Genomic DNA, 47,249 nt, shown 5'->3' with positions numbered 1-47,249 from the left:
CTGGACGCGGTCCCCCGCGCGGAAGGGGCCGGAATGCTGCAGTGCCTCACCGGTCATCGGCGGGCCTCCGTCTCGGTCGTGGCCGGGCCGGAGCCGCGGTGCTCGGAGGACACCGTCGCGAGGTCCGCGACGGTGCGGCCCGCGAGAGTGGGCCAGAGGGCATAGGGAGCGGCGGGATCCAGCTCCAGCTGGTGCGGGACGCCGATCGCCGCGGCTCCGGCCCGGCCACGACCGAGACGGAGGCCCGCCGATGACCGGTGAGGCACTGCAGCATTCCGGCCCCTTCCGCGCGGGGGACCGCGTCCAGCTGACGGGACCCAAGGGGCGGATGAACACCATCACGCTCGTTCCCGGCAAGGTGTTCCACACGCACCGGGGCGGCATCGAGCACGACACGGTGATCGGGCTGCCCGACGGCTCGGTGGTGACCAACACCGTCGGCGTCGAGCACCTCGCGCTGCGCCCCCTCCTCGCCGACTTCGTGATGTCGATGCCCCGCGGCGCGGCGATCGTGTACCCGAAGGACGCGGCCCAGATCCTCGCCCTCGCCGACGTCTTCCCCGGCGCCCGCGTGGTCGAGGCCGGTGTCGGCTCCGGCGCGCTCTCGCTCTGGCTGCTGCGGGCGGTCGGTCCGACCGGTCGGCTGTCGTCGTTCGAGCGGCGCGAGGAGTTCGCGGATGTCGCACGGGCGAACATCGAGACCTTCCTCGGCTACACGCCCGACAACTGGAGCGTCACCGTCGGCGACCTCGTCGAGGCGCTGCCCGGCACGGTCCCGTCCGGCGAGGCCGACCGCGTCGTGCTCGACATGCTCGCGCCCTGGGAGTGCCTCGACGTCGCCGCCGAGGCACTCACGCCCGGGGGAGTGCTCCTCTGCTACGTGGCCACCGTCACGCAGCTCTCGCGGACGGCGGAGGCGATCCGCGCCTCGGGCCTGTTCACGAACCCGTCGTCGAACGAGACCATGGTCCGCGGCTGGCACGTCGAGGGCCTCGCGGTCCGGCCGGACCACCGGATGATCGGCCACACCGGCTTCCTCATCACCGCCCGCCGGCTCGCTCCGGACACCGTGCTCCCCGAGCTCAAGCGGCGCCCGTCGAAGACGGACTTCAGCGACGAGGACGTGGAGGCCTGGACCCCCGGCGCGCTCGGCGAGCGCGCCGTGAGCCCCAAGAGCCTGCGCAAGCGGGTCCGCGAGTCCGCCACCAGCGCCGAGCTCTCCCGGGCCCGCGGGTTCGGCGAGGAGACCGCGGAGCCCGACGACGAGGGCATCCTCTAAGCTGTTCCCGGCCTCCGGGCCGTCTCCACCCCGGGCGTCACCGCTCCCCTTCTCTCGAATCGAGGACCCGTGCGCAGGACCACCGCGCTCATCGCCGGCATCGGCATCGTCGCCGCTCTCACCGGATGCACCGCGTCCTCCTCGCAGGCGGACTGCGACGCTCCGTTCTCCTCCGGCGACTCCTCGGCGGCGGTCAGCGCCACGGGCGACTTCGGAGCGAAGCCGGACGTCAGCGTCCCGACGCCGCTGAAGGCGGACGGCACGCAGGTCAGCACCCTCATCGAGGGCTCGGGCGCACCGCTCGAGAAGGGCCAGCTCGTCACCATCGACTACACCCTGGTCAACGGAGCGGACGGCACGGTCCTCGAGACCTCGCCCTACGACGGGTCGAGCACCGCCCGCTTCGGCGTCGGCGGAGCCGGGCTCGTCGGCCTGAACGAGGGCCTCCTCTGCACGCAGGTCGGCTCGCGCGTCGCCATCGCGATCGCCCCCGAGGACGGCTTCGGCCAGTCCTCGTCGCAGCTCGGCATCTCGGAGGACGACACGCTCGTGCTCGTCGCGGACGTCCGCGAGGCCTCGCTGGCCCGCGCGAACGGCGACGCCCAGCCCGCGCCCGACGGCTTCCCGACGGTGACGCTCGGCGACGACGGACGCCCGGGGCTCGCGAAGCCCTCCGGCGACGCGCCGACCGACCTCCGCATCGCCCAGCTCAAGAAGGGCGACGGCGACGTCGTCGCCGAGGGCGACCAGGTCGTCGTGGCCTACACCGGCTGGCAGTGGAGCGACGGGAAGGTGTTCGACTCCAGCTGGGAGAAGGGCGCTCCCGCCGTCTTCACGGCCGCCGACGGCTCGACCACCCAGGGTGGAGTCATCGCCGGATTCGCCGACGCCCTCATCGGCCAGCCCGTCGGATCCCAGGTCATCGCGGTCATCCCGCCGGACCAGGGCTACGGCGACCAGGGCTCCCCTCAGGGCGGGATCCCCGGCGGCGCGACGCTGATCTTCGTCGCCGACATCCTCGGAAAGGTCTGACCGGGCCCGGCCCTAGACTGGAGGGCGTGCCTTCCGACGCCCCGTCCTCGAGCCGCGTCCCGGCCGAGGAGCGTCTGTTCAACCTCGTGCTCGCGCTCGTCGCGGCCGAGAACGGACTGACGAAGGCCGATGTCCTCTCCACGGTGCAGGGCTACCGGCAGCGGGTGGGCCGGGGCGACCGGACCTCGCTCGAGCGCCAGTTCGAGCGCGACAAGGACGACCTGCGCGAGCTGGGCATCCCGATCGAGACGGTCGACGCCCCGGGCGATCCGGGCAACACCCAGACCGTCCGGTACCGCATCGCGAAGCGCAGCTACGACCTCCCGGCCGACCTGACCTTCGATCCGGAGGAGCTCGCGCTGCTCCGCCTGGCCGGGGCGGTCTGGCGCGAGGGGACGCTCTCGGCGGAGTCGCGGCGCGCGCTGATCAAGCTGCGCTCGATCGGGGTCGAGTCCGTCGACCCCGTCATCGGCATCAGCCCCTCGATCCGGGTTCGCGAGTCCTCGTTCGAGCCGCTCAACGCCGCGCTCGACCGCGGCCAGGTCGTCCGCTTCCCCTATCTGAAGCCCGGCGGCGAGGAGCCGCGCGTGCGCACCGTGCAGCCCCGCGCCCTGGTGAACCACCAGGGGCGCTGGCACCTCCACGGCTGGGACGAGGGCGCCGAGGGCACGCGGACCTTCCTCCTGTCGCGGATCGTCGGGCCGGTCGCCTCCACCGGCCGCACCGCGCCTCCCGCGGAGGGGGACCACGCGGCGACCGCTCTCGCCCAGCTCGACGAGATCCTGCAGCGCAACAGCGCGCTGCTGCGCGTCGCCCCCGACTCCGACGCCGCCCTCCGTCTCGGCGGGCGTGCCGAGGCCGAGGGCGAGGGTCAGGGCCTGCTGCGCCTGCACTACACCGACCCGGACGTGCTCGCGGACGAGCTCGCCGGTCACGGTCCCGAGGTGCGGGTGCTCGAGCCGGAGGAGCTCCGCCGCCGCGTCCTCGACCGCCTCCGCCGCACCCTGGACGACCATGGAGGGGATCCCCGTGGCTAGACCCCGCTCCCTGCAGGCGCGCGACCGCCTGGCCGTCCTCCTCTCCCTCGTTCCCTACCTGCTCGACCGGGGCCGCGTCTCCGTCGCCGAGGTCGCCGCGCACTTCGAGATCCCGGAGGAGGAGGTGCGCCGCGCGGTGCGCCTCATCGCCGTCTCGGGCATCCCCGGCGAGACCGCGCAGTACCAGGCGAACGACCTCTTCGACATCGGCTGGGACGACTTCGAGGAGAACGACCACGTCGTCCTCACCCACCAGGTCGCGATCGACGACTCGCCGAGGTTCTCGGCGCGGGAGGCCGCCGCCCTCATCGCCGGCATGCAGTACCTCGCAGCGCTGCCCGAGAACCAGGGCAACGACCGGATCGCCTCGCTGATGGGGAAGCTCGCACGCGGCGCCTCCTCGGCCCCGAGCGCGGTCGCGGTCTCGCGCGGCACGGGCGCGGACAGCGCTGTGGCGCTCCTGCGGACAGCGATGGGCTCGGCGACGCAGGTCGCCTTCGACTACCGCAGCGCCCGCGGCGAGACCGAGTCCCGGCTCGTCGACCCCTTCGTGCTCGAATCGGTCGATCGGGACTGGTACCTGCGCGGATGGGACCACCTCCGCGAGGGCGTCAGGACGTTCCGGGTCGACAGGATGCGCTCCCTCCGCGACACGGGGACGCCGATCGTCCGGCGCCGCAACGAGGTGACCCTGTCGGAACGGCTCTTCGAGGCCTCCGCCTCCGATCTCGTCGTGGACCTGCGCGTCGCCCCCAGCGCCGTCGTGCTGCTGGGCGACTACGCGGCCGACGCCGAGTTCCCCGATCCCGTGCCGGGGGAGGAGGACCACGGTGTCCTCGTCCGTCTCCGCGTCGCCCATCTGGAGGGACTGACGCGCCTGGTGGCGTCGTTGGCGGGTCTCGTCACCGTGGTGGCACCCCCCGAGGCGCGCACCGCGGTCGCGCACTGGGCGGCCTCCGCGCTCGCCGCGAACGAGGGGGAGCCGTCGTGACCTGGTGGTCGTGGATCCTGATCTGGCTCGGCCTCGCGCTGGGCGCTCTGGCGATGCTGGTCCTCTTCGCCCTCTCCTACTGGCGCAAGGGGAAGGTGCTCCTCGGACAGCTGTCCGAGGTCACCGCGAAACTCGAGACACTGAGTCCTGGAGTGACGGACGACCTGCCGCCCCGGCCGGCCTCGTCGCTGTTCGCCGATCGCGACGACGTGAGGCGTGCGCACGAGGGCCGGCGTGATGCACGTCGCGACAGGATCGATCTCCGCCGGTCAGGACGGGTCGAACGGGGTAAGCTCCTCGTACACCGCAACCGACAAGTGAAGTGAGTCTGCAATGTTCGCTGGCCTCCAGGGGTGGCACCTCCTCATCATCCTCGCCGTGATCCTCCTCCTGTTCGGTGCGCCCAAGCTCCCGCAGCTGGCCCGCAGTGTCGGGCAGTCGATGCGGATCTTCAAGAGCGAGGTCAAAACCATGAAGGACGAGGACGGCACCGAGCGCCGTGAGTCGACCGAGGGGACCACCGGCACCGTCGCCGGATCCACCGGCACGACCACCGGCACCGGCACCACCACGCCGCCCGAGTCCCCGCTCAAGTAATGACGTCCGTGGCAGCGAAGAAGCCACGGACGAAGCGGACGAAGAACCCCGACGGGCGCATGTCGCTCGGGGCGCATCTCGTCGAGCTTCGCAACAGGCTCTTCAAGTCGGCGATCGCGATCGTCATCGCGTGCGTCGCGGGGTGGTTCGTCTCGGAGTGGGTCTTCGAGGCCCTCAAGGCTCCGATCTCCGAGGTGGCCTCCACCCAGGGCAAGGAGGCGATCCTCAACTTCCCGACGATCGCCGGTGCCTTCGACCTGCGGCTGCAGATCGCCATCACGGTGGGCATCGTCCTGGCGAGCCCGGTCTGGCTCTACCAGATCTGGGCGTTCCTCGTCCCGGGCCTGACCCGCAAGGAGATGCGGTACGGCCTCGGCTTCATCCTCACCGCCATCCCGCTGTTCTTCGCGGGCTGCGCGGCCGGCTGGTTCGTGTTCCCGCACATCGTGGAGCTCCTGACGAGCTTCACCGGCAGCAACGCGGCGAGCTTCCTCGACGCCAAGATCTACTACGAGTTCGTTCTCAAGCTCGTGCTGGTCGTCGGAATCGCCTTCGTGCTGCCCGTCTTCCTGGTGCTCCTCAACTTCCTCGGCATCCTCCCCGGCATGCTGATCCTCAAGTCGTGGCGCATCGCGATCATGGCGATCGTGCTCTTCACGGCGATCGCGACCCCCGCGGCCGACCCGATCTCGATGTTCCTCCTGGCCATCCCGATCATCTTCCTGTTCTTCCTCGCCTGCGGGATCGCGATCCTGCACGACCGGCGCGCCGCCAAGCGCCAGCTGGTGTTCGACGGCAGCCCCTCCGACCTGCCCGCGTGACCGGACCGTCTCCCGCCGAGCGGTTCGCCGCGTTCCGGACGCGCCAGGGCCACGCGAGGGTCGAGGCGTTCCGCTCGACCCTCGCGTTCGACCTCGACCCCTTCCAGTACGAGGCCTGCAGCGCTCTCGACGACGGCCACAGCGTCCTCGTCGCCGCGCCCACCGGCGCCGGCAAGACGGCGGTGGCCGAGTTCGCGATCCACCTGGCCATGCAGGACCCGACGGCCAAGGTCTTCTACACGACGCCGATGAAGGCGCTGAGCAACCAGAAGTTCCAGGAGTTCGTCGAGGACTACGGAGCCTCCGAGGTCGGTCTGCTGACCGGCGACTCCAACGTCAACGCGCGCGCCCGCATCGTCGTGATGACGACCGAGGTGCTGCGCAACATGCTGTACGCCGACTCGGACCTCCTGCGCGACCTCGCCTACGTCGTGATGGACGAGGTGCACTACCTCGCCGACCGCTTCCGCGGCGCCGTCTGGGAGGAGGTCATCATCCACCTCCCGCAGCGCGTGCGGCTGGTCTCGCTCAGCGCGACCGTGTCGAACGCCGAGGAGTTCGGCGACTGGCTCCAGACCGTCCGGGGCGAGACCGAGGTCATCGTCTCCGAGGAGCGGCCCGTCCCGCTCGACCAGCACGTCCTGGTGGGCGGCAAGCTGGTCGACCTCTTCGACTCCTCCGGTCGGGCGGCGACGAACCGGGTGAACCCCGAGCTCGCCCGCATGGCCCAGGGCGGCTCCCGGGTCGAGCGCGGCGGCAGGGGCGGCCGCAACGGCCGAGGCGGTCGCGGCCGCTACCCGGAGCAGCGCACCGAGGAGCTCGTGCTGCGCTCGGAGGTCGTCGAGATCCTCCGCGGCAAGAACCTCCTCCCCGCGATCTTCTTCGTCTTCAGCCGTGCGGGCTGCGACCAGGCCGTGCGCCAGGTGCTGCGGTCGGGCGTGCGCCTCACCGAGCGCCACGAGCGCGACGAGATCCGCGCGATCGTCGAGGAGCGGTGCCGGACGATCCGCGACGAGGACCTCGCGGTGCTCGGCTACTGGGAGTGGCTCGACGGACTCCAGCGGGGCGTCGCCGCGCACCACGCCGGGATGCTCCCCGCCTTCAAGGAGGTCGTCGAGGAGCTGTTCCTGCGCCGGCTCGTGCGCGTGGTCTTCGCGACCGAGACGCTCGCGCTCGGCATCAACATGCCCGCCCGCACGGTCGTCCTCGAGAAGCTCGAGAAGTTCAACGGCGAGGCGCGCGTCCCGATCACACCGGGGGAGTACACCCAGCTCACCGGCCGGGCGGGCCGACGCGGCATCGACGTGGAGGGCCACTCGGTGATCCAGTGGCGCGGCGGGATGGACCCCCAGGCGGTCGCGTCCCTCGCCTCCCGGCGGACCTACCCGCTCAACTCCAGCTTCCGCCCCAGCTACAACATGGCCGCGAACCTGATCGAGCAGTTCGGGCGGGTGCGCACGCGCGAGATCCTCGAGTCGTCGTTCGCGCAGTTCCAGGCCGACCGGTCCGTCGTCGATCTCGCCCGCCGGGTCCGCCAGCAGGAGGAGTCGATGGCGGGCTACGTCACGGCGATGCAGTGCCACCTGGGCGACTTCGAGCAGTACGCGGCGATCCGCCGCGAGATCGGCGACCTCGAGCGCCGGGGCACGGTGCGCGGCGAGTCGGCCTCCCACGCCGAGCGCGAGAAGCGCCAGGGACAGCTCACGAGCCTGCGGCGCCGGATGAAGGCGCACCCGTGCCACGCCTGCTCCGACCGCGAGCAGCACGCACGCTGGGCCGAGCGCTGGTGGAAGCTGCGCCGCGAGACCGACGAGATCGAGCGCCAGATCCGCTCGCGTACCGGCGCCGTCGCCCGCATCTTCGACCACATCACGGACGTGCTGCTCGAGCTCGGCTACTTCCGCCGGGACGAGGTCGGCGAGCTCTCGCTGACGCCCAACGGTCGCACGCTCCGCCGGATCTACGGGGAGCGGGACCTGCTCGTCGCCGAGTGCCTCCGGAAGCAGGCGTGGACGGAGCTCGATCCGGCCGGCCTCGCGGCGATGGCGTGCTGCCTGGTCTTCGAGCCGCGACGCGAGGAGGGGACGCTCGGCGAGCAGTTCCTGCCCCGCGGCGCGTTCCCCGAGGCGCTGGAGAGGACCCAGCTGCTGTGGGCCCGGCTCGACGACGTCGAGCGGGAGCACCGCCTGCCGGGCAGCAACCCGATCTCGACGAGCCTGGCGCTGTCGATGAACATGTGGGCCAAGGGCATGCCGCTCGACATGGTGCTCCGCGAGTCCGACATGGCCGCCGGCGACTTCGTGCGCTGGGCGAAGCAGACCATCGACCTCCTCGACCAGCTCTCCGTCGTCGCCGAGGGCAAGGTCGGCCGTGCGGCCCGGACCGCCCTCGACCTGGTCCGCCGCGGCATCGTCGCGTACTCGACCGTCGCATGACGCCGGTCGCTCCTCCGCCCGACGGGCGGACCGTTCCGCTGTGGGTGGCGCTGCCCCTCGCCGCCCTCGGCGGCGCCGTGCTCGACCGAGGCTTCCCCGACTCCGACGTCTGGCCGCTGGCGATCGTGGGCGCCGCGGCGATCCTGTTCGCGCTGGCGGGGCGCGGCTTCTGGAGCGGGACCCTCGTCGGCCTCGTCGGCGGAGCGGTCTTCTGGGGCGTCCACATCGAGTGGCTGACCCTCTACCTGGGCCCGGTCCCGTGGGCGGCCCTCGCCGGCCTACAGGCGATCTTCTTCGCGCTCTCCGCGGGGCTGATGGCGGTCGTCTCCACGCGCGGCCACCGCGTCTGGACGGGACCGCTCGGCCGGATGGTCGGCCTCCCCGCCCTCCTGGCGGCGCTCTGGATCGGGCGCGAGTCGATCACCAGCGTCTGGCCCTACGGCGGCTTCGCCTGGGGCCGCCTCGCGATCTCGCAGTCCCTCGGCCCGCTCGCCGGCCTCGCGGCGTGGATCGGCTTCGCCGGCCTCGGCTTCGTGGTCGCGTTCCTCGCCGCCGTGCTCGCGCAGGCCGTCCGCGAGATGTCCGTCCCGGCCTCCGCTCGCGTCAGCGCTCTCGCGGGCTTCGCGATCGTGGCGCTGGTGTTCCCCGCCTGGCCGGCACCGACGGAGGGCACGACCCGGATCGCCGCCGTCCAGGGCGACTCCGATGCGGGCCTCTTCTCGCAGAGCTACCGCGGGCAGATCCTCGAGGACCACACCTCGGCGACGCTGCCGATCCTCGACCAGGACGTCGACATGGTGGTGTGGCCCGAGAACGGCGTCGACATCGATCCGACCCGGAACGCCCAGTCGGCCGCCGTCCTCGACTACCTCAGCCGGACGATGGACGCGCCGTTCATCGTGGGCACGATCACGAACCCCTCGGACGACGTCTTCTACAACAGCTCGCTGCTCTGGAAGGCGGGGGAGGGGGCGACGCAGGTCTACGACAAGGTGCATCCCGTCCCGTTCGCCGAGTACATGCCGGACCGGGCGTTCTGGCGGATGTTCGCTCCGGACCTGGTCGACCTGGTGAGCCGCGACTACTCGATCGGCACCCGTCCCAACGTCTTCGACGTGAACGGCGTGCTCGCAGGCATCGCGATCTGCTTCGACATCTCGGACGACGCGCTGACGAACGCGATGGTCGACGGGGGAGCCCAGGTCATCCTCGGGCAGACCAACAACGCCGACTTCGGCCGGACCGACGAGAGCGTCCAGCAGCTCGCGATCGCTCGCCTGCGGGCCATCGAGACCGGGCGCAGCGTGGTCAACATCTCGACCGTCGGGACGAGTGCGATCATCGGGCCGGACGGCGCGACGATCGATTCCCTGACATGGTTCGAGCCGGGTGCCATGGTGGACGAGGTCCCCCTCAGCTCCACCACGACCCCGGCTCTGGTGTGGGCGCGAGACCTCGGCTGGTACTTCCTGGCCGCCGGTCTCATCGGCATGGTCTCGTTCGTCCTCAGGACGCGCGAGCCGCGACGCCGTTCCCGCTGACCGGCGCTACGCGCCGATCTTGTGCTCGCCGCGCCTGGCGCGCAGATAGGCGAGCCGCTCCTCGAGCAGCTCCTCCAGCTCCGCGCGGGTCCGACGCTCGAGCAGCATGTCCCAGTGGGTGCGCGGAGCCTTCTGCTCGCCCTTGTCCACGACGACCGGCTTCGAGTCCACCATCAGAGTGGCCTCGTGACCGCAGGAGCGGCACTCCCAGGTCTCCGGTGCTTCCGCATCGGCCGAGAACACCATGTCGGTGTCGTGGCCGCAGTTCGCGCAGTGGTACTCGTACGTCGATCGCGGGGAGAAGACGACGCCTTCTTCGCTCTGCAGGCTCTGGGATCCGAGCCGCATTCCTCGCAAGCTTCGATCTGCCATTGTGTGGTCTCCTCTCGCTGTGCTTCCCCAGTGTCAACGTCGTACCTGGAGGTGGTCTTCCCGTCCCTGCCATTGCCAGAGAATCCTCAGGTCGGAGGCGTATTCCGCGGTTCCTGAGGGCCTGGCTGACGGGCGCTGAGGAGGGTGTCGACGGCCGCTCGGGCGAGGTCGGTGCGGTCGGTCACGAGCCCGTCGATCCCGAGCGCGAGGAGCTGCTCCATCCGCTCCGGATCGTCGATGGTCCAGAGGTGGATCTCGCAGCCGGTCACCCGCAGCCGGGCGAGGATCCGCGGCTCGGCGACGCGGAGGCCGAGCGCGCGCTCGGGCACCTGGAGCGCGTCGATGCCGCGGAGAGCGAGACGCACGGGGAGGGCGGCGCCGAGGTGGGCGGCGACCAGGGCGACGACGAAGCGGACCGCCGACGCCGAGGTCGCGGCGCCGGGAAGACGGCGGAGGGCCGCTGCTCGACGGATCTCGGAGAACGAGGTGATCAGGACGCGCTCCGCGGCGGCGGCGCCGGACACCGCCGCGACGACCGGGTCGATCGCGTCCCGCGACTTCACGTCGATGTTGAAGCGCGCGCGGGGGAGTGCGGCGAGGGCCTGCTCGAGAGAGGCGAGCCGGGCGCCGCCCGCCAGTCGGAGGTCGGCGAGCTCCTCCCACCGGGTGGCGGCGACGACGTGGCGGCGGCCGGAGCGGTCGATCACCTCGGCGTCGTGGACGAGCACGGCGACCCCGTCGAGGGACGCGCGCGCGTCCGTCTCGAGGAGATCCGCACCCGCGGCGAGGGCGCGCTCGAAGGCGGCGAGCGTGTTGCCCTGGGCCGGCGGGCCGAACCCGCGATGCGCGATCACCCGGGGGGTCGGCCCGCTCAGGACGAGGGGTGGCTCGGAGGCGCGCATCGCGGACCGGGTCCGTGGCTAGACGGCCGGCGGCGGGGGAGTGAGCGCCGAGCCGAGGGCTCCGTCGGTCGTCGCGGGCGCCACGGGGGCGGACGTGTCGGATCCGGGCTCGACAGGAGTGGAGCCGACGGACCCGGATGCGGTAGGCGCGGACGCCGCAGGCGCCGACGAGGGTGCCGCGTCCTGCGGGCGGACCGCCGGGGCGGACTGGCCGCGCTGGCCGAGCGCGCCTCCAATGCCCTTCAGCGCCTCGGTGAGCTCGCTCGGGATGACCCAGAGCTTGTTCGCGCTGCCCTCGGCGATCTTGGGGAGTGTCTGGAGGTACTGGTACGCGAGGAGCTCGCTGTCGGGGCGGCCCTCGTGGATGGCGTGGAAGACGGTGGTGATCGCCTTGGCCTCACCCTCGGCCCGCAGGACCGCCGCCTTCGCCTGGCCCTCCGCAGCGAGGATCGCGGCCTGGCGCTGACCCTCGGCGTTCAGGATCTGGGACTGCTTGGTGCCCTCGGCGGTGAGGATCACGGCTCGACGGTCGCGCTCGGCGCGCATCTGCTTCTCCATCGAGTCCTGGATGGAGAGGGGCGGGTCGATGGCCTTGAGCTCCACGCGTCCGACGCGGATGCCCCACTTGCCGGTGGCCTCGTCGAGGACGATGCGCAGCTGCCCGTTGATGTTGTCGCGGGAGGTCAGCGCCTCCTCGAGGTTCAGGCCGCCGACGACGTTGCGGAGCGTGGTGGTGGTCAGCTGCTCGACCGCGCCGAGGTAGTTGGCGATCTCGTAGGTCGCCGCGCGGGCGTCCGTCACCTGGAAGTAGACGACCGTGTCGATGGAGACGACGAGGTTGTCCTCCGTGATCACGGGCTGGGGCGGGAACGAGACGACCTGCTCGCGCAGATCGATCAGCGGGCGAACCCGGTCGATGAACGGCACGACGAGATTGAGGCCCGGCAGAAGGGTCTTGTGGTACTTGCCGAGGCGCTCCACGACCCCGGCGGTGGCCTGGGGGATGATACGGACCGCTCGGAAGAGGACGACCAGGGCGAAGAGGACGACGGCGGCGACGACGACGATCGTCACGACGGAGGACGGTGTCACGGTGTGCTCCTTTCGGCGGGGACGACGACCGCGGTCGCGCCCTCGATGGCGGTGACGACGACTCTCTCGCCGACTCCGAGTGTGCGGTCCTCGACGAGCGGGGACAGGCGGACGGTCCAGGTCTCGCCGTTGGCGAGCTTGACCTGGCCGGCTCCGGGGCCGGCGAGGACGACGCTGCCGGAGAGCCCGAGGAGAGCGTCCGCTCCGCTGGGGGTGGGATCGCCGCCCCGTTTCAGCAGCCGCAGCAGCGGCGGCCGGACGGTGAACAGCAGGAGGGCGGCGAGGACGGCCGCGACGGGGACCTGGACCCAGAAGGGAGCCCCGACCAGCCCGGTCAGCAGTCCGCCGATGCTGCCGACGGCGAGCATCAGGAACGTGAACTCGAGAGTGATCATCTCGACGATCACGAAGATGAGGATCAGCGCGAGCCAGAGGATCCACGCGTACTGGGTGACAGCGTCCATGCTGTGTGCTCCTTCCCCTCGACGAGCATTCCCAGGCTATCAACGCCCCCCGGACGAGGGCTGGGAGAGGCGGTGCGCCGACGGTCTCGAGGCCCTTGGTAGACTCCTCCGTCGGGCCGTGGCCCGTCATCGTGCCCGATCCGGTCTCCGAGCCGGCGTTCTGGAGGAATACCCGTGTCCAATCCCCTCGCCCCCGACTCCTTCGACGGCAAGCGCGCTCTCGTCACCGGGTCGTCCCGCGGCATCGGCGCCGACACGGTCCGCTACCTGGCCGAGGCCGGAGCCCGCGTCGTCGTCAACTACCGCTCGAAGGCGCCGCGCGCCGACAAGCTCGTCGCGCAGATCGTCGAGGCCGGCGGCACCGCCATCGCCGTCGGCGCCGATCTCACCGACGCCGACTCGCGCGCCGAGCTCTTCTCCCGCATCGAGAAGGAGTACGGAGGACTGGACGTGCTCGTCCTGAACGCCTCCGGCGGCATGGAGAGCAACATGGGGGAGGACTACGCGATGGTCCTCAACCGGGACTCGCAGGTCGCCGTGCTCGACGCGGCGCTGCCGCTGCTCTCCGAGGGCTCCCGTGTCGTGTTCGTCACGAGCCACCAGGCGCACTTCATCCGGACCACGCCCACGATGCCCGAGTACGAGCCCGTCGCGCTCTCCAAGCGCGCCGGCGAGGACGCCCTGCGCGAGCGGATCGGTGAGCTCGCCGAGCGCGGGATCGAGTTCGTCGTCGTCTCGGGCGACATGATCGAGGGCACCATCACCGCGACCCTGCTGGAGCGCGCGAACCCGGGCGCGATCAGCTCGCGTCGCGAGTCGGCCGGCAAGCTCTACAACGTGCAGGAGTTCGCGGCCGAGGTCGCTCTGGCGGCCGTCGAGCCGATCCCCGCGGACAACACCCGCCTCGTCGGCGACATCTCCGACTTCGCCTGATCCTCACAAGGGGCTGACGCCGGCGCACGGGTCTGCGCTCCTCGACGGATGGCCCGGGTGGACGGCAATGGACCGGCATCGGGGGAGTCCGACGCCGTCGTGGGCGCAGTCCGTCCGTCGGCGGACGCCGGGCGGCGTGAGCATCCTTCTCGATGCTGTCGCGGTGATGGTGAACCTGCGGGAGCGCTTGCAGGACCGCTGACGTGCGTTCCGGCGGGCGCCCGAGAGGATCAGGCCGACGACGGCGTCCGCGGCACGATGACCGTCGATCCGCGGCTACGGCTGGTCACGCGCTTCGACACTCCGACCGAGACGTGCTGGTACGAGGACGTCGAGCCGTGGGTGGAGCATTCGCCGATCCGCTGATGACGTGCCGGACCGTCGGGCGGCCTCAGTCCCGGTCGGTCCGGCCCTTCCGCCGTTATCCGATAATGCACATTATGTCAGTATTGATTCAGGCCGCCCCTGCAGCGACTCGGTGAACGCATACTGGCGCCGGGTCTTCGGTGGCGTCTGGAGTGCGTAGCCAGCGAGTGGACTGATCAGACGCGTTGGAACACGGCGGCGTTCTCGGTGTTTACGAGCGTGTCGCCCCATAGGTCCTAAGTGCCGCTCGCCACGATCGGCACTTGGTCCCCGCCTATAGCGTGGGTGGTGAGCCATGTGTTTCTCCCGGGCGGGTCCGTCACATCGGTTGTCAATCGGTTGCCAGCTCGGTTACCGTCGAAGGGCTCACGGACTTTCCGATGATGACTGACTGCACGGGGTGGGTCAGTGCCGAAATGCGGGAGAAGATCCTGCTGGCCATCGATGAACTCGGGTACCGGCCCAACCTTGCGGCCCGCCAGTTGCGAAGTGGTCGAAGCGGCATGATCGCCCTGGCGATCCCCGACCTCAGGGAGCCTTACTTCGCCGAGTTCGCCTCGGGGTTCGTCGCGACCGCCCAGCAGCGCAGCCTCACCGTGCTGGTCGCCCAGACCCGGGCCGACCGAGGTGCTGAGCTCGCGATGATGTCGGGCCACGGTTTCCCGGCGCTCGATGGTATCGTGATCAGCCCTTTGTGCCTGACCGTGGAAGATCTCGCCGACCGTCGATCGACTACTCCTCTCATCGTCGTCGGCGAGCAGGCCGAGGGGCTCGTCGGAGCCGCGGTGCATCACGTCGGCATCGACAACGTCAGCGCGGCCGCCGCCGCGACGACCCACCTCATTGAACGCGGACTGCGCAGGATCGCCGTTGTGGGAGTGCAGCTCAGCGGGCCTACCGCCACGCCACGACTGCGCTTTGAGGGGTGCCGTCGGGCACTGGACGCGGCCGGTATCCCGATCGACCCCGCCTTGTTCGCGACGGTCGGCGAGTTCAATCGCGCCGAGGGATCCATGGCGGTGCAACGGCTGCTCGACGACGGCGTCGAGTTCGACGCGCTCTTCTGCTTCAGCGACGCGTTGGCACTCGGCGCGCTCTATACGCTCGGCAGCCAAGGCATTGCGGTTCCCGGCGACGTGCAGGTCATGGGCTTCGACGGCATTGAAGAGGGCCGCTTCCACATTCCGACCTTCTCGACGGTCGATCCTGGCGTCGAGGAAGCGGCCACGACGATCCTGGGTATTCTCTCTGCGCCCCAGGTGACCGGGACCCATCACGACGTTCCCTTCAGAGTGATCGCGCGCTGACCGGGGCTGTCGCTGGCTGAGGACCACGCCATCAGCTGGTGACGTGCTTTTCTAGGAAGTGCATGACCTCGGCGCGAGCCGCTTGGCCGGCGAGGGTGCCCCAGATCATGTCGAAGCCGTGCTGGGCCCCACTGATCAGGACGAGACGGTGATCCACGCGTGCGGCATTCAGTGCCGCGGCGAGCTTTTCGCTCTGGCTGGAGGGAACCATGCCGTCGTGCGTGCCGTGGAGGAGAAGAGTCGGCGGAGACGATGCCGACACGTGGGTGATGGGCGAGAGGTCCGCGTAGCGCTCGGGTTCCTCCTCCGCGGTCGCGCCGAGGTAGGTGTGCATCATGTCGACAGCGACGGTCGACCCGGACTCGGATTCGAGCGCGGACAAGTCGGTCGGCCCGTAGAAGTCCACGATCGCCCGGACTGAGGTGTTGGCCCCGCAGCCCGCAGGAGCGGGATCGTCACTTGTGTAGCCGGCCAGCAGAGCCAGATTCGCTCCGGCCGATCCTCCGCTGATCGCGACGCGCTCGGAGTCGATTCCGTAGGTGTCGGCATGGTCATGGATCCAGCCGACCGCGCAGCGCACGTCGCTGATCGACGTCGACCAGGAGGCCTCGTCTTCGGTGGAGAGGCGATAGTCGATGGAGAAGACGGTGATCCCCTGCGCTGTGAGGTACTGGAAGAACGGCGCCCACATCGTTCGGTCCCCCGCGACCCATCCACCTCCGAAGACGTAAACGAGGGAGGCGTGGTTCGCTTTGGCGGCCGCATCGTCACTGATGGGTTTCCACACATCGAGGTCGAGGTCTTCGCCCTCGACGCTCCGGTAGGTCTGCGTGTCGCCTGGCGCCGGTGACCCCGCAGCCGGCGCGCCCTGGAGAAGGGAGGAGACCGACAGCGTGACGTCCGCCTCCTGTGCTGCCGCTACGGCTCCCGCCATCGGCCAGGCGATCCCGGCTGCGAGCAGCACGGAGAGAAGCCATGCGCTCCCGGCGACGACTCTCCTCTTCCGCCTCCACGCCATGATCACGATCACGATTCCGGCGGCGACGAGCACGAGGAGGAACGGGTAGATCAATCCGGTGAGAAGGCCTGCAGCCAGCAGCAATGCTCCCGGGTATGCGGGCAGCAGCAGTCCCAGAATCGAGAGGCAGACGGCGAAAGCCCACACCGCCACGGCCAGCGCGGCAATCGTTCGCGAGATGCGAGACGATCCGGACCGTCGCCGGTCAGAGGGGTGAGAGGGTCGGCGCGTGTGCACCTGGGAAGCGGAAATGATGTCTTTCCTTTCGGATCGTTGTCGGCTTGTGGTGGACCCCGGTGATCCCGAGGCGTTGACGGCCAGGGTGGGCGGTCCTTTGAGCGCGGGCGTGTGCCCAGGTTTTGCAGTAGCGGTCGGAGCAGTCAGGAGGTGTGTGAGTCGACGCGCCGCTCACCGAGGTGCGGGGGGACTGCGGCAGGGCGAGCGTCGACGGGATGCAGGCGTGCGAGGAGCCCCGGTATCCCGGCGCGATCGCGTCGGGCGACCAGCGCGACGACTGCCGTCAGCGCGAGGAGAAGTGCGACGATTGGGTACAGGTAGTAGGCGGCGAGCATCCAGGGGCCGGCGCTGCCCAGAAGCCGCAGAGCTCGAGCCAGGAGAACCGATCGGGGACCGCCGTCCCATCGGATCAGGGTCGCGTGATCGCCGACGGTACGTCCCGTGATCAGCACGAGGGCCGCGAACAGCGCGACCGGCACAAGGGCAGCCACCAGGTCGCTGTACGCGTCGAGCGTCGAGGCGTCATCATCGGGGGCATCGACATACAGCCACCAGGCGACGAGGAGAACTCGGGCTGCCGCCCCAGCGCACAAGAGAACGGTCAGGTCGCAGAGGATCCCGACGATGCGACGCGGGAGCGTGATCCGCGCCGGAGCGAACGGCACTGCACTCGTCGTGTTCCTGCGCGTACGCAGAAGGATGGAGAAGAGACCCCCCAGTGCGGCGCCGATCGTGTTCGCGAGGAGATCGTCGACATCGAACAGGCGGTACGCGCAGGCGGTGACGCCCCAGAGCCCGGTGAGCTGTGTCAGCTCGATCGCCAGCGAGACGAGGAATCCTGCCACCACACTCGCGGCGACGCCTCGCCGCCAGATCAGCCGAAGGAATGATCCCAGCGGAAGGAACAGTGCGACGTTCAAGGCAATCTGCGCTGCGGCGGGATTGCGCAGCAGCTCGCCCGGTGACCCGTGCGGGTACTTCGTGATGTCGGAGAGGAACTGCAAGGGATTCAGCTGAGCCGGCAGGCACTCGTAGGTGCCCGGGATGGGAAGAGGGAGCAGGGTGTACGTCCACAGGGCCATGCCGTAGAGCAGCAGAGCGCCCCACTGCAGCAGTCGCATGGCGGAGAGTCGCCCCTCCCGTCGGTACCGAATGGCGACGAACGGTGCGAACAGGGCGATCCCCACGGGAAGAGCGAACAGACTCGCTGTCAGCGCGGGAGAGATGTTCATGGTCGTCCTTCAGGAGCAGTCGTGCGGAGGGGAGACGGCCGGGCTTGCACGTGGAGGCGGCTCGAAGTGTTGTGTGACCGTCACGCTTTCGCGGCGACGGGTCGTGTCAGTCCGCGAAATCCGGTGTCTCGACCTCGCACCGGACCATCTCGCCCGGCTCACCCTGAACGAACGTGATCGCGCGTTCACCGTCGATGAGGATCTGGCACCGCGCGGTCGCCTCGGGGCCGGGCTTCACTTCCACCCAGGCGGACTGGGTGGCCTTGATGACGGCCTCCGCTTCCCACTCCCGGGTCCCCTCGCTGTCCGCCGTCGGTGTTGTCGCGGCGTCGCCCACGTCCGTGCGCTTGGGCTCTGAATCGAAGGCATCGGTGTCGCCGTAGCCCACCTGGGTGAGCTGCTCGGACCCACTTCCTTCGACGTCGACGTGGTAGGTGATGGCCCACGCTTCGGGTGCGAGGAGTGAGCAGCCCGTGAGCGATGAGGCCAGAAGGAGTCCTGCGGCTCCGATGGCGCTCAGACGGACGAGCTTCGAGGTGACCGGTGAAGAAGAGGCGGTATTTCTCATGTCTAGATCCCACCATCCAGTGAAGAGACGGCACATCGTCCCGAGGTCGCCGGTCGATGGCACCTGGGTACCACGCACGGGGGGCCCGGTGCTCAGCCTCGGGCGAGCCAGCGCTCGACGCTCTCACGGTCGGGGTACGAGCTCTGGGCTCCCAGATGCTGCACGGACACCGCCGCGACGGCGCTAGCGAATCGAACTGCCTCCTGCAGAGAAGAGCCGCCAGCGAGCTCGCAGGCCAACGATCCTACGAAGGCGTCGCCGGCGCCCGTCGTATCGATGACGTCCACCGCATGAGCGGAAACCTCTTGGACGTGGTGATTCTCACCGAACACGGCGCCGGCCGCGCCGAGCGTGATCACCACTGAGCGCACGCCGATCTCGAGGAAGCGCAGGGCGAGATCGGAGAAGGAGGAGACCTCGTCCTCGAGGAGGATGCGGGCTTCGTGCTCGTTGACGACGAGAGGGTCGCAGAGGACGAGTGTCCTCCTGTGCACGGACGCTGCCGGTGCCGCGTTCAGCAGCACCCGTACACCCCGGTCCTCGGCGAGACGGGCTGCATGTTCCACGGACCAGATCGGTGACTCCAGGTTGAGGACGAGGAGATCCGCCGGGGACCAGTCGTTGACGCTCGCGTCGATGAAGGCGAGGTCCAGGGCGTCGTTGGCGCCCGGTGAGACGACGATCGAGTTCTCACCGTCCGGCGTGACGAGCACGAGAGCGGTCCCTGTGGGCCGGTCGACGTCGCGTATACCCTCGACATCGACGCCGGCCTCTGCGAGACGGGATCGCAGGATCTCTCCGTCCGAATCGGAGCCGACGCACGCGTGGAAGGTCGTCCGCGCGCCCGCTCGAGCAGCTGCTGCTGCCTGGTTGGCTCCCTTACCGCCGGCGAACCGTTGAAGATCCGAGCCGAGGAGTGTCTCCCCCGCGCCGGGACGGCGCGGCACCTCGACGACCAGATCGACGTTGGCGCTTCCGATGACGGCGACGTGCTTCACGGCTCTTCTCTCTTTCCGGGTTGGAGGGGTCGTCACGTCAGTTGCACGAGTCCGCGTTTGGCGCGGGCTTTCACCGCGCTGCGGACGCGCAGCGCTGCGGCGATGAGGGCGATGATCGTGATGATGTAGGGCGTGAGGAGAGCGAGCGAGGAATTGACGCCGCCCAGCGCCAGACGATCAGCGAGTCCGTCGGCAGCGCCAAAGACGAGGCAGACCAGCAGTGTGGGGAGGGGGCGGCCGGCCGCGAAGATGACGGCGGCGACCACGATGAAGCCGCGGCCCGAGGTCATCCCTGAGGTGAAGGACCCGACGGAGGCCATGGACAGCTGCGCTCCGGCGAGCCCGCACAGTGCTCCCGTTACGAGAATGGAGATGAACTTGACCTGGAAGACGCGGATGCCCGCGGCCCGTGCTGCTGCTTCGTCCTCTCCCACTGCGCGCAGGTGCACGCCGAAGCGGGTGCGGTACAGAACGAACCAGTACACCGGGACGAGCACGAGAGCGATCCAGACCAGGATCGTGTGTGAATTGAAGAGGGGTCCGATGACGGGGATGTCTCCGACCGGGCCGAGATCGATCTTCGGCAGCACCGATTTCACGTCTCCGGGTGTCACCCCGGCGTTGCCGTAGAGCACGGTGAGCAGGAGCACGGTGATGCCGACGGCGAGCAGGTTGGTTCCGATGCCCACGACGATGTAGTCCGCTTTGAACACGAGCGACGCGATCGCATAGATCAGGGAGAGGAGCACTCCGGCCGCGAGCGCTGCGACGACGCCGGTGAAAGGGTCGGTGACGGCTCCGACGGCGATGCCGGTGAAGGCGCCGACCAGCAAGAGCCCCTCGAGGCCGATGTTGAGGATGTTCCCCACCTGGCTGAGTCCGCCGCCGATCGCGGCGAGCAGGATCGGGGTGGTCTTGGCGAGGATGACGGTCAGCGTGCCGATCGTCAGGATCTGAGCGAGGATCTCGTTCACTTCGACACCTCTGTCATGGTCGATGGCACTCGAACGGTCGGGTCGGCATCAGGCTTCTTCCGTTTCGCGCGCACGTTGAAGACGAAGGTCGCGGTGATCGCGACGACGATGAGGCCCTGCAGGATGCTGATCATGGGGAAGGGGACACCGATGGCCTGGATCCCGGTACCGCCGGCCATCATCGTCGCGTAGAAGAGGGCGACGAACAGCGATGCCCAGGGGTTCAGGCGAGCGAGCAGAGCGACTGTGATCGCCAGGAACCCGAAGCCCGGAGAGAAGGACTGGAGGAATCGTCCTCCATTGGGCCCGATGACGAACAGGGCGCCGGCGATGCCGGCAGCGGCTCCGCTGAGCGCCATGACCTGAAGGGTCATCCGTCGTGACGAGGTGCCGATGTAGTCGGCGAAGCGGTTGCGTTCACCGAGTTCCTTCGCGCGAAGGCCCCAGGTGCTGCGGTTGAGTATCAGAGCGATCAGAACGGCGATGACGATCGCGATCAGCAGGTCGGGCCCGAATCCGAACGCTGGGCTGAAGACGGGGAGGAGAGCGGAGGGCTCAACTCGGGGTGTGCCGGCGAGGGTGGCCGACGGGTCGGCGAAGGGGCCGGTGACGAAGTAGCTCGTGATGAGCAGTGCTACCTGGGACAGGAGCAGCGTGATGACGATGATGTCCACCTTCAGGAACCCGGTCAGGTATCCGGGCAGAAGTCCCCAGAGCGCTCCGGCCGCTGCGCCGGCGGCGATCACCAGGGGGATGTGGACCGCGGGCGGCAGGCCCTGGAGAGTGAATCCGACGTAGGCGCCGAAGAACGCTCCGAAGTAGAGCTGCCCTTCGCCTCCGATGTTGAAGTGCCCGGCTCGGAAGGAGACGATCGTGCCCGCGGCCATGATGGTCAGCGGGACGAACATGGCGAGGATGCTGCCGATTCCGAAGGGTGTGCGCCAGGCGGAGGTGAAGAGCTCCACGTAGGCGGCGACCGGATTCTGCCCGATCGCGATGATGATGATCGCGCCGATCACGAGTGCGGCGAGCACCGCGAGCACCGGCTGCAGAGCGCTACTGAACGTCTTCGTTGTGAAGTCGGACAGCAGGGCGCCGATGGTTCTCGGCGGCGCGTTGACGGCGATCCTCTTCGGGACGACGACGGAGGTCGTGTTCAGCTCGTCGACGCGGGCGATGTCGGCGTTCTCGCCGACCGGCCGGGTGCCGCTGGACTCGAGCTGCGCGGCGATGCGGCGCCGTTCGGCTTCCGCTTCTCTCAAGGCTTCCGTGTCCGGCGCGATCCCCGCCATGGCCAGACCGACGGCGACTTCCGACATGGTGGACTGGTCGAATTCGGCGATGATCTCTCCTCGGTACATGACGAGGAGGCGATCGGAGAGGCTCATGACTTCGTTGAGGTCCGCGGAGAAGAGCAGGACACCAGCGCCTTTGTCGCGCATCTCGACGATGGAGTTGTGCACGAACTCCATCGCGCCGACGTCGACTCCACGAGTCGGTTGCGACACCATCAGCAGGTCCGGTTGCGCCTCGAATTCTCGAGCGATGATGACCTTCTGCATGTTGCCGCCGGAGAGGGAGCCGATGGGGGTCTCCGGATGTGCACCGCGGACGTCGAATCTGCTGATGAGGTCCTGCGCGTAGCTGCGCATGGAGCGCAGCGATAGCCAGCCGTGCCGGGCGAGCGGAGGCCGCAGGTGCCCGGCGGCGACGTTCTCGGCGATGCTCAGTGTCGGCGCGGCTCCTTCTTCGTGCCGGTCCTCGGGGATGTAGGCGAGTCCGGAGACCCGCCGTTGCGCGACGGCGGCGGTGGTCACGTCGCGGCCGTTGAGCTCGATGCGGCCACGCAGGGGTGGCTGCATGCCCGCGACAGCGGCGGCGAGCTCGGACTGCCCGTTGCCTTCGACGCCGGCGATGCCGACGATCTCGCCGCTGCGGACCATCAGTGAGAGGTTCTTGACGGCGATCGTGCCTCGTTGGTCGATCGCGGAGAGGTTCTCGACTGTGAGGACGCTCTCTTTCGGGCTGGCAGGGGTGTGCTTGATCCTCAGGAGGACTTCGCGGCCGACCATCATCGTGGCGATGTCGCTCTGGTCGAGGCCGGCTGCTGGTCGGCTGCCGATGACCTCGCCGTCGCGGATCACGGAGATCTCGTCGGCGATCGCGAGCACTTCGCCGAGCTTGTGGGAGATGAAGACGACCGCGCAGCCCTGTGCCGCGAGGCGGCGTACGACGATGAACAGTTCGTCGGTCTCGGAGGGTGTGAGAACGGCGGTCGGCTCGTCGAGGATGAGGAGTCTCGTGTCGTGCGAGAGCGCTTTGACGATCTCGACGCGCTGCCGCTCCCCCACTGACAGGTCCTGCACGCGGTCGCGCGGGTCCAGACGCAGGCCCAGCTCCTCGGTGAGCGCGATGACGCGGTCCTCCATCCGGCGCCGGTCGAGCACTCCGAGGCTTGAGCTGGTCTCGTTCCCCAGGAAGATGTTGGCGGCGACGCTCAGCGACGGGACGAGCTTGAAGTGCTGATGGACCATGCCGATGCCGAGCGCGTCGGCCTTCCTCGGATCCGACACCTGCACGACTCGGCCGTCGACGACGATGTGGCCGGAGTCCGGCTGCAGGTTCCCGGAGATCATGTTCATCAACGTGGACTTGCCCGCGCCGTTCTCTCCCACGATCGCGTGGACGGTGCCGGGCTGGATGGTGAGCGAGATGTCCCGGTTCGCGACCTTCTCGCCGAAGCTCTTGGTGATGTTGCGGAGTTCGAGGATCGGGTGATCCATGACTCTCTCCTTCTTCGTCGTAGGAGACGGCGGCGGGGCGGGCGCGCCCCGCCGCCGGAGCGGCTAGAAGCCGCTCGGGACGGTGATCGTCCCGTCGATGACCTTCTGCTTGTAGGTCTCGATGTCGGTGATAACCGAGTCGGGGACGATGCCGCCGTTGTCGTCGAAGGTCAGGCCGATGCCGTCGTTGGCGAGGCCGTAGGAGGTGACGTCACCGTAGACGAGCGAACCGTCCGCGTCCGCCTCGATGGCCTGGACGATGGACTCACCGACGTACTTGAGCATCGAGGCGAGGATGTGCCCTTCCTGCAAAGCGTTCTGGTTGCTGTCCACACCGATCGCGTACTTGTCGGCGTCGGCCGCGGCCTGCAGGACCCCGACACCGGCGCCGCCTGCGACCTGATAGACGACGTCCGCGCCCTGGTCGAAGATCGCGGTCGCCTGGTCGTAGCCCTTTGCGGAGTCGCTGAAGGATCCGACGAAGCTGACGAGCACCTCGATGCTGGGGTCGACGGCCTCGACACCGGCTTTGAATCCGACGGCGAAGTCGTTGATGACCGGGATGTCCATGCCTCCGACGAGGCCGACCTTCTTGCTGCCCTCAGCAAGGGGGAAGTCGGCGGTGTTGGTGGTGGCGAGAGCGGCGAGGACACCGGCGAGGAAGGAGCCTTCGTTCTGCTTGTAGGTCAGCGAGGCGACGTTCGGCGCATCGATGTCGCCGTCGTAGAAGATGTAGTGCTGGTCGGGGAAGCTCGGTGCGACGCTCTCGATGGTGTCGGAGGCGGTGGAGCTGCCGATGACCACCACGCTGTTCTGCCCGGTGGAGACCGACTGCAGGTTGGCCTTCCACTGGGCCGGGTTGTTCGCGTCGCCCTGGAGGGTCGTCGTCGTGTACCCATCAGCCTTGAGCTGCGCGATGCCGCTCTCCGCATCGTCGTAGAAGCTCTGATCCCCGAGCGGGCCGGGGACGATGTTCGCGACGGACTTGGTCGCGTCGCCACTCTCGCTTCCCTGGCTGTCCTGACCGCTGCAGGCGGTCATGGTCAGGGCGAGGACGGCAGCCGCGGCGATGAGGCTGTACCGCTTCGTGTTCATGGGTGTTCCCTTCGAGGTGGGGTGAATGGAGGTCATCAGGACGAGACGGAGGAGCGGGTGAGCTGCGTGACCGAGGCGACGATGAGGTCGGCGAACTTCGCCCAGTCGAGGTCGATCGCGACGTCCGTGCGGTAGTCGGTCTGCTCGCTCGCCGTGCCGCCGAAGTGACGCATCCCGGAGGCACTCTCGAAGTTCGCGATGGTCTGGCCCTTGGACCACCGGCCCGTGAGCTCCACTCGCACGTCCGCCTTCTGCACGGTGATGATGGACGGGTCGATGACGGCAGCGACGCAGCAGGCGTCGTGGATCGCCGGGTACGGGATGTCGAGCAGGCCCGAGTGCGTCGTGTGAACGAAATCCCAGGTGTCCAAGACGAACTTGCTGACCCCCCCGCCGATCGCGCGCACACGGTCCTGGAGCTCGGGAGTGGCGAGAGCCTGGCTCTGCGTGAGATCGAGGCCGATCATCGTCACAGGCCATCCAGCATCGAAGACGATGTGCGCGGCCTCCGGATCGGCGTAGATGTTGAACTCCGCAGCCGGCGTGATGTTGCCTCGGGTGTAGCTGCCGCCCATCGCGATCACGCGCTTGACCCGGTCGATGATGCGCGGCTCCTTCCGGGCCGCCAGGGCGATGTTCGTATATGGCCCGACCGGGACGAGGGTGACGGTCTTCGGCTCGTGGGCCATGACCGTGTCGATGATGAAATCGACCGCGTGACGGGGGTCGAGGTCGAAGGACGCCGGCGGCAGGTAAGGCCCGTCGAGGCCGGTCGGCCCGTGGATCTCCTCCGCGATCACCTGCTCGATCAGGATCGGCCGCTCAGATCCTCGAGCAACGGGGACCTCGATGCCGAAGACGGTGCAGACCGAGAGTGCGTTGCGGGTCACGTTGTCGACGGTGTGATTGCCGGAAACGGTCGTGATGCCGAGGAGGTCGATCGCGGGGCTCGCCGCCGCCAGCAGGATCGCGATCGCGTCATCGTGTCCCGGATCGCAATCCAGAATGATCTTCTCCATGGTGACTCCTTCATCTGCCGCGCTGCGGACGGGGTGATCGTGCAAGACGTTTCACAGAACGGGAAACAGATTGCGCACGTTTTCCGTCATGGAAGCGGGTCGCGGAAGACCTGTCAAGGACAGGGAGAAGCACCTGCAACGGCGCGTAAACGATTGCTGCGATTCCGCCGATACGGATCGCGCTGGGTCAGTTCAGGGAGCGGATCGCGCTCTCGATGAGATTCCAGAAGAGGTCGACGTCCAGGTCGAGAGCGACGGTCGCGTTCTTCGGGCGATGGGTGAGCTCGAGGAGGTCGACGACGGTGGCTCCGCGCGTGCTCTCGCCGATCAGCTCGATGTCGATCCGCGTACGGGCGGTCGTCGCCACGGTGGGGTCCGCGATCAGAGCGATGGCCACAGGATCGTGGAGCGGCCCATCCGGCATGTCGCCGAACGCGTCATAGGCCGAGGAGAAGCGCTCCAGCAGAGTTGCACCGATCTGGGCGGTCTCCGTGCCGATCGAACGGATCGTTGCGCGGACCTCCCGGGTGATCAGCGCCTGATGCGTGATGTTGAGGCCCACCATGGTGAAAGGGACGCCGGAGGTCAGTACGATCCGAGCCGCCTCCGGATCGGTGGAGGCGTTGAACTCGGTGTACGGGGAGACGTTGCCCCGCCCGGTAGTTCCGCCCATCCACACCACGCGCTCGATCCTGTCGAGCAGCTCCGGATACGCCTGGAAGAGGGTTGCGATGTTGGTGAGCGGACCGGTCGCGGCGATGGTGACGGGCTGGTCCGCTGCGGAGAGGACCTGACCCAGGAGTTCGAGCGCGTCTCGATCGTCGAGTGGGACGTCGGGTTCGGGCAGGTCGATGCCGCCGAGGGCGTTTCCTCCGTGAATCCAGTCAGCGGTCTTCAGCTTTTGAGCGAGGGGGCCTGCAGCGCCTGCTGCGATCGGGACCCCCCGCACGCCGGCCACCGCGCAGGCGCTGCGGGCGTTGCGGGTGGTGTGTTCGATCGTGCCGTTTCCGGCGACGGTCGTGATGGCGAGGAGGTCGATCTCGGGGTGGGCGGCGGCCAGCCAGATCGCGAACACGTCGTCGCAGCCCGGGTCGCAGTCGAGGATGACCGGAATCGGCATTCACGACCTCCCTGCGCTGGTAAATTTCATGCAATCGTTTACTTGCCGGGAAGATTACCACCCGGATTCCTCGTAGAGAGGCCGAGAGAGGTTCGTTCAGTGAAGTCCAATGTCACACTGGCCGAGGTCGCGGCTGGCGCCGGCGTCTCCATCGCCACGGCTTCGCGGGCGCTCGCGGGCAAGCCTCGCGTGTCCCGTGAGATGGTCGACCGCGTGCGGGTTGTCGCTGCGGAGCTCGGCTACCGCGTGGACCCGATCGCGCGCGCGCTCCGCGACGGCTCGAGCCGCCTCGTCGGCATGATCGTTCCAGTGATCAGCATCCCCTTCTACTCGCAGCTGATCGACGCCGTCGAGGAGGAGCTCGGCCGCGTGGGCTTCGAGCTGCTCCTCGCCGACTCCCATGGTTTCGTCGATGAAGAGGTCCGCCGCCTGCGCGTGATGGGTGATCGCCGGGTCGACGGGGTCCTCGTGGTCGTCGCTGATCGCACCGCGTCGATGCCGTCGATCGTCAACCTGCCGGACGAGATTCCCGTCGTCCTCGTGGACAGGGCGACCGACAGGCCCGTGGCCGACTTCGTCGGTGTCGACAACGAGGTCGGGCTCGAGCTCGTGTTCGAGCACCTGGTCGAGCAGGGCGTGACCTCGGTCGGATATGCGGGGACCGATGACGCGACGACCAGCGGCGTCGAGCGGTGGCAGAGCTTCCATCGACTCGCACGACGCCACGACATCCAGGTCGGGGCGACGTTCCGCAGCGAATTCAGTGTCGAGAGCGGGCTGAGCGCGGCGGAGCACCTCTGCGCCGCCGGCCCGCTGCCCGACGCGATCGTCGCCGGCTCCGATCAGATCGCGGTCGGCCTCATCGCGCGGCTGCGGGAGAAGGGCTTCAACGTCCCCGACGACGTCCTCGTCACGGGCTTCGACGGCGGGGAGCTGTCGAGGGTGTACTGGCCGACTCTGACTACCGTCGTGCAGCCGCTCTCCTCCATTGCGGCCGAGGCGGTCGGATTACTCATCGCTCGCATTGAGGGGGGAACCGGTGCCCTGCGGCGAAACCGACTCACCCCCGAGCTGCAGATCGGCGGATCCGCGTCGCGCGGTGCGAACTAGGGCAGCGGCGGTAGCGGTGGCAGTGCTGGGTCCCTCTCATCGAAGGTGGAATCAGCGTTCGACGAGCCCCTGCTCGTAGGCGTAGATGACTGCGTGCACTCGGTCGCGCAGTGACAGCTTCGCGAGCACGCGGCCGACGTGTGTCTTCACCGTCGACTCCGAGAGGAACAGGTCCTGCGCGATCTCCGAATTGGTCCGCCCGCGACCGATGGCGACGAGCACCTCGCGCTCTCGATCGGACAGCAGATGCAGCGACGATTCACGAGGAGTGACCGGGCCCGGGAAGCTCCCCCGGTGCAGATCGAGGATCGCCCGCGTGACCCGCGGTGAGACGATCGCGTTCCCCTCCGCGATCGCACGGATAGCGGCGATCAGCTCCAGCGGTGGAGCGTCCTTCAGTAGGAAACCACTCGCCCCCGCGTTCAGGCCACCGAAGGCGTACTCATCGACATCGAACGTCGTGAGCAGAAGCACGCGAGCCTCCGGGCGGGTCGCGACGATGCGCCGGGTAGCCTCGATCCCGTCGAGCTCCGGCATGCGCACGTCCATCAGCACCACGTCTGCGCGCAGTTGGGCGTCGCGCTCCACGGCCTCGCGACCGTTCGAGGCTTCCCCGACGATGCGGAGATCAGTCTGGGCACCAATAACCATCGCCATCCCAGCCCGCATCAGCTCCTGGTCATCGACGAGCATCACGGTGATCACGCTCACTCCACCTCCCCAGCCGTATCTGCCGTCGAAGCGGATCCGCCGCCTCGGCCGGTACCAGCTCGCGGCAGGTTCAACCGCAGTCGCCACCCACTACCGTCGAGCTCGCTCCGCGGACCAGCCTCCACTGTTCCTCCGAAGAGGGCTGCCCGCTCGCGCAGTCCCACCAGGCCCCGCTCCGTCCCAACCGACATCGCCGGCGCCGTTCCCTTGCCGTCGTCGAGCACTTCGACGATGACTCCCCCGCTCGCGGAGTCACCTCCCTGAAGCGTCACCGTCACCCGCTCCGGCTCGATCGCATAGCGGAGAGCGTTCGTCAGCCCCTCCTGCACGGTTCGATAGAGCACTACCTGGACGGCGCGAGACGACGGCAGCTCGCCGACCCGGGTGACGGCGACGGGCAATCCGGCCGAACGATACGTCTCGACCAGATCGTCGAGCCCTTCGAGTCCTGGCTGGGGCGCTAGTGAGGCGGCTTCCTGCCCGTCGTGCAAAACGCTCAGCAGCCTCCGCATGTCTGAGAGCGCCTCCCGGCCGACTACACCGATCTGCTGCACGGCTCTTCGGCTGTTCTCCGGATCCTGCTCGACCACCGCTTCGGCACCGTCGGAGAGGCTGATCATCACCGACATCCCGTGAGCGACGATGTCGTGGAGCTCTCGCGCGATCCGGGTGCGCTCCGCGGCTGCGGCAAGACGGACTTCCTGCACTCGCCCCCGCTCGAGCTGTTCCGCACGGTCGAGCAGTGCCGCGACGTAGGCGCGCCGCCCGCGAACATTGAGGCCGAGGAGGACAGCCATACCGATTCCGAACGCCGCGATAGCGGGCGCCTCCGCCGGGATGGTCGTGGCGATCGACACGATGCCCAGGATCGCAACCACCGCTGCGGAGCAGCCCCAGGCCCACCGGGGTCCGCGGTGCGCTGCAACCGAGTAGAGCGCGATGAGAAGCGCCCACGGCTGGTCCACACCGTCGAGGGCGGACTGGCCAAGGAGCGCTGCGAAGGCGAGGGCGCTCACGAGGGCCGGGGCTCTCCGGCGGAAGGCGAGGCCACCGTACGCGACGGCCCAGAGCACGTACCACGGCCACGGCTCCGATAAGACGAAGGTCCACGCGTCGACCTGCGAGAACCCGCTGGCAAGACCAAGCGCCCCTACCAGGATGACCAACGTGAGGTCCGCGGCGAGGGGATGAGCCGCGATCCGTCGGCGGATTGCTCCTGCCTGTTGCGGCGATCGATCGTTGAAGGGCTCACTTCCGTGGGGGACGTGGGCCCAGACCCGGTTCGCGGAGGTGGAGCGGCCTGGAACGGTCATCCGCTGAAGTGGTGAGGTGCGGGGCAAGCTAGGCATGGTTCATTCGTCGCTTCGTGCAGATCCCTGACTTGAGTTCGCGACAGGGATGACTATCCACGCGATGGGAACCCTGAGACGTCATTCAGGTCGGCGAGCGGCTAGGTGCCGAACATCGGGTGGCTCATGGTCGTCTCAGCGTAAACGAGCAGGAGGACGGATCGGTCGCCACTGTGTCTCCCGAACGGGCTGCTCCCAGCGCCGTCCTGTCCACGCGGTGTTCCTGGAGCGGTCACGGTCGCTCTGGTGAGACTCGCCCTCCACGGGGAGCATCATTTGAGACAAGTTCTCCAGCTGAGAATGGAGAGGGGCCCACGACACCACGTGTGTCATGGACCTTCCTTTTCCAATGAGTACCGCGCCGCGGCCGGAGACAAAAGCAGCGCGCTGATCGCGGAGATCTCAGCCGCTAGCCGGCCCTCTGCAACGAGTAAGCGGAGCGCCGCCTGGTGGAGGCCGACTCGCGCTCTCAGCGCTCGAGGCGGGACGAGCCTTGCACGGGTCCTCAGCACGAATGCACAGGCCGGATAGGTCGTCACTGACTTCTCCGGACATCATATCGAGTAGTCCAATAACCGATATTATGTCAGTTCGACCGAAGTCCCGTTCTGCAGGGATGGCGATCGGCTCCCCTCAACGCTCCTGCGACAGGACGTCATCGATCGCCGCCGCGCTCCGATGGCAGACCGGGCGCTTCGACGGTGAGGCCTCGGATCACCGCGGCGACGACCATGCGCTGCGTGAGTTCGGCACTGGTGTCCACGGGCCACTGGCTCACCGACCCGACGTGCGCCGCGACGACCGCCTTCGCCAGGACGGCGGACTCGACGGCGGGGACGCGGCCGTGCACGGCGGCGAGGGCGGCGAAGCGCTCGCCCAGCTCGCGCGAGACGCGGTCGTCGTCGATCATCATCCGCTCGGCGAACTCCGGGTCCGCGGCAGCGCGTGCCAGGAGCACCGACCGCAGGGAGAACCACTCGCGGCTGGACGGGAGCCCGTCGAGGAGGGAGCGGACGGCGCCGTCGAGGGTCGCCGCGCGGTGCTCCTCCTGCAGCTGGACGTCGAGGGCCTCCTGCAGGCTCCCCCACACTCTCGCGGCCTGCTCCTCGTGGAGTGCGAGGAAGAGCTGGTCGACCCCGGCGAAGTTCGAGTAGAACGCGCCGCGGGTGAAGCCCGCCTGCGCGCAGATGTCCTCGACGCGCTGGCCGATGGTGCCCGTGCTCTCGAAGAGCTCGGCGGCCGCGGTGAGGAGACGTCGTCGCGTCTCGCTCCTCCGCCGAACCGGAGCCTGCTCGCCTGGGACCACGCCCCCAGCCTAGGCGGATCCTTGCGCCGAGTGGGCCTTTTCAGTACGTTTCGTTTCCAATGCATACCGTATCGAAACCTGAGATGCCCGGACCTCGACGGCGACGGTCCCGGTGGCTGCCGGCCGCGACCGTCGTGCTCATCGGGGCGGTCCTCGCCTGGCTGAACCGGGCGGAGTGGTGGGGGTGGCTCGTCGTCGCGGCGGCCGCGGTCCTGATCGTGGCCGTCTCGAGGAGCTGGCGGCACCGGCACCGGATGCTGCGTACGGCGGCCTGGGTCGCGTCCGCAGGGCTCGTCGGAGCCGTCGCCCTCGCCGCGGGTCCTCTCCCGGCGACGCGGACGCTCGCCGGTCCGCACACCGCCCCGGTCACGACCCGGCAGGGCGACGTCGTCGGCGTGCACGACGCCGCCGCCGGGGTCGACGCCTTCGCGGGGATCCCCTACGCCGCTCCCCCGGTCGGCCCGCTGCGCTGGGAGGCGCCCCGCCCGGCCCCGCAGCGGTCGGCGACCCTCGTGGCCGACGACTTCGGCCCCTCCGCCGTCCAGCCGGAGTCGACGTTCCTCTCCCGAGCGGCGACCCGCGTGCTCGACCTGCCGCTGGAGGAGACGCTCCTCGGCGGGTACGCGACGGACGAGGACAGCCTCCGCCTGAACATCTGGACGCCGGCCGGCGGAGCGGGCGACTCCCGCCCGGTCCTCGTCTACGTCCACGGCGGCGCGTTCGTCTCGGGGTCCGGCGCCCTCCCCGCCTACGACGGCGCGGCGCTCGCCTCCCGGGGCGCGGTGGTCGTCACCGTCGCCTACCGTCTGGGCGTCCTCGGATTCCTCGCCGGTGATGTGCTCGGCGGCGGCACCCCGGGGAACCAGGGACTGCTCGACCAGGTCGCCGCTCTGCAGTGGGTGCAGGACAACATCGCCGCTTTCGGCGGGGACCCGGGGCGGGTGACGGTCGCCGGCCAGTCCGCCGGCTCCGGCAGCGCCTGCATCCTCGGGGCCTCGCCGCTCGCCGCCGGCCTCCTCCACGGGATCATCGGGGAGAGCGGAGGATGCCTGGGGTCGGCGGGAGACCGCGAGGCCGGCGACCTCTACGACGACGCCGCCACCGCACGGCAGGCGGCTGCGCGCCTGAGCGAGGCCCTCGGCGGGGCGAGCCTCGCCGAGATGAGAGCCCTGCCGGCCGAGCGCATCGTCGCGGCCGCCGCGGGCCTCTCGCAGCACTGGTGGCCCTCGATCGACAGCGTCGTCCTCCCCGACACGCCGCTCGCCGTCTACGAGGCCGGTCGGCAGAACGACGTCCCCCTCCTGCTCGGCAGCAACTCCGACGAGACCTCGCTCGATCTGCTGGGAGACGTCGACCCGGATCCGGACGCCTACGAGCAGGAGGTGCGCCGGGAGCACGGAGACGACGCGGACCGCTTCCTCGCGCTGTACCCGGGTGCCGTCGAGGACCAGGTCGTCGACTCCCGGCTGCGCGCCGACAGCGACCGGACGATGACCGCCCCGATGCGGCTCTGGGCGCTGACGGCCGCCCGGACCGGGCGGGCGGGCGTCCACGCCTACATCTTCACGCGCACTCCCCCGGAGAGCGGACTCGAGCGGTTCGGCGCGTACCACGGCGCCGAGGTGATGTACGCGTACGGGAACCTCGGGGCGGACGGCGACGCCGACTACACGGACGTCGACCGCCGGCTCGAGCAGGAGATGACCGCGCGCTGGCTCGCGTTCGTCTCCCACGGCGATCCGGACGCCGCCGGCCGCGAGCGGTGGCCGGCCGTCCAGGAGGATCCGGACAGCGTGCTCGAGTTCGGCGACGTCGTCCGGGTCGCCGGGCGCCCGTCCCCCGACGCGGTCGACTTCTGGCTCGAGGGGACGGGCTGACGCGGGGGCGCTCCTCGCGGCGGAACCTCCGGACAGCGGGGAGCCTCCGCTCAGAGCTGCCCGACGAGGTGCGCCTGCCGACCGTCGCGCGCGAAGACCGGGATGACGGCCAGGGGCGCGTCGGCGACGATCCACTGCCCGCCCTCGTGCTCGGCGCCCGTCGAGAGCTCCGTCCACCGCGCCCCGGCGGGCAGGTAGACCCGTCGGGAGACGGCTCCGGCGTGCGTGACCGGAGCCACCAGCAGGTCCGAGCCGAAGAGGTACTGGTCGGCCAGATCCCAGGCCTCCGGGTCCCCCGGGAACTCGTGGAACACCGCGCGCAGCACGGGCTGGCCCAGCTCGTGCGCCTCCCGCATCGCCTCGCGCGTGTACGGGCGCAGGGTCTCGCGCAGATGCAGCAGGCGGGTGAGGATCGGCGTGGCCTCCTCGCCGAAGCTCCACACCTCGTTCGCGGCTCCGGTCGCGGCGCGGCGGCTCCCGTCGGCGGCCGTGACCGGGGCCGACGGCGCGCGGTCGCCGTGCAAGCGCATCACGGGGCTGAACGCGCCGAACTGGAACCAGCGCACGAGGAGCTCACGGAACTCCGGATCCGACGGGTCTCCCCCGGCGAAGCCCCCGATGTCGGTCGTGAACCACGGGATCCCCGCGACGCCCATGTGGATGCCGGCCGTGATCTGGTGGCGCAGGTCCGCGAAGGTCGAGTGGATGTCACCCGACCACACGAGCGCGCCGTAGCGCTGGCTGCCCGCCCACGCGGTGCGGACGAGGTTGACGATCGCGGTCTCCCCGCCCTCGCTCTGCCCCTCGAAGAAGCCGCGGGAGAACGCCTGCGGGTAGAGGTTGCCGACCTGGACGGCGGGGCCGGCGGCGTAGCGGTAGTTGTCGAAGTCGTAGACGCCGTACTCGGGCTCGGCCTCGTCGAGCCAGAAGAGCCGGATCCCGTGCTCGCCGTAGTTGCGCCGGCACGCCTCCCAGACGAACCTCCGGGCGGCGGGGCTCGTCGCGTCGTAGAACGCGCTCGGACCCTCGAACTGCATGTGCAGGTCCAGGCCCCGCTCGGCCTTGACGAGGAGGTTCCCCTTCTTCATCGCGATGTAGTTCTCGGACTCGACCGACACCTGCGGCCAGACCGACACCATCAGCTCGATCCCGAGCTCGCGCAGCTCGGCGACCATGGCGGACGGATCCGGCCAGAACTCCTCCTCGAAGCGGAAGTCGCCCATGTGCGGCCAGTGGAAGAAGTCGGCCACGATCACGTCCATCGGCAGGCCGCGGCGCCGGTGCTCGCGGGCGACCTCGAGCAGCTGCTCCTGGTTCCAGTAGCGCAGCTTGCACTGCCAGAAGCCGAGGCCGTGCTCGGGCATCATCGGGACGTGCCCGGTCGCGTCGGCGTAGGCCCGGGTGATGTCGGCCGGGGTCTCCCCCGCGGTCACCCAGTAGTCGAGCTGCTGGGAGGACTCGGCGGACCACTCCGTGCGGTTGGCTGCGAAAGTCGCGCGGCCGATCGCGGGGTTGTGCCAGAGGAACCCGTAGCCGCGGCTCGACAGCACGAACGGGACGCTCGACTGGGAGTTGCGGTGCGCGAGCTCGAGCGTGCAGCCCTTCAGATCGAGGATGTCCTGCTGATACTGCCCCATCCCGTACAGCTTCTCGTCGGGGGACGTCTCGAACAGCGCGGTCAGCCGGAAGTCGCCGCCCAGGTGCGGACGCTGCTCGCGGGCGCGCAGCTTGAGCGCTCCCCCGCTCCCGAGCTCCCGGAAGAGCAGCTCCCCCCGACGGTCGTAGAAGGAGAGGGAGCAGGAGAGCTCGTGGTAGCCGGTCTGGTACCCGTAGCCCTCCTGCTGCTCGAGGACGACGGTGATGCCGCCGGCGCGCAGCGTCGCCCGCGGTCCCTCGATCGAGACCTCCGGCGCGTGGCGCTCGGGGGCGATCAGCGCCCAGTCGGTGTCGAGGACCTCCCCGGACCGGCGGGCGCGGACCCGGACGCTGTCCCTCCCCCATGGCTCGACGACGACGGTCTCGCCGTCGCCGCGCCAGACGAGGCGGTCCCCCTCGAGCGCGAACGCGTCGGTGTCCATGTGCTCCTGCTTCCTCGAGTCGGGCACGGCGCTCAGTCCTTGACCGCGCCGGCGGTGACCCCGGCGGCGACGTAGCGCTGGGCCACGATCAGCAGCACGGCGGCCGGGATGGAGGCGACCACGGCGGTCGCCATGATCCCGTTCCAGTTGGTGGTGGTCGATCCGATGTAGCGGTAGAGGCCGAGGGTGAACGGCACGATGCTGTTGCCCGAGGTGAGCGAGTTCGCGTTGAGGAAGTCGGCCCAGGCGAACAGGAACGAGAACAGGCCCGCGGTCACGATCGAGTTCCGGCTCAGCGGGATGACGATCGAGACGAAGGAGCGCCAGTTGCTCGCACCGTCGATCCGCGCGGCCTCGATCAGCTCGTCGGGGATGCCGAGCATGAAGGCCCGGAGGATGATCACCGCGAACGGCACGGAGGCGGTCGCGTCGGCGAGGATCAGGCCCGGATAGGTGTTGAGCAGCCCCAGCGCGTTGTAGATCGCGAACAGCGCGGTGACCAGGACGATCCCGGGGATCATCTGGGCGAGGAGGAACACGAACATCACGACGCCGGTCCCCCGCACCCGGAACTTCGCCATCGCGAAAGCGGCGGGCAGGGCGATCGCCAGCGTCAGGATCACGCAGCCGATCGAGATCACGAGGCTCGTGATGAGGTTCGGCAGCTGCGTCGAGAACGCCTGCACGTACCCGTCGAGGGTCGGGTCGCCGGGGAACAGGCTCGGCGGGGTCTGGATCAGGTTCTGCGGCTTGGTCAGCGAGACGTTGACCATCCAGTAGAGCGGGAAGAGGAGGAAGCCGCAGAGCACGATCGCGATGACCACGTCGATCCCGCGGCGCAGCCCTGTGGTGTGCCGGTTCATCCGAGGTCCTCCTTGCGCTGGGCGCGGATGTAGATCACGCCGAAGACGAGGGCGACGATCACGAGGATCTGTCCGGCCGCCGCTCCGACTCCGAACTGCAGGTCGGTGAAGGACTGCTCGTAGGCCCACGTCGCGAGGGTGTGCGAGCTGTTGGCCGGGCCTCCCTTGGTGAGGATCCAGATGACGTCGAACACCTTGATCGTGTAGACGAGGCCGAGGAGGAGCGTGACGGAGGTCACCGGTCGCAGCAGCGGCCAGGTGATGCTCCAGAAGGACCGCCAGCGCGAGGCGCCGTCCAGTGCCGCGGCCTCGTAGAGGCTCTCGGGGATGCCCTGCAGGCCTCCGTGCAGCAGCACCATGTTGAACGGGATGCCCAGCCAGATGTTGGCGATGATGACCGCCCACAGCGAGACGGACGGATCGGTCAGCCAGCCGACCGGCGTGCCGATCGCGGCGTTCAGGATGCCGAACTGCTGGTCGAAGATCCAGCGCCAGGCCGTCGCCGAGACGATCAGCGGCAGGAGCCACGGCAGCAGGATGAGGGAGCGGAACGTCGCCGAGAGCGGGAAGCGGCGGCTGAAGAACAGCGCCAGGGCCATGCCGATCGTGAACTGGCCCACCAGCGAGACCACGGTGAAGACCACGGTGTGCCAGGCGATGCTCGCGAAGATCGGGTCGGTGACGACCGTGACGTAGTTGTCGAAGCCGACGAAGGGGGCGATCCCGGTCACGAAGGACGACGGTCCGAAGTCCTGGAGGCTGAGGACGACGCCGCGGATGATCGGGTAGACGAAGAAGACGGCGAGGAAGATCACCACGGGCGCCATGAAGGCTGCGGCGGCGAGGCGGAGGTGGGAGCGGGGTCGGCGGCGGGCGGGCGGCCTGGTGGCCGCCCCGCCCGCGACCGGCGCCGTGAGCACAGCGGGGTCGGTCATGCGGCCGCTACTTCAGGCTCGCCGCGGCGTCGTCGAGGGCCGCCTGCGGCGTCTTCGAGCCGGTCAGCGACTCCTGGATCGCGGTCCAGAGCGCCTTCGAGGTGTCGGGATAGGCGACGCCGAGGTCGCTGGTGCGTCCCTGCGCGACCGAGATGGCCTCCACCCACGGCTGGAGCGCGGGGTCCTCGGTCGCCTGCTCGGCGGCCGCGTCGGCGTACGGCATGATGTACGACTGGCCGGCCGCCCAGGCCTTCAGGCTGTCGGGCTGGATGACGCACTGCGCGAACTCCGTGGCGAGCGTCTGCTTCGCGGCGTCGGAGGCGACCACCTCGACGAACTCGCCGCCGAGCGGGCTCGGTGCCGCCCCCCCGTCCTTCGCCGGGATCGGCACGACGCCGTAGTCGATGCCCGCCTCGTCGAGGGCGGAGAGCTGCCAGGTGCCGTTGACCATCATCCCGAGCTTGCCCGCGAGGAACTGGTCGCGGACGTCCTGCTGGTTGGCGTTGACGTTCGCCTGCGAGGCCGAGCCGCTCTTCACCAGGTCGGTCCAGAGTGCGAGCGCCGAGACGGCGTCGTCGGAGGAGATGTCCTCGAGGGTCGCACCGGAGCCCCAGAAGAAGGGCAGGAACTGGAAGGTGCCCTCCTCGGTGCCGATCGCGGAGAAGCCGAGCCCGGTGACGTCGCCCGCGGTGAGGGCCTTCGCGGCGGTGGTCAGCTCGTCCCAGGTCGTCGGCGGAGTGACGCCGGCGGCCTCGAAGAGCGCCTTGTTGTAGAAGAGCGCGAGGGTGTTCGAGCCGATCGACGAGCCGTAGGTCTTCCCGTCCAGCTGGCCGGCGGCGAGCACGTTCGGGAGGACGTCGCTGGTGTCGAGCCCGGAGGCGGCGTTGTCGACGAGCAGGCCGGTGTCGGCGAACTTCGCGACGTTGGGGTTGTCGAGGACGACCAGGTTCGGCGTGGTCTTCGACGCGGCCGACTGCAGGAGCTTGGTGGTGAGGTCGGGGTCGGAGGTTCGCTCGAGGGTGATCCCGGTCGAGGCCTCGCAGCCGGCCAGGAGCTGGCCGTAGGGGGAGGACGCGTCGTACTGGGTGAAGCTGTCCCAGAGAGTGAGCGACTTCGACGAGTCGTCGCCCGCTCCCTGTGCGCTGCACGCGCTGAGGGCGACTCCGGCGATGAGGACGAGGGAGGCGGCGCCTGCGGCCCGTCGGATGCTGTTCTTCACGGTATTCCTCTCTGAATACGGTCGGGACGAGCGGAGCGCTCGCGCCGGGAAGACCCTCCGGAGGCGCCCGCTGAGGCGGTCCGTCCGGAAGTCGTGGCGAGCCTAACCGAGTCGGAGAACCGGTTCAATAGATTTCGGAGAACCGGTTCACCGATCGCCCGGGGAACGCCCCCGGCGACCCGGTCGACGTCAGCCGCGCGCCCGCCGCCACGAGGGGACGACGCCCCGGCTGGTGCCCGGCGAGAAGGGCGCGGTGGTGCCGAGGTCCACGACCACCGCGGGCAGCAGCTCCGTCACTCCCGGAGTCGCGGTGCCGGCGAGCTCGTCGAGCACCAGGTCGACCGCCCGCGAGACCATCTCGTCGCCGGGCAGGTCCACCACGGTGACCGGCTGGTCGGCGTGCCGCATCACCGCCTCCGGGGCGATGGTCATGATCGAGCAGTCCTCCGGGACGCGCAGGCCCAGGCCGCTGAGGCGTTGCAGGAACGGCTCGAGCACGCCCGGCCCGTGCGTGACCACGGCGCTCAGGCCGGGGAGCTGCTCCTGCGCCTGCTCGAACCAGTCGTCGACGTCGTCGGTGCTGGGGATGACGGCTCCCCGCACGCCGCGCAGGCGGCACTGGTCGAGGAAGCCCTCGCGGAACCGCAGGGCGAAGGCGTAGCCGCTCTCGTAGGCGTCGGGGCCCATCCCGAGGACCGCGATCTCGACGTGCCCGAGGTCGGCGAGGTGGTCGACGGCGACCCGCGCCGCGCCGTCGAAGTCGAGGTCGATCGCGCTGAACGGGCTGCCCTCGCCCGGGTAGCCGACCAGCGCGGTCGGCAGGCCGATGCTCGCGAGGACCGGCAGCCGGGGGTCGTCCCGGCGGATGTCCATCACGACGAGCGCATCGGCGAGGACGTCGCGCGCCAGCTCCCCCTCGCCCGTGCCCATCATCAGCAGGTCGAAGCCGCGGGCGCGGGCCGCGTACATCGCCGCCCGCACGAAGCGCATGAAGACGTCGACGTCGGTCTGGCGCGACTCCGGATCGACGGAGGCGAAGAAGCCGAGGATGTTCGTGCGCCGCAGTGCCAGGGCCCGCGCCATCGGGTCGGGCCGGTAGCCGAGCCGCTCCACGCTCGCGAGCACGCGCAGGCGGGTCGCCTCCGGGAGCTTCTTGTTGCCGGAGAGCACGTAGGACACCGTGCTGCGGGCCACCCCCGCATCGGCCGCGACGTCGCGAATGGTCACCATGGGCTCAGCGTAGTGAGGGCCCGGCGACGGGAGGGCCCGCCGGCGACCCCCTCGACCGGTGGGCAGCAGCGTGCACACCCGGGCGGTCCGGCCGTCCCGCCGTGGGGGGAGAGCCGTCCGCCGCGAGCCGCGGGACGGCGCCGAGGGACGCAGGCCGCGGACGAGCAGGCGATCACGGTTGCGCGCGTATCGACGGGCACGTACGGTCGTCGGGTACCCCGTCGCGAGCCGCGACGTCGGTGCGGCCGCCACACCGGCCGATCCAGCGGCTCGCGGTCACGGGGGCTCCCCGCACGGAAGACGGACTCCTGCGCTCCAGCACCGGTACTGCGTCCACGACGCAGCAGCTGCTCTCGCACTGACGTCCCCCGTGCCCGCCCCTCAGGGGCGAGCCGCTGCTCCCTCGGAGCCCGGTGGTCGTCGTGCGCCGACACCGACCCCTGGAGCACCGTGCCCTCCACTTCCCGCACCACCCCGCCCGCCGTCGTCCTCCACGACTGCACGTTCGCCTGGCCCGACGGCTCCGTCGTCCTCGACCGCGTCACCACGGCGTTCGGCCGCGGGCGCACCGGTCTCGTCGGCGCGAACGGCGCCGGCAAATCGACCCTCGTCCGACTCGTCACGGGCGGCCTCTCCCCCACCGCCGGGAGCGTCTCGACGACGGGTCCCGTCGACCTGCTTCCCCAGCGCCTCCGGCGAGGGCCCGACGACACCGTCGCCGATCTCCTCGGGATCAGGCCGCGCCTGGACGCGCTGCACGCGATCCTCCGCGGCGACGCGGATCCGCGGCACTTCGAGGTGCTCGCGGACGACTGGGACCTCGAGGCCCGGGCGCTCGCCGCACTCGGCGACGCCGGTCTCGACCTGGAGGAGGCGGACCTGCTGCGGCCGGTCGCGACCCTCTCCGGAGGGCAGGCCGTCCTCACGGCCGTGACCGGCGTCCGGCTGCGCGGCCGGCCGATCGCCGTGCTCGACGAGCCGACGAACGACCTCGACCGGCGCTCCCGAGGGCTTCTGCTCGACCTGGTCGACCGGTGGCGCGGGACGCTCGTGCTCGTCAGTCACGACCGGGAGCTGCTCGAGCACGTCGACGAGATCGCGGAGCTGCGCGACGGGGCGGTCCGCACCTCGGGCGGGACGTTCTCGGCGTTCGACGAGCGGCTCGCCCTCGAGCAGGCGGCCGCCGAGCGCGATCTGCGCGACGCCGACCGGCTTCTCCGCGCCGAGCGGCGGCAGCGCATCGAGGCCGAGACGACCATCGCCCGCCGCGCGCGGGCGGGGGCGCGATCGGCGGAGTCGATGCCCGCGATCCTCGCGAACGCGCGGAGAGGACGAGCCGAGGCGACCGCGGGACGGCTGCGCTCCGGGCACGGCGCCGCGGAGGCGCGGGCGCGCGAGCAGGTCGACGCCGCGTCGCGGGCAGTCCGGGACGACGACCGGGTCCGCCTCGATCTGCCGGACCCCGGGGTCGCGGCCGGGCGCCGCCTGGCGGAGCTGACGGTGCGCGGCCGGACGACGGTGCTGCAGGGGCCGGAGCGGATCGCGGTGGTCGGCGCGAACGGGACGGGGAAGACCACCCTGCTCGAGCACCTCGTCGGGGCGCCGGGTGCGCGGGAGCATCCGCTCGCCGGCACCACGGCCCGAGCGCTGACGGAGCGGGTCGGCTGGCTCCCCCAGCGCCGCGAGGGACTCCTCGACGAGGAGGCCACCGTGCGGGAGCACGTCTCCCGGGCCGCGCCGGATCGTCCGGCGGTCGAGCTGCGGAACGCCCTCGCGCGGCTCCTGGTGCGCGGCGACGTGGTCGATCGGAGGATCGCGTCGCTCTCGGGCGGCGAGCGGTTCCGCGTCGCGCTCGCCGGGCTCGTGCTGGCGCAGCCCGCTCCGCAGCTGCTCGTGCTCGACGAGCCGACGAACGATCTCGATCTCGCCACGACCGACCACCTCGTCGACGTTCTCGCCGCCTGGCGGGGCGGCATGGTCGTCGTCAGCCATGACGAGGCGTTCCTCGACCGGCTCGGACTCCACTCCCGAGTGGTGCTCGACGCGGAGTGACGGCTGGTCCCCCGGCCCCCGGCGGTTCTGGCCTCGACCGGGCCCCTGCCGCCGGGGAGACTGGCCGGGCCCCTCCCGCCCCCAGCGAACGGACCGACGTGCTCACCGGACTCAGCGCCTTCCCCCTCACTCCGCTCCGCGACGACAGCATCGACGAGCGGTCGTTCGCCGCTCTCGTCGAGCGGCTCGCGCGGGCGGGAGTCGACTCGATCGGCGCACTGGGCTCGACCGGCTCGGCTCCGTACCTGGACCGCGGCGAGCGCCGGCGCGCCGCCGAGATCGCCGTCCGCAGCGCCGGCCCGGTGCCGGTCGTGGTCGGGATCGGGGCGCTGCGCACCTCGCAGGTGCTGGCGCTCGCCGAGGACGCGCAGAGCGCCGGGGCGAGCGCGGTGCTCCTGGCGCCGCTCGGCTACCAGCCGCTGACGGACGAGGACGTGCTCGGGCTCTACGAGGACGTGACGGCTCAGCTCTCGGTGCCGCTCGTCGTGTACGACAACCCCGGGACGACGCGCTTCTCCTTCTCCGACGACCTCTACGGGGCCGTCGCCCGGCTGCCGCAGGTCGCCTCCCTCAAGATCCCCGGCGTGCCGGAGGGACCGGGTGCCGCGGCGGCGCGCGTCCGCGAGATCCGGGCGCGGGTGCCGGAGGGGGTCACTGTCGGGGTCTCGGGGGACGCCGCGGGTGCGCGCGGGCTGCTCGGCGGCTGCGACGCCTGGTACTCGGTGATCGGCGGCCTCTTCCCGCGGACGGCGCTGCCGATCGCCCGGGCGGCGCAGTCGGGCGACGAGGCGGCGGCGATCGCGGGATCGGCGCGCCTGCAGCCCGTCTGGGACCTCTTCTCGGAGCACGGCGGCAGCTACCGCGTGGTCGCGGCGATGGCGGAGCAGCTCGGTCTCGCCGAGGCGCGCTGCCTCCCGCGTCCGGTCCGCGGGCTCGGCGCACGGGCGCGGGCCCGGGTCGCGGAGGTCCTGGCGGAGCTGGGGCCTGTGCTGGAGTGATCCGCGGGCGGGTCGGCGGGAGGACGGCTCGGACGGCGTGGTCGTTCCGGACAGCTGGAGGGGCGGGCCGGGGATGTCCCCGACCCGCCCCTCCAGCGGAGCACGCGACCTCAGCAGGCCTTGGACGCGCGGTAGGTGTTGCGTCCCGCCGCCACGAACAGCGCGTCGAGGACTCGGGCCTTGCCCGGCGCGACGGAGTAGCAGCTGCCGTCGAAGTCGGCGATGATGTCGGCCTTGCGCTCGACCGTGCTCGACCCGCAGTTGCGGAAGACGAGAGCGCGCTGGCGCAGAACGCCCTCGGGTCCGAGGGTGGCGCCGGTGGCCACCTCCTGGGCTCCGCACGCGTAGTTCGCGGCGTTCACGTACTGTCCGTTCGCGACCTCGGCCGCGGAGGCGGGCGTCGCGACAGCGACGACGCCGACGGAGGCGATGGCGCCCGTGAGGGCGAGGGTGGCAAGAGTTCGTCGAAGAGTCATGATCGTTTCTCCTTCTGCTTCTCGGTCCCTTCACGCTGGCACCGGTCCGCCGACGAGCGCGAGGAACCTGGGAGCCTTCACACCGGGGGGCCAGACCGGTGCGGGGAAGCGCTCCCGAACGGGGCGAAAGGGGCGGAACCGGCGGGGCGGGCGATCAGGAACGGGCCTCTCCTTCGCCTCCGCAGCGCCTCGATCCGCAGCCGATGCGGTCGCCGAGCCGCCGAACGTTCCGCCCGTGCGGCGTCGTCCCTCCGCCGTCCCGCGACTGGCGCGCATCGACGGGTCGTCCGGCCGGTCCTCCGGCTAGCGTTGTGGGCACCCCCCCCGCCGACCCGGACTGCTCCGCCGACCTCGTCGGCCCGCGGTCCCTGCACGAGGAGCTCCCGTGTCCCCCGACGATTCCGCAGGACCCCCCTCTCGAACTCCTGGCCTCCGGCGGCGCGCCGTCATCGGCGGCGCCCTCACGGGTGCTCTCGCTCTGGGCGCGGCGACGCTCCCGGCCGCCTCCGCCTCCGCCTCCCCCGTGCCCGGCCTGCCCGGGGAGAGGACCCGCACGATCAACGTGAGGACGAAGAACCGCGGCGTGCTCTACGACGTCCTCACGGTCTCGATCGCGGGCGACCTCGCGCGGATCTTCGTGCCGCAGACGGTGAAGCCGCGGCAGGCCGCGACGGTACCGGTGATCTGGTTCATCCACTCCGCGCAGGCCGACCACACCTCGCTGTCCAGCGTCTTCGCGTACCCGGCCGAGCTCGCCGTCGAGCGGGGCGCCATCGCGATCTGCCAGACGCTCGGCGGCACGATCTGGACCAACGACACCGCGCAGAAGCACCAGCGGAACGGCTACGCCTACCTCTCCGGCCAGTTCCCGATCGCCGCGAGCTACCTCTGGGCGATGTCGGCCGGCGGTGCGCTCGCCTGCGAGGACTACGGCGCGCGGGTCTTCCCCGGCATCAACGGCGTCTACCTGGTCAACGGCGTCTACGACCTCCGCGACACCCACGACCGCACGACGCGGGGCCGCTTCTCGATCGGCGGTGCCTTCGGCGGCAGCACCGCTCAGATCGACTCCCACAACCCGAAGCGGCTGCCCGCCTCCGCCTGGGCCGGCGCGAACATCCGCGCGGTGGTGTCCGACACGGCCCACCCGGACCCGAGCGTGCCGCCGGCACTGCACGGGCTCGCCCTCGTGAAGAAGGCGACGGCCACGGCCAGGGAGGCGACCGTCCGGACGCACGCGCTCGGCCACAACGCACCGTCGTGGGTGAACCAGGACGGCATCGACGCGATCTTCCGCTGGCACGCCGGGCTGGCCGCCGCGCCGGCGCCGTCGGCGACGCCGACCCCGACGAAGACCCCCGTCGTCCGCCCGTCCACCGCGGGCCGCTGGGACTTCGACCAGGCGGACGCCCCGTACGCGGGAGGGTCGGGGTCCCCGTTCCGACCCCGCTGAGCGGTCAGGACGCGACGGCGTCCCTCGGGATGCGCTGACCGTCACGGGCCCGCGGCGGGAGCGCTCGGCCGCAGTGAGACCGGGCCTACGTCCCCTCCGCGGAGCTCCGCGGCGCCCTCTTCCGGACAGGGCCGCTAGAGGACATTGTCAGCGGCGGGACGGCCGTGCCACGGTTCGAGGACGGCCGATGAGGGCCGTCCCGATCGAAGGCAGCACATGCGCTCCAGCACCGTCCCTCGTCCGCCCGCCGTCGAGGACGGCACGTCGCAGCCGCGGGATCCAGGAGCGGCGCGGCGGCTCCGGCGGGGTCTGCTCGGGCTGATCGCGGCCGTCGCGCTCCTCGTCGGCACCGCCGTTCCTCTCGCGGCGGTCGCCGCTCCGTCCGTCCCGGTCCTCGGGGTGGCGGCCTGGGGAAGCAGCGCCGACGGGAAGACCTCGGTCCCGGCCGGGGTCGGGGGCGTCCTCTCCCTCGCCGCGGGTCGGACCCACAGCCTCGCCGCGAACGGCGACGGCGGGGTCGTCGCCTGGGGCCGCGGGTCGTACGGGCAGACCAGCGTCCCCGACGGTCTCACGGGGGTCGTCGCGGTCTCCGCCGGCGACTACAGCAGCCATGCGCTGAAGAGCGACGGGACCGTCGTCTCCTGGGGCTACGACGGCGACGGGCAGGTCTCGAGGAGTGCCGCGCTGACCGGGATCGTCGCGATCTCGTCCTCCCGCGACAACAGCCTCGCGCTCGGCAGCGACGGCACCGTCACGTCGTGGGGCAGCAACGGGCTGGGCGAGGGCCTGGTCCCGGCCGGCCTCGGAGGCGTCACGGCCATCGCCGCGGGCCAGCGCCACAGCCTCGCCGTGTCCGGCGGGAGGGTGGTCGCCTGGGGCTGGGACCTCTACGGGCAGACCGACGTCCCCGCGGGGCTCGAGGGCGTGGTGGCCGTCGCGGCGGGAGAGACCCACAGCCTCGCGCTGAAGGAGGACGGCACTGTCGTCGCCTGGGGCGCGAGCTCCGACTCGGTCGTCGTCGACTACGGCCAGACCACGGTGCCGGAAGGCCTGTCCGGGGTCGTGGCGATCGCCGCCGCGTCCGACTACAGCCTCGCGCTGAAGGGCGACGGCACGATCGTCGGCTGGGGCCGGAGCTCGGCCGGGCAGCTGCAGTTCCCCGCCGGCCTCGCCGGCACGACGGCTCTCGCAGCCGGACCCGATCACGTGCTCGCCCGGGGCCCGCGTCCGGTCCTGACGGCGGATGCTCCTCCCGCGTCCGGGCCGCTCGGAGCGGCCGCCTCGTACACCTTCGCGGCCGACCGCCCCGCCTCGTTCGCGGTCGCCTCCGGCTCCCTCCCCGACGGCCTGTCCCTCAGCGCGTCCGGGGTCCTCTCCGGCACGCCGACGACCGCGGGCACGTCCACCTTCGCCGTCTCCGCGCGGAACCCCTTCGGCGCCACCGTCGGGGCCCCGCACACGTTCGCCGTGGCGGAGACGACGGTCGCGCCGACCCTGGCCGGCGACCCGCCCGCCGCGACGGTGGGCACCCCGTACGACTTCGACTACAGCGTGACGGGCACACCGGCGCCGACGGTCTCGCTCGTCTCCGGAACGCTCCCCGCCGGCCTGAGCCTCGATGATCGTGGCGGCCTGACCGGGACGCCGACGACCGCCGGACGCTCCACCTTCACCCTGCGGGCCTCGAGCGCTGCGGGGAGCGCGGAGACCACCAGCACCGTCGTCGTCTCCCCCGCCGCCGCTGCACCGGGGATCTCCGGTACCCCCGGGCCGGGCGTCGTCGGCACCCCCTACGACTTCGGCTACACCGTCTCGGGCTTCCCCGCGCCGTCGGTGGCCGTCTCCTCCGGTGCGCTCCCGTCCGGCCTCACCCTGACTCCGGCCGGGCGCCTGACCGGGACTCCGTCCGCGCCGGGCACCTTCACGTTCACGCTGACGGCCCGCGCCGGCACCGCCTCCGCGGAGACCACCAGCACCGTCACCGTCTCGTCGCCGACGGTCGCGCCGACCCTCTCCGGGACGGTCGCGGCCGGCGTCGTCGGCTCGGCCTACGACTTCCGCTACGCGGTGAGCGGCACGCCCGCTCCGTCGGTCTCCCTGGTCTCCGGCGCACTGCCCGCCGGACTCACCCTCGACGCGACCGGGCGCCTCTCCGGGACGCCGACCACGGCCGGGACCACCACCTTCAGCATCCAGGCCGCGAACTCGGCGGGCACGGCTCGGGCGACGAGCACGCTGACGGTCTCGCCGAAGCAGGTCGCGACGAAGGCCGATCTGCGCGTCGACCTCTCCGGGCCGGCCTCGGCGGTGAAGGGGAGGACGCTCACCTACACCCTCATCACGACGAACGCCGGTCCGGCTGCGTCGGCGTCGGTCGTCTCGCAGGTCGTCCTGCCCGCGGGTGTGCAGTTCGTCTCTGCGACAGGCTCGTACACCAGGGTCGGGAACGTCGTGGTGTTCCAGCGGGCCGGCCTGGCGGACGGGCGGACCGTGTCGGAGAAGATCACGGTGAGGGCGGCCGTCTCGGGCACGGCGACCGCGCTGGCGGCGGCGTTCTCGACGAAGACGCCCGACCCGTCCATCCGCAGCAACGCGGACACGGCGAGCACGACGATCCGCTGACCGCGGGAGCGTGACGGCGGGCGGCCCCTCGAGGGCCGCCCGCCGTTCTCGATGCGGGAGCGTCGAGGTCCGCCGCGTCCGCGCCTCGTCTTCGACCGCTAGCCGGCCCGAGGGCGGTAGAAGCGCACGACCGGGAGGGCAGCCGTCGGAGCCTCGCGCACGACGATCTCGAGGCGCTGGATCAGGGCCGGGACGGTCGGCGTGGTCTCGAGCCGGCACTCGAGCTCTCCGTCGCGGCCCGGCAGGAGGAAGGCCGCCTGCGCCGCGGAGGCGCTCCAGAGCAGCCGCTCCACCAGCGGCCGCGCGGTCGGGTCCTCGGCGAGCCCGCCGATCTCCGCGATCGCCGTGGCGAGGCGGCGGGCGCGCACGTCGGCCGGCACATCGCTCAGCAGGTTGGGGCTGAACAGGGCGCCGCTGCCCGGCTCCCCCGCCCGGGTGAGGTCTCCCGCGACGATCGCGTCCTCGACGGCGGCGGCCGCGGCGAGGGTCGACGGGAGGAGGGTGATGGTCCGCGCCGGCGGAGCGGTGTCCTCGAGGGCGGCGCGGAGCAGCCCCGTCGCGGCGGCGGCGAGCTTCGCCCCGTTCGCGGTCGCGAAGACCACGGCCCCCAGGCCCGACTCCAGATGCCACCGCATGTTCGACGACCAGCCCGGCAGGCCGCCGGAGTGGTGGGCGATCCCGCCGAAGCGGACGTCGTGCTCGACGACGAGGCCGAACCCGTACGCGGAGCCGTCGAGCGTGCTCTCGACGGCGCGAG

Annotated in this window: 39 protein-coding genes and 1 pseudogene; 17 read left to right on the top strand and 23 right to left on the bottom strand. The window is 70.5% G+C overall.

Annotated elements, in window-relative coordinates; genetic code table 11:
• The first annotated feature begins 250 nt into the window (after positions 1-250).
• The 9 genes from C5C27_RS04445 to lnt all read left to right on the top strand — a co-directional run bounded on the left by C5C27_RS04445 (position 251) and on the right by lnt (position 9,733).
• Positions 251-1,279, top strand: coding sequence for a tRNA (adenine-N1)-methyltransferase (locus C5C27_RS04445; protein ID WP_104222012.1), 1,029 nt, complete (start codon positions 251-253; stop codon positions 1,277-1,279).
• A gap of 69 nt (positions 1,280-1,348) precedes the next feature.
• Entirely contained in the window at positions 1,349-2,311 is a 963-nt protein-coding gene (locus tag C5C27_RS04440) for an FKBP-type peptidyl-prolyl cis-trans isomerase (RefSeq protein WP_104232607.1), read from the top strand.
• Between the two features lie 26 nt (positions 2,312-2,337).
• Complete coding sequence (locus C5C27_RS04435) at positions 2,338-3,348, top strand: YafY family protein (protein ID WP_104237454.1); 1,011 nt, start codon at positions 2,338-2,340, stop codon at positions 3,346-3,348.
• Positions 3,341-4,339, top strand: a complete 999-nt coding sequence (locus C5C27_RS04430; protein ID WP_104283651.1) for a YafY family protein — start codon at positions 3,341-3,343, stop codon at positions 4,337-4,339. Before C5C27_RS04435 ends, C5C27_RS04430 begins: the two co-directional genes overlap by 8 nt.
• Complete coding sequence (locus C5C27_RS04425) at positions 4,336-4,665, top strand: hypothetical protein (protein ID WP_104313726.1); 330 nt, start codon at positions 4,336-4,338, stop codon at positions 4,663-4,665. Before C5C27_RS04430 ends, C5C27_RS04425 begins: the two co-directional genes overlap by 4 nt.
• A 7-nt stretch (positions 4,666-4,672) precedes the next feature.
• Entirely contained in the window at positions 4,673-4,936 is a 264-nt protein-coding gene (tatA, locus tag C5C27_RS04420; protein WP_104222022.1) for a Sec-independent protein translocase subunit TatA, read from the top strand.
• A gap of 59 nt (positions 4,937-4,995) precedes the next feature.
• Positions 4,996-5,757, top strand: a complete 762-nt coding sequence (tatC, locus tag C5C27_RS04415) for a twin-arginine translocase subunit TatC (RefSeq protein ID WP_104232683.1) — start codon at positions 4,996-4,998, stop codon at positions 5,755-5,757.
• The gene (locus tag C5C27_RS04410; protein ID WP_104313725.1) at positions 5,754-8,192 is read left to right on the top strand and encodes an RNA helicase; all 2,439 of its coding nucleotides are present in this window, start codon (positions 5,754-5,756) and stop codon (positions 8,190-8,192) included. Before tatC ends, C5C27_RS04410 begins: the two co-directional genes overlap by 4 nt.
• Positions 8,189-9,733: an apolipoprotein N-acyltransferase gene (gene lnt / locus C5C27_RS04405; protein WP_104313724.1), complete on the top strand. Its 1,545-nt coding sequence runs from the start codon at positions 8,189-8,191 to the stop codon at positions 9,731-9,733. The genes C5C27_RS04410 and lnt overlap by 4 nt, the downstream gene beginning before the upstream one ends.
• A gap of 6 nt (positions 9,734-9,739) precedes the next feature.
• Here lnt and C5C27_RS04400 read toward each other — a convergent pair whose 3' ends face one another.
• The 4 genes from C5C27_RS04400 to C5C27_RS04385 form a co-directional block, all read right to left on the bottom strand.
• A complete protein-coding gene (locus tag C5C27_RS04400) occupies positions 9,740-10,105 on the bottom strand; it encodes an RNA polymerase-binding protein RbpA (protein ID WP_068207052.1) in 366 nt (121 codons plus the stop codon).
• Between the two features lie 86 nt (positions 10,106-10,191).
• Positions 10,192-11,007: a glycerophosphodiester phosphodiesterase family protein gene (locus C5C27_RS04395; RefSeq protein ID WP_104313723.1), complete on the bottom strand. Its 816-nt coding sequence runs from the start codon at positions 11,005-11,007 to the stop codon at positions 10,192-10,194.
• A gap of 18 nt (positions 11,008-11,025) precedes the next feature.
• On the bottom strand, positions 11,026-12,081 hold the full coding sequence (locus C5C27_RS04390; protein ID WP_374955270.1) for an SPFH domain-containing protein: 1,056 nt from the start codon (positions 12,079-12,081) through the stop codon (positions 11,026-11,028).
• Positions 12,082-12,095: 14 nt separating this feature from the next.
• Positions 12,096-12,563 carry an NfeD family protein gene (locus tag C5C27_RS04385; RefSeq protein WP_104222034.1) on the bottom strand — a complete coding sequence of 156 codons (468 nt, stop codon included), beginning with the start codon at positions 12,561-12,563 and terminating at the stop codon, positions 12,096-12,098.
• A gap of 174 nt (positions 12,564-12,737) precedes the next feature.
• Here C5C27_RS04385 and C5C27_RS04380 point away from each other — a divergent pair, with 174 nt between their 5' ends.
• Together C5C27_RS04380 and C5C27_RS04375 are read left to right on the top strand one after the other, a co-directional pair.
• Complete coding sequence (locus C5C27_RS04380; RefSeq protein ID WP_104313721.1) at positions 12,738-13,496, top strand: SDR family oxidoreductase; 759 nt, start codon at positions 12,738-12,740, stop codon at positions 13,494-13,496.
• A 746-nt stretch (positions 13,497-14,242) separates the two neighbouring features.
• Positions 14,243-15,169 carry a LacI family DNA-binding transcriptional regulator gene (locus C5C27_RS04375; protein ID WP_104313720.1) on the top strand — a complete coding sequence of 309 codons (927 nt, stop codon included), beginning with the start codon at positions 14,243-14,245 and terminating at the stop codon, positions 15,167-15,169.
• A 31-nt stretch (positions 15,170-15,200) separates the two neighbouring features.
• Here the strand turns inward: C5C27_RS04375 and C5C27_RS04370 are convergent, their stop codons facing one another.
• The 9 genes from C5C27_RS04370 to C5C27_RS04330 form a co-directional block, all read right to left on the bottom strand.
• Positions 15,201-16,340, bottom strand: a complete 1,140-nt coding sequence (locus tag C5C27_RS04370; RefSeq protein ID WP_104313719.1) for an alpha/beta hydrolase fold domain-containing protein — start codon at positions 16,338-16,340, stop codon at positions 15,201-15,203.
• A 227-nt stretch (positions 16,341-16,567) separates the two neighbouring features.
• Positions 16,568-17,656, bottom strand: coding sequence for a VanZ family protein (locus tag C5C27_RS04365; protein WP_104313718.1), 1,089 nt, complete (start codon positions 17,654-17,656; stop codon positions 16,568-16,570).
• Between the two features lie 106 nt (positions 17,657-17,762).
• Positions 17,763-18,224, bottom strand: coding sequence for a hypothetical protein (locus C5C27_RS17675; protein WP_146079602.1), 462 nt, complete (start codon positions 18,222-18,224; stop codon positions 17,763-17,765).
• A gap of 92 nt (positions 18,225-18,316) precedes the next feature.
• A complete protein-coding gene (locus C5C27_RS04355) occupies positions 18,317-19,222 on the bottom strand; it encodes a ribokinase (RefSeq protein ID WP_104313716.1) in 906 nt (301 codons plus the stop codon).
• Between the two features lie 32 nt (positions 19,223-19,254).
• Entirely contained in the window at positions 19,255-20,196 is a 942-nt protein-coding gene (locus tag C5C27_RS04350) for an ABC transporter permease (RefSeq protein WP_181133445.1), read from the bottom strand.
• Positions 20,193-22,979, bottom strand: coding sequence for an ATP-binding cassette domain-containing protein (locus C5C27_RS17905; RefSeq protein ID WP_181133444.1), 2,787 nt, complete (start codon positions 22,977-22,979; stop codon positions 20,193-20,195). The genes C5C27_RS04350 and C5C27_RS17905 overlap by 4 nt, the downstream gene beginning before the upstream one ends.
• A 63-nt stretch (positions 22,980-23,042) precedes the next feature.
• Positions 23,043-24,074: a BMP family protein gene (locus tag C5C27_RS04340; RefSeq protein WP_181133443.1), complete on the bottom strand. Its 1,032-nt coding sequence runs from the start codon at positions 24,072-24,074 to the stop codon at positions 23,043-23,045.
• A gap of 35 nt (positions 24,075-24,109) precedes the next feature.
• A complete protein-coding gene (locus C5C27_RS04335; protein ID WP_104313713.1) occupies positions 24,110-25,093 on the bottom strand; it encodes a nucleoside hydrolase in 984 nt (327 codons plus the stop codon).
• Positions 25,094-25,280: 187 nt separating this feature from the next.
• Entirely contained in the window at positions 25,281-26,168 is an 888-nt protein-coding gene (locus tag C5C27_RS04330; protein ID WP_219813133.1) for a nucleoside hydrolase, read from the bottom strand.
• On the opposite strand from C5C27_RS04330, the gene C5C27_RS04325 reads away from it, so the two are divergent.
• Positions 26,139-27,323: a LacI family DNA-binding transcriptional regulator gene (locus tag C5C27_RS04325; RefSeq protein WP_146079601.1), complete on the top strand. Its 1,185-nt coding sequence runs from the start codon at positions 26,139-26,141 to the stop codon at positions 27,321-27,323. The genes C5C27_RS04330 and C5C27_RS04325 overlap by 30 nt on opposite strands.
• A gap of 51 nt (positions 27,324-27,374) precedes the next feature.
• Here C5C27_RS04325 and C5C27_RS04320 read toward each other — a convergent pair whose 3' ends face one another.
• The 3 genes from C5C27_RS04320 to C5C27_RS04310 form a co-directional block, all read right to left on the bottom strand.
• On the bottom strand, positions 27,375-28,016 hold the full coding sequence (locus tag C5C27_RS04320) for a response regulator transcription factor (RefSeq protein ID WP_219813134.1): 642 nt from the start codon (positions 28,014-28,016) through the stop codon (positions 27,375-27,377).
• Between the two features lie 14 nt (positions 28,017-28,030).
• Positions 28,031-29,200, bottom strand: a complete 1,170-nt coding sequence (locus tag C5C27_RS04315; protein ID WP_181133441.1) for a sensor histidine kinase — start codon at positions 29,198-29,200, stop codon at positions 28,031-28,033.
• Between the two features lie 838 nt (positions 29,201-30,038).
• Entirely contained in the window at positions 30,039-30,689 is a 651-nt protein-coding gene (locus C5C27_RS04310) for a TetR/AcrR family transcriptional regulator (RefSeq protein WP_104313709.1), read from the bottom strand.
• A gap of 83 nt (positions 30,690-30,772) precedes the next feature.
• Between C5C27_RS04310 and C5C27_RS04305 the strand changes: the two genes are divergently transcribed.
• The gene (locus C5C27_RS04305) at positions 30,773-32,566 is read left to right on the top strand and encodes a carboxylesterase/lipase family protein (RefSeq protein ID WP_219813132.1); all 1,794 of its coding nucleotides are present in this window, start codon (positions 30,773-30,775) and stop codon (positions 32,564-32,566) included.
• A 50-nt stretch (positions 32,567-32,616) separates the two neighbouring features.
• Here the strand turns inward: C5C27_RS04305 and C5C27_RS04300 are convergent, their stop codons facing one another.
• The 5 genes from C5C27_RS04300 to C5C27_RS04280 all read right to left on the bottom strand — a co-directional run bounded on the left by C5C27_RS04300 (position 32,617) and on the right by C5C27_RS04280 (position 38,891).
• Positions 32,617-34,644 carry a TIM-barrel domain-containing protein gene (locus C5C27_RS04300; protein ID WP_104237511.1) on the bottom strand — a complete coding sequence of 676 codons (2,028 nt, stop codon included), beginning with the start codon at positions 34,642-34,644 and terminating at the stop codon, positions 32,617-32,619.
• A 32-nt stretch (positions 34,645-34,676) separates the two neighbouring features.
• Positions 34,677-35,507: a carbohydrate ABC transporter permease gene (locus tag C5C27_RS04295; protein ID WP_104313707.1), complete on the bottom strand. Its 831-nt coding sequence runs from the start codon at positions 35,505-35,507 to the stop codon at positions 34,677-34,679.
• Complete coding sequence (locus C5C27_RS04290) at positions 35,504-36,442, bottom strand: carbohydrate ABC transporter permease (protein WP_104225253.1); 939 nt, start codon at positions 36,440-36,442, stop codon at positions 35,504-35,506. The genes C5C27_RS04295 and C5C27_RS04290 overlap by 4 nt, the downstream gene beginning before the upstream one ends.
• 7 nt (positions 36,443-36,449) lie before the next feature.
• Positions 36,450-37,661, bottom strand: coding sequence for an extracellular solute-binding protein (locus tag C5C27_RS04285; protein ID WP_104222048.1), 1,212 nt, complete (start codon positions 37,659-37,661; stop codon positions 36,450-36,452).
• A 189-nt stretch (positions 37,662-37,850) separates the two neighbouring features.
• Complete coding sequence (locus C5C27_RS04280) at positions 37,851-38,891, bottom strand: LacI family DNA-binding transcriptional regulator (RefSeq protein WP_104222050.1); 1,041 nt, start codon at positions 38,889-38,891, stop codon at positions 37,851-37,853.
• A gap of 450 nt (positions 38,892-39,341) precedes the next feature.
• Here C5C27_RS04280 and C5C27_RS04275 point away from each other — a divergent pair, with 450 nt between their 5' ends.
• Positions 39,342-40,943 carry an ABC-F family ATP-binding cassette domain-containing protein gene (locus C5C27_RS04275; protein WP_104313706.1) on the top strand — a complete coding sequence of 534 codons (1,602 nt, stop codon included), beginning with the start codon at positions 39,342-39,344 and terminating at the stop codon, positions 40,941-40,943.
• Positions 40,944-41,041: 98 nt separating this feature from the next.
• Positions 41,042-41,941, top strand: coding sequence for a dihydrodipicolinate synthase family protein (locus C5C27_RS04270; RefSeq protein WP_104313705.1), 900 nt, complete (start codon positions 41,042-41,044; stop codon positions 41,939-41,941).
• A 110-nt stretch (positions 41,942-42,051) separates the two neighbouring features.
• On the opposite strand, the gene C5C27_RS04265 is transcribed toward C5C27_RS04270, so the two are convergent.
• Positions 42,052-42,417 carry a hypothetical protein gene (locus tag C5C27_RS04265; protein ID WP_104237440.1) on the bottom strand — a complete coding sequence of 122 codons (366 nt, stop codon included), beginning with the start codon at positions 42,415-42,417 and terminating at the stop codon, positions 42,052-42,054.
• A gap of 385 nt (positions 42,418-42,802) precedes the next feature.
• Between C5C27_RS04265 and C5C27_RS04260 the strand changes: the two genes are divergently transcribed.
• Both C5C27_RS04260 and C5C27_RS04255 read left to right on the top strand, forming a co-directional pair.
• Complete coding sequence (locus tag C5C27_RS04260; RefSeq protein ID WP_104313704.1) at positions 42,803-43,870, top strand: hypothetical protein; 1,068 nt, start codon at positions 42,803-42,805, stop codon at positions 43,868-43,870.
• Positions 43,871-44,086: 216 nt separating this feature from the next.
• Positions 44,087-46,492 carry a putative Ig domain-containing protein gene (locus C5C27_RS04255; protein WP_104313703.1) on the top strand — a complete coding sequence of 802 codons (2,406 nt, stop codon included), beginning with the start codon at positions 44,087-44,089 and terminating at the stop codon, positions 46,490-46,492.
• Between the two features lie 98 nt (positions 46,493-46,590).
• Here the strand turns inward: C5C27_RS04255 and C5C27_RS17900 are convergent.
• A pseudogene (locus C5C27_RS17900) lies at positions 46,591-47,249 on the bottom strand (hypothetical protein); the annotation flags it as partial.

It is taken from the genome of Rathayibacter sp. AY2B7, assembly GCF_002931635.1.
In the GTDB taxonomy this organism is placed as follows: domain Bacteria; phylum Actinomycetota; class Actinomycetes; order Actinomycetales; family Microbacteriaceae; genus Rathayibacter.
This window is presented reverse-complemented; position numbering and strand designations above follow the sequence as displayed.

Coding starts and splice junctions, on each gene's coding strand:
- C5C27_RS04445 (WP_104222012.1), top strand. CDS start 251: ATGACCGGTGAGGCACTGCAGCATTCCGGCCCCTTCCGCGCGGGGGAC.
- tatA (WP_104222022.1), top strand. CDS start 4,673: ATGTTCGCTGGCCTCCAGGGGTGGCACCTCCTCATCATCCTCGCCGTG.
- tatC (WP_104232683.1), top strand. CDS start 4,996: ATGTCGCTCGGGGCGCATCTCGTCGAGCTTCGCAACAGGCTCTTCAAG.
- lnt (WP_104313724.1), top strand. CDS start 8,189: ATGACGCCGGTCGCTCCTCCGCCCGACGGGCGGACCGTTCCGCTGTGG.
- C5C27_RS04400 (WP_068207052.1), bottom strand. CDS start 10,105: ATGGCAGATCGAAGCTTGCGAGGAATGCGGCTCGGATCCCAGAGCCTG.
- C5C27_RS04395 (WP_104313723.1), bottom strand. CDS start 11,007: ATGCGCGCCTCCGAGCCACCCCTCGTCCTGAGCGGGCCGACCCCCCGG.
- C5C27_RS04385 (WP_104222034.1), bottom strand. CDS start 12,563: ATGGACGCTGTCACCCAGTACGCGTGGATCCTCTGGCTCGCGCTGATC.
- C5C27_RS04375 (WP_104313720.1), top strand. CDS start 14,243: ATGATGACTGACTGCACGGGGTGGGTCAGTGCCGAAATGCGGGAGAAG.
- C5C27_RS04365 (WP_104313718.1), bottom strand. CDS start 17,656: ATGAACATCTCTCCCGCGCTGACAGCGAGTCTGTTCGCTCTTCCCGTG.
- C5C27_RS17675 (WP_146079602.1), bottom strand. CDS start 18,224: ATGAGAAATACCGCCTCTTCTTCACCGGTCACCTCGAAGCTCGTCCGT.
- C5C27_RS17905 (WP_181133444.1), bottom strand. CDS start 22,979: ATGGATCACCCGATCCTCGAACTCCGCAACATCACCAAGAGCTTCGGC.
- C5C27_RS04340 (WP_181133443.1), bottom strand. CDS start 24,074: ATGAACACGAAGCGGTACAGCCTCATCGCCGCGGCTGCCGTCCTCGCC.
- C5C27_RS04335 (WP_104313713.1), bottom strand. CDS start 25,093: ATGGAGAAGATCATTCTGGATTGCGATCCGGGACACGATGACGCGATC.
- C5C27_RS04320 (WP_219813134.1), bottom strand. CDS start 28,016: ATGCTCGTCGATGACCAGGAGCTGATGCGGGCTGGGATGGCGATGGTT.
- C5C27_RS04305 (WP_219813132.1), top strand. CDS start 30,773: ATGCCCGGACCTCGACGGCGACGGTCCCGGTGGCTGCCGGCCGCGACC.
- C5C27_RS04300 (WP_104237511.1), bottom strand. CDS start 34,644: ATGGACACCGACGCGTTCGCGCTCGAGGGGGACCGCCTCGTCTGGCGC.
- C5C27_RS04295 (WP_104313707.1), bottom strand. CDS start 35,507: ATGAACCGGCACACCACAGGGCTGCGCCGCGGGATCGACGTGGTCATC.
- C5C27_RS04290 (WP_104225253.1), bottom strand. CDS start 36,442: ATGACCGACCCCGCTGTGCTCACGGCGCCGGTCGCGGGCGGGGCGGCC.
- C5C27_RS04280 (WP_104222050.1), bottom strand. CDS start 38,891: ATGGTGACCATTCGCGACGTCGCGGCCGATGCGGGGGTGGCCCGCAGC.
- C5C27_RS04265 (WP_104237440.1), bottom strand. CDS start 42,417: ATGACTCTTCGACGAACTCTTGCCACCCTCGCCCTCACGGGCGCCATC.
- C5C27_RS04255 (WP_104313703.1), top strand. CDS start 44,087: ATGCGCTCCAGCACCGTCCCTCGTCCGCCCGCCGTCGAGGACGGCACG.